The 57,671-nt window shown below is 43.7% G+C and carries 55 protein-coding genes (2 of these 55 only partly in view); 15 read left to right on the forward strand and 40 right to left on the reverse strand.

Going from position 1 to position 57,671, the window contains the following annotated elements; genetic code table 11:
- The 3 genes from asnB to AE2B122_RS12975 form a co-directional block, all read right to left on the reverse strand.
- A protein-coding gene (asnB, locus tag AE2B122_RS12965) for an asparagine synthase (glutamine-hydrolyzing) (RefSeq protein WP_175074355.1) crosses the window boundary here: on the reverse strand, window positions 1-1,499 show its 5' portion. 349 nt of this gene lie to the left of the window's left edge; the window shows 1,499 of its 1,848 coding nt (coding positions 1-1,499); it begins with the start codon at window positions 1,497-1,499; the stop codon falls past the left edge of the window.
- Window positions 1,500-1,615: 116 nt separating this feature from the next.
- Window positions 1,616-1,996 carry a DUF1516 family protein gene (locus AE2B122_RS12970; RefSeq protein ID WP_245840377.1) on the reverse strand — a complete coding sequence of 127 codons (381 nt, stop codon included), beginning with the start codon at window positions 1,994-1,996 and terminating at the stop codon, window positions 1,616-1,618.
- 59 nt (window positions 1,997-2,055) lie between these two features.
- Window positions 2,056-3,261 (reverse strand): DUF418 domain-containing protein, encoded by a 1,206-nt coding sequence (locus AE2B122_RS12975; protein WP_175074356.1) that lies wholly within the window; start codon window positions 3,259-3,261, stop codon window positions 2,056-2,058.
- Window positions 3,262-3,377: 116 nt separating this feature from the next.
- Between AE2B122_RS12975 and AE2B122_RS12980 the strand changes: the two genes are divergently transcribed.
- Window positions 3,378-3,992 (forward strand): PH domain-containing protein, encoded by a 615-nt coding sequence (locus AE2B122_RS12980; protein ID WP_038559315.1) that lies wholly within the window; start codon window positions 3,378-3,380, stop codon window positions 3,990-3,992.
- Between the two features lie 33 nt (window positions 3,993-4,025).
- Here the strand turns inward: AE2B122_RS12980 and AE2B122_RS12985 are convergent, their stop codons facing one another.
- Window positions 4,026-4,301 (reverse strand): GNAT family N-acetyltransferase, encoded by a 276-nt coding sequence (locus tag AE2B122_RS12985; protein ID WP_038559312.1) that lies wholly within the window; start codon window positions 4,299-4,301, stop codon window positions 4,026-4,028.
- Window positions 4,302-4,475: 174 nt separating this feature from the next.
- Between AE2B122_RS12985 and AE2B122_RS12990 the strand changes: the two genes are divergently transcribed.
- The gene (locus tag AE2B122_RS12990) at window positions 4,476-5,795 is read left to right on the forward strand and encodes a DUF2254 domain-containing protein (protein ID WP_175074357.1); all 1,320 of its coding nucleotides are present in this window, start codon (window positions 4,476-4,478) and stop codon (window positions 5,793-5,795) included.
- A 33-nt stretch (window positions 5,796-5,828) separates the two neighbouring features.
- Here the strand turns inward: AE2B122_RS12990 and addA are convergent, their stop codons facing one another.
- From addA to AE2B122_RS13010, 4 genes are all read right to left on the reverse strand, one after another.
- The gene (addA, locus tag AE2B122_RS12995; RefSeq protein ID WP_175074358.1) at window positions 5,829-9,554 is read right to left on the reverse strand and encodes a helicase-exonuclease AddAB subunit AddA; all 3,726 of its coding nucleotides are present in this window, start codon (window positions 9,552-9,554) and stop codon (window positions 5,829-5,831) included.
- Complete coding sequence (addB, locus tag AE2B122_RS13000; protein WP_175074359.1) at window positions 9,538-13,041, reverse strand: helicase-exonuclease AddAB subunit AddB; 3,504 nt, start codon at window positions 13,039-13,041, stop codon at window positions 9,538-9,540. The genes addA and addB overlap by 17 nt, the downstream gene beginning before the upstream one ends.
- A gap of 128 nt (window positions 13,042-13,169) precedes the next feature.
- Window positions 13,170-13,712: a signal peptidase I gene (gene lepB / locus AE2B122_RS13005; RefSeq protein WP_095219494.1), complete on the reverse strand. Its 543-nt coding sequence runs from the start codon at window positions 13,710-13,712 to the stop codon at window positions 13,170-13,172.
- 54 nt (window positions 13,713-13,766) lie between these two features.
- Complete coding sequence (locus AE2B122_RS13010) at window positions 13,767-14,414, reverse strand: TVP38/TMEM64 family protein (RefSeq protein ID WP_095219495.1); 648 nt, start codon at window positions 14,412-14,414, stop codon at window positions 13,767-13,769.
- A 201-nt stretch (window positions 14,415-14,615) separates the two neighbouring features.
- On the opposite strand from AE2B122_RS13010, the gene AE2B122_RS13015 reads away from it, so the two are divergent.
- Window positions 14,616-15,005 carry a hypothetical protein gene (locus AE2B122_RS13015; protein WP_095219496.1) on the forward strand — a complete coding sequence of 130 codons (390 nt, stop codon included), beginning with the start codon at window positions 14,616-14,618 and terminating at the stop codon, window positions 15,003-15,005.
- Here AE2B122_RS13015 and AE2B122_RS13020 read toward each other — a convergent pair.
- The 4 genes from AE2B122_RS13020 to AE2B122_RS13035 all read right to left on the reverse strand — a co-directional run bounded on the left by AE2B122_RS13020 (window position 14,953) and on the right by AE2B122_RS13035 (window position 18,646).
- Window positions 14,953-15,477 carry a competence protein ComK gene (locus tag AE2B122_RS13020; RefSeq protein ID WP_095219497.1) on the reverse strand — a complete coding sequence of 175 codons (525 nt, stop codon included), beginning with the start codon at window positions 15,475-15,477 and terminating at the stop codon, window positions 14,953-14,955. The genes AE2B122_RS13015 and AE2B122_RS13020 overlap by 53 nt on opposite strands.
- A gap of 126 nt (window positions 15,478-15,603) precedes the next feature.
- Entirely contained in the window at window positions 15,604-16,773 is a 1,170-nt protein-coding gene (locus tag AE2B122_RS13025; protein ID WP_175074360.1) for a M48 family metalloprotease, read from the reverse strand.
- Window positions 16,774-16,827: 54 nt separating this feature from the next.
- Window positions 16,828-17,823 carry a lipoate--protein ligase gene (locus tag AE2B122_RS13030; protein WP_095219499.1) on the reverse strand — a complete coding sequence of 332 codons (996 nt, stop codon included), beginning with the start codon at window positions 17,821-17,823 and terminating at the stop codon, window positions 16,828-16,830.
- A gap of 91 nt (window positions 17,824-17,914) precedes the next feature.
- Window positions 17,915-18,646: an MBL fold metallo-hydrolase gene (locus tag AE2B122_RS13035; RefSeq protein ID WP_175074361.1), complete on the reverse strand. Its 732-nt coding sequence runs from the start codon at window positions 18,644-18,646 to the stop codon at window positions 17,915-17,917.
- Between the two features lie 158 nt (window positions 18,647-18,804).
- On the opposite strand from AE2B122_RS13035, the gene AE2B122_RS13040 reads away from it, so the two are divergent.
- Window positions 18,805-19,362: a DUF6434 domain-containing protein gene (locus tag AE2B122_RS13040; protein WP_095219501.1), complete on the forward strand. Its 558-nt coding sequence runs from the start codon at window positions 18,805-18,807 to the stop codon at window positions 19,360-19,362.
- 111 nt (window positions 19,363-19,473) lie between these two features.
- On the opposite strand, the gene hemY is transcribed toward AE2B122_RS13040, so the two are convergent.
- The 4 genes from hemY to AE2B122_RS13060 form a co-directional block, all read right to left on the reverse strand.
- The gene (gene hemY / locus AE2B122_RS13045) at window positions 19,474-20,895 is read right to left on the reverse strand and encodes a protoporphyrinogen oxidase (RefSeq protein WP_175074362.1); all 1,422 of its coding nucleotides are present in this window, start codon (window positions 20,893-20,895) and stop codon (window positions 19,474-19,476) included.
- Window positions 20,888-21,835: a ferrochelatase gene (gene hemH, locus AE2B122_RS13050; RefSeq protein ID WP_095229847.1), complete on the reverse strand. Its 948-nt coding sequence runs from the start codon at window positions 21,833-21,835 to the stop codon at window positions 20,888-20,890. The genes hemY and hemH overlap by 8 nt, the downstream gene beginning before the upstream one ends.
- A gap of 15 nt (window positions 21,836-21,850) precedes the next feature.
- Window positions 21,851-22,900: a uroporphyrinogen decarboxylase gene (gene hemE, locus AE2B122_RS13055; protein ID WP_175074363.1), complete on the reverse strand. Its 1,050-nt coding sequence runs from the start codon at window positions 22,898-22,900 to the stop codon at window positions 21,851-21,853.
- A gap of 123 nt (window positions 22,901-23,023) precedes the next feature.
- Window positions 23,024-25,207 carry a transglycosylase domain-containing protein gene (locus tag AE2B122_RS13060; protein ID WP_175074364.1) on the reverse strand — a complete coding sequence of 728 codons (2,184 nt, stop codon included), beginning with the start codon at window positions 25,205-25,207 and terminating at the stop codon, window positions 23,024-23,026.
- Between the two features lie 167 nt (window positions 25,208-25,374).
- Between AE2B122_RS13060 and AE2B122_RS13065 the strand changes: the two genes are divergently transcribed.
- On the forward strand, window positions 25,375-25,869 hold the full coding sequence (locus tag AE2B122_RS13065; RefSeq protein WP_175074365.1) for an antibiotic biosynthesis monooxygenase: 495 nt from the start codon (window positions 25,375-25,377) through the stop codon (window positions 25,867-25,869).
- A gap of 45 nt (window positions 25,870-25,914) precedes the next feature.
- On the opposite strand, the gene AE2B122_RS13070 is transcribed toward AE2B122_RS13065, so the two are convergent.
- Window positions 25,915-26,571, reverse strand: coding sequence for a phosphatase PAP2 family protein (locus AE2B122_RS13070; RefSeq protein ID WP_175074366.1), 657 nt, complete (start codon window positions 26,569-26,571; stop codon window positions 25,915-25,917).
- Between the two features lie 97 nt (window positions 26,572-26,668).
- On the opposite strand from AE2B122_RS13070, the gene AE2B122_RS13075 reads away from it, so the two are divergent.
- Both AE2B122_RS13075 and AE2B122_RS13080 read left to right on the forward strand, forming a co-directional pair.
- Window positions 26,669-27,127: a ferritin-like domain-containing protein gene (locus tag AE2B122_RS13075; RefSeq protein WP_175074367.1), complete on the forward strand. Its 459-nt coding sequence runs from the start codon at window positions 26,669-26,671 to the stop codon at window positions 27,125-27,127.
- 125 nt (window positions 27,128-27,252) lie between these two features.
- The gene (locus AE2B122_RS13080; protein WP_175074368.1) at window positions 27,253-28,416 is read left to right on the forward strand and encodes a M20 family metallopeptidase; all 1,164 of its coding nucleotides are present in this window, start codon (window positions 27,253-27,255) and stop codon (window positions 28,414-28,416) included.
- Window positions 28,417-28,451: 35 nt separating this feature from the next.
- Here the strand turns inward: AE2B122_RS13080 and AE2B122_RS13085 are convergent, their stop codons facing one another.
- Genes AE2B122_RS13085 through AE2B122_RS13095 form a run of 3 tightly spaced genes read right to left on the reverse strand, consistent with a single transcriptional unit; the run spans window position 28,452 to window position 31,130 of the window.
- Window positions 28,452-29,165: an EcsC family protein gene (locus AE2B122_RS13085; protein WP_095219509.1), complete on the reverse strand. Its 714-nt coding sequence runs from the start codon at window positions 29,163-29,165 to the stop codon at window positions 28,452-28,454.
- An 11-nt stretch (window positions 29,166-29,176) separates the two neighbouring features.
- The gene (locus AE2B122_RS13090) at window positions 29,177-30,391 is read right to left on the reverse strand and encodes an ABC transporter permease (protein WP_175074369.1); all 1,215 of its coding nucleotides are present in this window, start codon (window positions 30,389-30,391) and stop codon (window positions 29,177-29,179) included.
- The gene (locus AE2B122_RS13095; RefSeq protein WP_095219511.1) at window positions 30,384-31,130 is read right to left on the reverse strand and encodes an ABC transporter ATP-binding protein; all 747 of its coding nucleotides are present in this window, start codon (window positions 31,128-31,130) and stop codon (window positions 30,384-30,386) included. Before AE2B122_RS13095 ends, AE2B122_RS13090 begins: the two co-directional genes overlap by 8 nt.
- Window positions 31,131-31,571: 441 nt before the next feature.
- On the opposite strand from AE2B122_RS13095, the gene AE2B122_RS13100 reads away from it, so the two are divergent.
- Both AE2B122_RS13100 and AE2B122_RS13105 read left to right on the forward strand, forming a co-directional pair.
- Entirely contained in the window at window positions 31,572-31,997 is a 426-nt protein-coding gene (locus tag AE2B122_RS13100; protein ID WP_175074370.1) for an HIT family protein, read from the forward strand.
- Between the two features lie 72 nt (window positions 31,998-32,069).
- Entirely contained in the window at window positions 32,070-32,441 is a 372-nt protein-coding gene (locus tag AE2B122_RS13105) for a YtxH domain-containing protein (protein WP_095219513.1), read from the forward strand.
- 32 nt (window positions 32,442-32,473) lie between these two features.
- Here AE2B122_RS13105 and AE2B122_RS13110 read toward each other — a convergent pair whose 3' ends face one another.
- From AE2B122_RS13110 to AE2B122_RS13120, 3 genes are all read right to left on the reverse strand, one after another.
- Entirely contained in the window at window positions 32,474-33,082 is a 609-nt protein-coding gene (locus AE2B122_RS13110; protein ID WP_175074371.1) for a class F sortase, read from the reverse strand.
- Window positions 33,083-33,329: 247 nt separating this feature from the next.
- Window positions 33,330-34,241, reverse strand: coding sequence for a ribokinase (locus AE2B122_RS13115; protein ID WP_175074372.1), 912 nt, complete (start codon window positions 34,239-34,241; stop codon window positions 33,330-33,332).
- Between the two features lie 23 nt (window positions 34,242-34,264).
- Window positions 34,265-35,149, reverse strand: a complete 885-nt coding sequence (locus AE2B122_RS13120; RefSeq protein WP_254593514.1) for an SIS domain-containing protein — start codon at window positions 35,147-35,149, stop codon at window positions 34,265-34,267.
- A gap of 219 nt (window positions 35,150-35,368) precedes the next feature.
- On the opposite strand from AE2B122_RS13120, the gene AE2B122_RS13125 reads away from it, so the two are divergent.
- Entirely contained in the window at window positions 35,369-36,352 is a 984-nt protein-coding gene (locus AE2B122_RS13125; RefSeq protein ID WP_175074374.1) for a sugar phosphate isomerase/epimerase, read from the forward strand.
- A gap of 18 nt (window positions 36,353-36,370) precedes the next feature.
- Window positions 36,371-37,621 (forward strand): MFS transporter, encoded by a 1,251-nt coding sequence (locus AE2B122_RS13130; RefSeq protein ID WP_175074375.1) that lies wholly within the window; start codon window positions 36,371-36,373, stop codon window positions 37,619-37,621.
- Between the two features lie 42 nt (window positions 37,622-37,663).
- Here the strand turns inward: AE2B122_RS13130 and AE2B122_RS13135 are convergent, their stop codons facing one another.
- Genes AE2B122_RS13135 through AE2B122_RS13145 form a run of 3 tightly spaced genes read right to left on the reverse strand, consistent with a single transcriptional unit; the run spans window position 37,664 to window position 40,647 of the window.
- Window positions 37,664-38,551 carry a glycine betaine ABC transporter substrate-binding protein gene (locus AE2B122_RS13135; protein WP_095219514.1) on the reverse strand — a complete coding sequence of 296 codons (888 nt, stop codon included), beginning with the start codon at window positions 38,549-38,551 and terminating at the stop codon, window positions 37,664-37,666.
- A 55-nt stretch (window positions 38,552-38,606) separates the two neighbouring features.
- Window positions 38,607-39,458, reverse strand: a complete 852-nt coding sequence (locus AE2B122_RS13140; protein WP_095219515.1) for a proline/glycine betaine ABC transporter permease — start codon at window positions 39,456-39,458, stop codon at window positions 38,607-38,609.
- Window positions 39,451-40,647, reverse strand: coding sequence for a glycine betaine/L-proline ABC transporter ATP-binding protein (locus AE2B122_RS13145; RefSeq protein WP_095219516.1), 1,197 nt, complete (start codon window positions 40,645-40,647; stop codon window positions 39,451-39,453). The genes AE2B122_RS13140 and AE2B122_RS13145 overlap by 8 nt, the downstream gene beginning before the upstream one ends.
- 308 nt (window positions 40,648-40,955) lie before the next feature.
- On the opposite strand from AE2B122_RS13145, the gene AE2B122_RS13150 reads away from it, so the two are divergent.
- Window positions 40,956-41,429, forward strand: coding sequence for a GbsR/MarR family transcriptional regulator (locus tag AE2B122_RS13150; protein WP_175074376.1), 474 nt, complete (start codon window positions 40,956-40,958; stop codon window positions 41,427-41,429).
- Here AE2B122_RS13150 and AE2B122_RS13155 read toward each other — a convergent pair.
- The gene (locus tag AE2B122_RS13155) at window positions 41,426-41,773 is read right to left on the reverse strand and encodes a DUF1878 family protein (protein ID WP_038565632.1); all 348 of its coding nucleotides are present in this window, start codon (window positions 41,771-41,773) and stop codon (window positions 41,426-41,428) included. The genes AE2B122_RS13150 and AE2B122_RS13155 overlap by 4 nt on opposite strands.
- Window positions 41,774-41,947: 174 nt before the next feature.
- Between AE2B122_RS13155 and AE2B122_RS13160 the strand changes: the two genes are divergently transcribed.
- Together AE2B122_RS13160 and AE2B122_RS13165 are read left to right on the forward strand one after the other, a co-directional pair.
- Window positions 41,948-42,484, forward strand: coding sequence for a DUF3267 domain-containing protein (locus AE2B122_RS13160; RefSeq protein WP_095219518.1), 537 nt, complete (start codon window positions 41,948-41,950; stop codon window positions 42,482-42,484).
- A gap of 152 nt (window positions 42,485-42,636) precedes the next feature.
- Window positions 42,637-43,515 (forward strand): peptidylprolyl isomerase, encoded by an 879-nt coding sequence (locus AE2B122_RS13165; protein WP_095219519.1) that lies wholly within the window; start codon window positions 42,637-42,639, stop codon window positions 43,513-43,515.
- Between the two features lie 46 nt (window positions 43,516-43,561).
- Here AE2B122_RS13165 and AE2B122_RS13170 read toward each other — a convergent pair whose 3' ends face one another.
- From AE2B122_RS13170 to AE2B122_RS13205, 8 genes are all read right to left on the reverse strand, one after another.
- Window positions 43,562-43,741 (reverse strand): sporulation YhaL family protein, encoded by a 180-nt coding sequence (locus tag AE2B122_RS13170; protein ID WP_095229799.1) that lies wholly within the window; start codon window positions 43,739-43,741, stop codon window positions 43,562-43,564.
- A gap of 64 nt (window positions 43,742-43,805) precedes the next feature.
- On the reverse strand, window positions 43,806-45,071 hold the full coding sequence (locus AE2B122_RS13175; protein ID WP_175074377.1) for an MFS transporter: 1,266 nt from the start codon (window positions 45,069-45,071) through the stop codon (window positions 43,806-43,808).
- A 38-nt stretch (window positions 45,072-45,109) separates the two neighbouring features.
- Entirely contained in the window at window positions 45,110-46,057 is a 948-nt protein-coding gene (yhaM, locus tag AE2B122_RS13180) for a 3'-5' exoribonuclease YhaM (protein WP_095272982.1), read from the reverse strand.
- A 66-nt stretch (window positions 46,058-46,123) separates the two neighbouring features.
- Window positions 46,124-46,672 carry a GbsR/MarR family transcriptional regulator gene (locus AE2B122_RS13185; protein ID WP_095219523.1) on the reverse strand — a complete coding sequence of 183 codons (549 nt, stop codon included), beginning with the start codon at window positions 46,670-46,672 and terminating at the stop codon, window positions 46,124-46,126.
- A gap of 84 nt (window positions 46,673-46,756) precedes the next feature.
- On the reverse strand, window positions 46,757-49,582 hold the full coding sequence (locus AE2B122_RS13190) for an AAA family ATPase (protein ID WP_175074378.1): 2,826 nt from the start codon (window positions 49,580-49,582) through the stop codon (window positions 46,757-46,759).
- Window positions 49,579-50,808 carry a DNA repair exonuclease gene (locus tag AE2B122_RS13195; RefSeq protein ID WP_175074379.1) on the reverse strand — a complete coding sequence of 410 codons (1,230 nt, stop codon included), beginning with the start codon at window positions 50,806-50,808 and terminating at the stop codon, window positions 49,579-49,581. Before AE2B122_RS13195 ends, AE2B122_RS13190 begins: the two co-directional genes overlap by 4 nt.
- Before the next feature lie 114 nt (window positions 50,809-50,922).
- The gene (locus AE2B122_RS13200) at window positions 50,923-51,273 is read right to left on the reverse strand and encodes a YlbF family regulator (RefSeq protein ID WP_175074380.1); all 351 of its coding nucleotides are present in this window, start codon (window positions 51,271-51,273) and stop codon (window positions 50,923-50,925) included.
- 72 nt (window positions 51,274-51,345) lie between these two features.
- Entirely contained in the window at window positions 51,346-52,473 is a 1,128-nt protein-coding gene (locus AE2B122_RS13205; protein ID WP_175074381.1) for a DUF445 domain-containing protein, read from the reverse strand.
- Window positions 52,474-52,561: 88 nt separating this feature from the next.
- Here AE2B122_RS13205 and AE2B122_RS13210 point away from each other — a divergent pair, with 88 nt between their 5' ends.
- Entirely contained in the window at window positions 52,562-53,443 is an 882-nt protein-coding gene (locus AE2B122_RS13210) for a CdaR family transcriptional regulator (protein ID WP_095219528.1), read from the forward strand.
- A gap of 45 nt (window positions 53,444-53,488) precedes the next feature.
- Here AE2B122_RS13210 and AE2B122_RS13215 read toward each other — a convergent pair whose 3' ends face one another.
- From AE2B122_RS13215 to AE2B122_RS13235, 5 genes are all read right to left on the reverse strand, one after another.
- Window positions 53,489-53,683, reverse strand: a complete 195-nt coding sequence (locus tag AE2B122_RS13215; RefSeq protein ID WP_095219529.1) for an alpha/beta-type small acid-soluble spore protein — start codon at window positions 53,681-53,683, stop codon at window positions 53,489-53,491.
- Between the two features lie 87 nt (window positions 53,684-53,770).
- Entirely contained in the window at window positions 53,771-55,156 is a 1,386-nt protein-coding gene (gene fumC / locus AE2B122_RS13220) for a class II fumarate hydratase (protein ID WP_095272992.1), read from the reverse strand.
- Between the two features lie 315 nt (window positions 55,157-55,471).
- Entirely contained in the window at window positions 55,472-56,311 is an 840-nt protein-coding gene (locus AE2B122_RS13225; protein ID WP_095272994.1) for a D-alanyl-D-alanine carboxypeptidase family protein, read from the reverse strand.
- Between the two features lie 121 nt (window positions 56,312-56,432).
- Entirely contained in the window at window positions 56,433-56,672 is a 240-nt protein-coding gene (locus AE2B122_RS13230; protein ID WP_095219532.1) for an IDEAL domain-containing protein, read from the reverse strand.
- A gap of 82 nt (window positions 56,673-56,754) precedes the next feature.
- Window positions 56,755-57,671, reverse strand: the 3' portion of a protein-coding gene (locus tag AE2B122_RS13235; protein ID WP_095272995.1) for an MFS transporter. Its footprint extends 343 nt past the window's final position; 917 of the gene's 1,260 nt are visible here — the last part of the coding sequence; its start codon lies beyond the right edge, outside the window; it ends in the stop codon at window positions 56,755-56,757.

Below are 57,671 nucleotides of genomic sequence, written 5' to 3' on the forward strand. Positions count from 1 at the left end.
GGGATGTTCCAAACATATTCCACCAATCGATGATCACTAAACGGAACTCGGGCTTCAAAACTTGCTCCCATGCTCATCCGGTCCTTTCGATCGAGCAATGTCGGCATGAACCAATGCATATTCAAATAAAACATCTGCCTCCGTTTTGCTGCTTCCGCTTCCTCACCAGGCAGCAGTGGTGTTTCATCAATTGTATCTTGATATCTATCAAGCATATAGCCATGCAAATCAAGGTCACGCTGCCATTCCTTCTTTAGCAGACTGTTACGGACTTGGGCCGAGCGAATCCAAGGGAAGCCTTCTCTGTTCAAGTCATCCTCTCTGTAAAACCAAGGGTAGCCGCCGAAGATTTCATCTGCGCATTCGCCTGATAATGCCACCGTCACATTCTCCTTGATTCGTTCACAGAACCAAAATAAAGAGGCGTCGACATCCGCCATACCAGGCAGATCACGGAGAATGGTCGCTTCTTTTAATGAGCCAGCTAATAATAGATTATCCATCACATGTGTCTTATGATTCGTACCAAATGCTTTTTGCATTTTCATAACAAATGTCTGGTCGCTAGCCGGCTGGAAATCGCTTTTCTTGAAAAACGTATCGTTTCCATCAAAATCGATCGAGAATGTCGAAAGCTGCCCTTTGCCTGTTTCCTTATAGTGATTCGCTGCAATAGCGGTTATTGCGCTAGAATCAACTCCGCCTGAAAGAAAGGTGCCGAGCGGTACATCCGATACAAGCTGCCGTATGACAGAATCTGTAAGTAATTCCCTTACTTTTGCAGCAGTTTCTTCTATAGAATCTGTATGCTCTCTACTTTCCACATTCCAATACCGAGTCAGCTTCAAACCGTTCCGATCGAATTTCCCTATGTGAGCTGCTCGCAATTCCTTTATGCCTTTGAAAACACCATGCCCAGGTGTCCGAGACGGACCGAGCGCCAAGATTTCTGAAACCCCTTCATTGTCAAGCACTGCTTCCACTTCTGGATGAGCAAGAATCGCTTTCAGTTCTGAACCGATCAACAGCCCGCCATCCTGTTCCATATAGAAGAGTGGTTTTACACCTAATCTATCTCTTGCAAAAAAGAGGGTTTCCGTTTTGTCGTGCCAAATAGCGAATGCAAATATCCCATTGAATTTCTCGACACACGCTTCCTGCCACTCGACATAGCTCTTAAGCAGCACTTCCGTGTCAGAATGCCCTTGAAAGGACCATCCACGCTGCTTCAATTCCTTCCGAATATCTTCTGTGTTGTAAAGCTCACCATTATAAATCAATGTATAAGTCCCGCGCTCATCAGTATACTGCATCGGCTGTTTGCCTCCTGCAGCATCTACTACAATCAGTCGCCGGTGACCGAACAGGACATGTGGTGCTCCCCAATCGTTGTACTCATCCGGACCCCGTTTCGATAATGTCTGAGCCATTTTTTGGATCACAGGTTTCTCCTGCTCCAGATTACGTTTGAAATTAACCCACCCGGTTATACCGCACATATGCCCGCTCTACTCCTTTTCTCGCCTAAGTCATATATTAAGCCGTTACTTCTACAACATATGAAAAGTGGCGCTAAACGTGAGCAAAAGAAAAAAACCTGCCTTAGTAGGCAGGTTTATGGCAGGAATCCCATCGGAAGGATACCAAAGCCAAGCAATAATGTAATGACTAGCGCGATGAAGAAGATAATCCACCAAGCTTTTGCGGACTTTTCCTTCTTCAGTTTCACGAGAATCATCTCCATGCAGACAATGACGATCAGCCCTGCAATTCCCTTAATGACCGCCTGGACAGTAAAGGAAGATCCAGATGCGTCAAAATATCTCCATAATAGAACAAATCCAGTATAAAGGATGAGCAGATAATCAAGCCGCAGAATCATATGCGGAATTGTTGCCTGCTTTACTTTCTTCTCGCTATAAAGAACAAGCGCAAAGAAGAAGAGCAGAAGACCGAGTCCCCAGCCTATTATATGTGTAAGTATCATTCCGTCCATGGTGCGCCTCCTTTTATTATGTACCCGTACATCATACCATGTTTCCCATTATTGCCGCATCAAGACACACGCTGTTCGTTTTTCTTCCGAAGCGGCTGAATTTTCCCATATGTCAGTATCCGCCAAAGCCATTCAATAGGTCCAAAGGTGAAATAACGGAACCATACACGGCTTAGCACAACTTGAAATACAAAGACTCCAATAACAAAGCAAACAAAGCCTAGCAGAGAAAATTCTGCGTATAAGCCGAAGCCGATACCGTAGAACAAAACGAACATCAATACAGACTGGAATAAGTAATTGGACAAAGACATGCGCCCGACATAGCTTAACTGACGTGCAATCCAGCTGAATACAGGGAGATTTGATAGTAGCGTTATCAAAGAAAGGTAAAAAAGTGCACACGCTGGACCGCCGATATAATCCTGAGCATAACTCAGCCAAAGCGGAGCACCAATTAAGTATGGCCCTGCTTTAAGAACAAGAAAAAGGAATCCAGTAATAATAGTGAACCAAATGAGCTTGCGTCGGTTTGCTGAAGGGTCATGAAGCAGCTTCGTGCGCGCAAGATATGCACCTAGAAGCATTAATGGCAGCAGCATAAATATACCTACGATTATGCCCCCGACTCCGTTCGACATTGACCAGTCCGCGATGTTCTGCTGCAGGATGTCAGTGTATGTTCCATTGCCATAAGCAGTCAGCTTGCTTGTTATATCCATCGTGCTGGACAGCATTTCATCCATTCCTTCTCCAAGCATTGATAATGCCAGAGTTGAAACCGTAAGCAGCAGAACCACAGGAACAAGCAAAACCGGAATCATCGTCAGCAAAACCCATTTCGGTGTGTAAAGGAATGGAATAAGCAATAATCCAATAATCGCATATGTAAAAAGAATATCCCCATGCCAAATAAGAAATGCATGGATTGCTCCAAGTCCCAGCAGCACTAACATCCTTCTGCTTAGGAACCAGCCGGGCTTAATGCCGTCGCGTTTCCGGCTATCGAAAATAAGCTGCATGCCGAAACCGAATAATATGGAAAATAACGTGTAGAAACTAGCTTGAAAGAATATATCGATGCCGCCTAGCAGAAAGGTATCAAGTGGCGAATCCCATTCAGGTGAATCAATTCCTGGCATATAATAGGGAGAACCGAATGAAGGTGCATTTACCATGAAGATACCGAGTATAGCTGCCCCTCTTGCTGCGTCGATCCAATGCAGCCGTTTTGTCTGTGGCAAAGGTCTTATTTTTTCTTTCATCTCATTCCGCCTCTCGCTTAGTCCAGATGCATCATTTACAAAATTAATATGGATGCTCTCTGTCAAAATTGCTAAAATTAGTATATCACATGCTACATAGCGGAAAGGGTTAAATTATGTTTAAGAAACTAGCTTCTGATGCTCTAGGTCTCTCTGATATCGGCAAGATCATTCCTCCAAGTGATTACGATAAGACGGATGCTGATGATTATGTCATGAATGAAGATAACGAAAAAATCTACTTTTTGATTAAAACGAAACAGGATGAGTATTGCTTTACAAATCTCTCCATCATCCATGTTGACGGTGAAAGCGCCGTTTCTTCCAAACGTACTCTTCGCCGTTACCCATATATGCAGCATCGCATCAGCAACGTATATTTGGAAACAGCCGGTAAAGTGGATTTGGATATCGAAATTAAATTTTCCATCGATAATCAGGTAATCAGTATCGACGTTAAGAAAGACCAGATCGATCAGCTTAAAGATTTATATAAAGCTTTGCTGCGCATTGCAGAGATCAATTATGAAAACAGCTTATTTACAGATATGGCACATACAAGTCTGGATAAAGCAGCAGCCATTCTCCAGCAATCACGTTATACAGACGGCACGCTGGATGAAACGTACAAGAAATTGACTGAATTCGGCTTCGAATGGCTGACATCTACCAAACATAAATATCATGCACATGATTTCGGCGCAGTTTACGAAAAATATATCAACAACTAAAAAGAGTGACTCGCACTATGCGAGCCACTCTTTTTATAGCGGGCCTTCCCAAACCCCGTCGTATTTTTTGTCAGTACTCAATATCTCATGTGCAAATGTACATACCGGCACAATTTGTTTCTCTTGTTCTCTTGCATAATCTACGACTCGATCTATCAATTGTTTTCCAATACCTGCGCCCTGCTTATCCTCTATTACCATAGTATGTTCAATGACAATATCATCAGATTCTGTGAATGTCACCTCTGCATCAGGCTGGTCACTATTTCCGATATAAAATCGCCCTTTTTCTTGTTTGATGTCAGCCATCGTACCACTCCTTCCTTTCCTTACTCTACCCGCATGATCAGCTAGGTATTCATATGGAAGCCTGGTGTTTGCCGCTTCTAAATGTAGGGTAAAATGCAATGATCAAACTCAAGTAGAAAGGCGTCCTATATGCTTATTAAACTTTTACCAAGACCTTTACGAAAATATCTACATATGACAAAGCGTCAGCGCAAGCATGAGGCGCAGCTTAATCTTTGGATGATGCCGACAATCTATATCGCAGGAACGCTTCTTCTCGTAGCGATTCCACTGCTGTTGGATCTATATTTTGATTTACCAACTAAAACAACGGGATTCTTCAATGCTTCTGCTTCGAATACTGGTACTCTCGTGAGTGTATTAGTCAGCGGTACACTGCTTTTGGCAGCTTATACTTTGAACTCGATTTTAGTAGTCTTAACAAGTTTCAGTTCAGAGTATTCGCCGCGCATGCTTTTCAATTTTATCTCCGATAGGACGACACAGCATATTCTTGGGCTTTTTTATGGAAGCTTTGTGTTTATGCTCATTTCCTTCCTGTTTGTCACGAACAGTTCCCGCGATTATTTTACGGCTGTGCCGATCGCGTGTACGCTTGTCACACTGGCGGCAGTTATCGGTTTTGCTTTATTTGTAAACCATACAACAACATGGATGCAACTGCACAATATTGTGGATGCCATGAAAAGCGAGTCGGAAAGGATCATCCAATCGACTTTAATTGATGAGCTGGAGCCGTACCGCTGTGATGAACCTGGTTATACATTTGAGGATTACACAGGATACACTTGCAAAGCATCTAATTCCGGTTATATACAGCTGATTAACTTTGTGGATATGATCAAACAGGCAAAGAAAGATGATGTCGTCATAAGGATGGATGCCAAAGCAGGTGACTTCGTGTTGAAAGGCAATCGTTTGTTCAGCTATCGCGGACCCGGAGCGCAGGATGTGCAAATCGAGAAGTACAGCAAACTCATCCAAATCGGGCATAAACGATCCGAGATACAAGATGTAGATATGAGTATGAACAAACTAAGTGAAATTGCCATCAAGTCGATTGGAAATGATGATCCAACCTCCGCTATCAATACGTTTCATCAAATGGCAGATCTGATGATTAACATCGATGCATCTACCACACTCCACCCTTATTTGCAGGATGAAGAGGAACAGACAAGAGTCGTTTATAATACCGTCACTTTTTCTACGTATCTACATGAAGGTTTCGGACGGATTCGGCACTATACTCAAAAAGATTATCTCTTGATAGTGGAAATGATCCAAGTTTTCATCCGGATGACTGATACTATATCTGAAAAGAACTTCCCTATAATATGGGAGTTCGCCCAAGACACAATTCTCCATATCTCAGATTCTGCTTTCTTCCAGGCAGACCGGATTCGCTTACTGGAATATCTAAAACAATTAGCAGAAGTTACCGGCCATGCAAAAGATTATTACCCGCTGGAAAGACATCTCCAGCCAAAATGAAAAAGGAGACAGCAATGTTGCTGTCTCCTTTTCTTATACTCGTCGCAAGAGGCCTTTATCAAAGAAGTATAGATAGCTTTCCTTGACCGGTTTCTTCCAAATCCGTTCAATTGCCTTAGCGTAAAGTTCAATCTGAACCCGGTACTTCTCTGTGAGAATTTCTGCTCTCCTATTCGGATCTTCTCCGTAAAGTGTATCCGTTTTGTAATCCAGGAGCACAAGTCCATCTTCCTCCACTAGAATCTGATCGACCACTCCCTGAACGACTACCTTGTCAGAAGCTGCACCTGTCCAGTCGTTGTACAGTTCGTTCGCAGGCAGTGCCAGTGTAAAAGGAGTTTCCCGATAGAAGTGTTCAGCTTGGCGTATGCGATCTGCTATTGAAGACTCTAGGAAATCAAGTATCCGCTCCACGTCAATTGATGCTGCAGCATCCTGCTGTAAAAATTCCTTATCTACCAATTCTAGCAGGAACTCCTCCAGCTTCTTCTTATCCCATTCCTTTCGGATATCGAGCTGCTGCAAAACAGCATGGACTGCACTGCCTCGTTCTGCTGGTGTAAGTTCCTTTGATTCTTGCAGGAAACGTGGTCTGCTGGCAATCGGAACTCTTTGCTGAATACGGTTCATTATACCACTATCACTGTAGCTGTCCCGTATTTCCCGCTGACGCTTAATTTCAGTCACAGTCTGCTTTGCCCGGAACTTTGTCGCTTCTGTATGCAGGTAATGATAAGTCAGACGGTTTTCCACTTCTTCCTTCCAATCTGGATTTTCTTCACCTGGATACCAATCAGTAATACGTTGAAGCAGCTCTTGGTTTGCTTCTTCTTCCTGTTCATCAGAAGTTAGATAGTCTCTGCTTTCTTGGAGACGAATTCGCCACTGAGAACTGTCCGCCGTGATTTCTGTCGGCAGCTGCTGGGATAGCTCCTCAGCTCTCAGTTCCGTTGCTTGTTCATGCCGCAGCAATGCAGGTGCCACCCAATCCAAATAGGATGTTGCTTCCAGTCGATAATGCGAAGGCAGCACCCATGACGGGTGATCAGCAATTTGACGCCACTTTTGCAGTTTCTTCTCCAATGATGCGACATTACCGACCATGACGAGTTTTTCCTTTGCACGTGTCAAAGCAACATAAAGGACCCGCATTTCTTCCGCTAGTGATTCCCGCTGTTTCTCTGCCTTTAATGCATGGTAGATCAAAGTTGGATACATTAGCCGTTTCAATGGATCGATATATTTACTACCAAATCCTAGATCTTTATGCAGCAAATAGCGGTTGCGAAGATCCTGCTGATTGAACGTTTTATCCATCGCACCGGTGATGACAACAGGAAACTCTAGTCCCTTACTTTTATGAATGGTCATGATCCGAACAACGTCTTCCTGTTCACCTAAAGCCTTAGCGGCTCCAAGATCGTCTCCTCGTTCCTCCATACGTTCAATGAACTTCACGAAGCGGAACAGTCCGCGGAATGATGTATTCTCGTAGTTTCGGGAACGATCATAAAGAGCACGCAGGTTCGCCTGACGCTGCCGACCGCCTGGTATACCGCCAACAAAGTCGTAGTAGCCTGTTTCCCTCATGATCGACCAAATTAATGCTGATAACGCCCCCTGTCTTGCTTCCATTCTCCAGGAGCGCAGCCACTCCAGCAGGCGTTCAATTTTGATAGAGATCTCATCATTCGCCGTTCGAACATAGACCCTCGCAGCTTCGTAATAGCTGCTTCGCTGATCTGCTAGTCTTACTTTGGCAAGGTCATCTTCCTTCAGACCAATGATAGGTGATCGCAAAACAGCAGCAAATGGTATGTCCTGTAGCGGATTATCAATGATTTTCAGTACACTCATCATCACTTTTATTTCAATTGCCTCCAGATAACCTGTCGAAAGCTCTGCGTATACTGGAATGCCTTGCTGCTTCAGTTCCTCTACAATTGCCGGTGCCCACGTCATGGAGCGCAGCAGTATGACAATATCCCGATATTGAATATCGCGTTGCTGCTGTGTGGATTTATCGACAACCTTCATTGCATCGTGGCCATCGTGACCGATCCATTGCTGAATCATCCTGCTGTATGCTCGCCCTTCCAGCTGTGCTTTCTCCAGATCCTCCACCATTTCGGTGTCGGTATCAGCATCTTCTGCTTCCTCCGTACCGTCGCGATTGATAATAACTAGCTCAACGTCGGTATCATCTTGTCTCAGGTCATCATACATTTTGTTTGCATAGATGAGTTCTGCTTCTTTTTCGTACTGCATTTCCCCAACATCTTCTGAGAAAAGCTGTCGAAAAATATAGTTTGCTCCGTCGAGCACTTGCTGCCGGCTGCGGAAGTTGCTGGCTAAATCAATGCGCATAGCTGGATGTTCTGGATCAGAAAAAGCCTTATATTTATTCAAGAATAATGTCGGTTCAGCATGACGGAAGCGATAGATGCTCTGTTTTACGTCTCCAACCATAAACATATTGCCACTTCCTGAACGGTCAGAAATCAATGTAACAAGTGTTTCCTGCACGAGGTTTGTATCCTGGTATTCATCTAATAATAATTCCTTGAAACGGTTCTGATAGCTTTCGGCAATGTTTGAGGGAATGATCTGTTCCGGTGTACTGTTTTCATCGATCAGCACCTCAAGACAAAAATGCTCCAGATCTGAGAAATCGACTAATGCCCGTTCCCGTTTCTCCAATTGATAACGGCTGCGGAATTGCTTGACTAGCAACGCGAGCTGTTGGATCGACGGATAAAGCTCCAGCATATCCGTTAAATAGACTTCAAGCTTTCGAGCAAACCAATCGCCGGAAAGCTTGCCCCATCTCTTTTTATAAGAATCACGCAGTGCTTTTGCCTGCGATTTTTTCATGTCATCACATTCAACCTTTTTGCCGGAAAGTCTGCCGAACGATTGCTCTTTTATGAAACTTACAGCATCATTCCAGCTGCCTTCCACAAGGTGCTTCGCTTCGGCAATGAACTTCCTTTCAGCCTCGAAGGTTTCTGCGTAATGATGCGGCCCATCAGGTTCGCGTGTCAGAGCAAGACCTTGATCTGCTTCCTGCAGCATCGCCTGCAGCTGATCATTTGCTTCACGTTTCAATACTTGCAGCCATGGCAGTTCATTCTCATCCTGGATAGCAGACACATTATACAGCTCTGCCATCTGATCCAGCCAAGCCTCCGGATATGGATTCTGGGTAGCGAAATCATATAACTTCAGAATAAGATCTTCCACTTCCAGGTCATTGCGGTCATTGCTGAAACGATCAACTACGCCAAAGAAAGCTGCTTGCTCCTCGCCTTCCTTACCGTACCATTCTTCCAGCAGCTCCCCAATTACTTCTTGGCGAATCAGATCCGCTTCCAAGTCATCTGCAATACGGAAACCTGGATCCAAATCCAGCATATACGCATATTTGCGTACAACATCCAGGCAGAACGAGTGGAGCGTGGAAATAGACGCATTCTGCAGCAATGACAACTGCTTACGAAGATGCTGAGAAGAAGGGTTTGCCTCCAAAGCCTTTTCAAGAGCTGTTCCAATCCGGCTGCGCATCTCTTGTGCAGCTGCATTCGTGAAAGTCACGACTAGCAGCTGATCGATATCAACCGGATCGTTTTGATTTACAAGCTTTTGGATAATTCGTTCAACAAGAACAGCCGTCTTACCTGAACCTGCTGCAGCTGCGACTAAGATATCATGTCCTTTGGCATCAATAGCCAGCTGTTGTTCGTCAGTCCACATTACCATGTCGTTCCACCTCCTTCTTGATGCTATTCAGTACATCTTCATCCTTCATATCTTTTATTGCACGATATTTATTACCGGCAAGTGATGCGTCGAATTGACACACTGCCTTGAAATCACAAAACGTACAAGCACTTCTATCATGATGGCGATAAGGATTCAAATGCACTCCGCCATTTGTTATATCCAGTCCAGCTTGCTCCATTAAAAATCTAGTATGTTGCTGCAAAGCATGGAAAGTGTCTTGATCTGCCGTCTGGGAACCAGCTCGGAATGCACCATCTTTTTTCAGGCCTGCCGGAATGATCTTACTCATACCTGATTCCAATGACGTGTCCATCATACGGGCAACAGATTCGTTTTCCAGCAGCATGCCTTGCATCTTGAACTTCTTGAATATCTCGTCCTCAATATCCACCTGTGATCTGCTCGATTGCGAAATCAGCGGATTATGCACATGGAAGTATAATACACCTGCCGGGGTCGCCTGGAGACCGAGCCACTGCTCCGAATGAGACAGAACAACATCCAGATAAGCGAGCATCTGGAGCGCGAGACCATAGTAGACTTCTGTCAGGTTCAGCGCTTTGCTGCTGGATTTATAATCGATAATACGAAGAAACAGATCTTCCTGATCGATTGCTTTATCGACGCGGTCGATACGTCCTCTGAGCTGTACTTCATAGCCATTTGGCAGCGTGATCTCAATCGGCGGCAGTGTCTGATTTTCCCCGAAGTCAAGCTCAAGCCCAACTGGAGAGAACTTGCTTTGCCGCGCCTGTTCACTCAGCGTGTAGGCAGCACGTGCGATAATTTCCTGAAGCTTTTGCTGGATATACTTGAACCTGTTGGAGCTATGGAGAATCTGATTCTGCAGTACAGGTGCGAGGTTGCCCATCGCTCGTTTCGCATATCCTGTTGCATCTTCCCGGTTAAGCTGCGCATAATTCCGGCCATCCAGCTGTACCCAATCTGTAATCTGCTTCAATGCTTCATGGAAAAGCTGTCCGATATCCGGCGCATCCAGCTTGTAAGTCCGTCTGTTTTCCAACCCAAGACTGTACTTAGCAAAATGCTGATAAGAACAGCGGTAGTAGGTTTCCAAGCGTGACACACTTGCTTTCACCTTTTTCGGGAAAAGCTGCTCCTTTGTCTCTTCCGCCAAATCCTCTGTTTCATTCCGATAGAAGAGGCTTTGCAGTATCCTCCCTGTCAGCTCATCCTCGCTCTCATGGCTGATGAACCAGTTCAGTACACTATCCCAGACAGGATGAACTGGATAACCCCGCATTTTACGGGCCAGCTGAGTCGTAAGAGCAGAACGACTCTGATCGATAGTAGCAACAAAACGAGCCGTATCCAGACTGTCCTCCGGATCCTGAAGCATGCGCTCGTCACAGCACCAGTCGAATAAATCTTTCATGCGCTGCACGAGTGAAGAAGCCATCTTCGCCTTTCCTTCTTGATCACTGATTGGATAGCTTACCCAAAGCTGTTCACTTGCTGCCGTGAATGCAAGGTACATATAAAAGCTCTCATCCAGCAGCTGGCGCTTGCTTCCGGCCGCAAGCTGTAAGCCGTATACGGCCAGTACTTCCCGGTCCTCCTCGCTGATAAGTCCATCGGGCTTCGGTTTCATTGGCCATACGCCTTCGTTGACACCAAGCAGGAAAGCACATTTCAGTCCGCTTACCTTACTATGGTCGATCGTTCCGACAATCACTTGATCTAAGCTTGGCGGGATATGAGCGAATTCAAGCGATTCAAAACCCGTCTCCATTGTGTGACGGAAAACTTGCAAGGAAACGCGTTCGTCCCCAACAATCTCCACTGCTTCATCCAACAGCTGAAGTACACTATCCCACACTTGGTCCTGCTCTCTTGCTCTTTCCAGCTCACCACGATCGTCGAAAATAACTTGCATTCCCTCAAGGCGCTGCGGTACTTGCAGCTGTTCCAGCCAATTGTAAACAGCAATCGAGCGCTCACGGAATGTCTTACCTTCCCGCAGCTTTCGATCAAATTTCTTCATCGCATCCGCAACTTGACGGCGATAATGATTGATCCGTTTCTGGGTTTCCAATTCCTTATCAGTTTGCCGTGTTGTATCAAATCCGCGGAACCGCTGGAAAATCCAGTCTTCTTTCTGCAGCCAGCGATCCCTGGAACGAATACCATACTCAAGACAATAGTTCTCTAATTCATCAATTGCTTCTTCTGTCAGTGGATAAACTTCATCAGTCGATGGGATGAAACCTGTCTTCAATACGCGGAAAACAGCTTCATATCGCCAATTACCATCAACGACTTCCATCCCTGATCGAATCAGTTCCAGCAGCGGGTGATGAATCATCGGCTTTTTCTGGTCAATGAAAACAGGAATATGATAATCCGCAAATACTGTTTCGATCAGCTCATGATATACATCCGCCTGTCTGAGAAGCAAAGCAATATCCTGATAACGGTAACCTTTCTCCCGTACAAGCTTAACAATCTCCTGCGCGGCACCTTCGACCTCCGCTCTTGGGTGGACTGCCTGCGCCAAGGTGATTGGTACTTCCTGCTTCAACATTGGAGCTGGACGTGTCTCCAAGTGCTTCTCTAAATGAAGGAAAGCTCGGTTATGCCCAAAGCGCCCATCGGCAGGATTGAGCTGCTCGATTGAAGTGATCGGCACATTCCTTTCTTGCGCCGTCTGTTTAATCTGAAGGAATGTATCATGTGTGCGCGCAAACAAATCCAGCTCGTCAACATCCTGACGGTTTGCACCGTCCAATGTAAGTGTCACTGTTACTTGATCGGCTTCTGTCATCAGTGCACCGATTACCTCCAGCTCCTGCGGCGTGAACTGGTGAAACCCGTCCAGGTAAATCTCCGATCCTTTAACAGAACGCGACAATGGTATTTTAGACGCAAGCATTTGCAGCTGATCCTCGCTGTCAATATACTTATCCCGTAAAAGCGCGGTCAAGCGATCGTAAATATAGCTGATATCCTCCAGCTTATCCCGAAGTGTAACTTCAGGGGAATGCTGCTGTTGAAACTGCTCCATTTCCCGGATTTGAGCATGAAGAAGCTCTGGCGTAACACGATAGCGCTTCAGCTCTGTGATCATGCTTTCCAGCTGCCCCATAAAGCCGTTCTTCTCGATCGCTTTCTGAAAGACATTCCAGTCAGATTTACGTTCCTCGGTAATCTTCCGGAGCATCATCTGAACACCTGTTGAGGTAATGAACTGCTTGGTCGCACCGCCTGTCTCCTGCAGGATATACCAAGCCAGCCGCGACAGACTGTATACCTGTGCACGGATACTTCCTTCTACACCGGTTTGCCTGATCAGCGCTTGCTCCTGCTGAAAGGTCATCTGGTCCGGAACCAGATAAAATATATTCGAACCCATTGGATCACTTTTTAATTTAGCTGCAATCTCATCGAGACATGCACGGCTTTTTCCCGCTCCAGACCGGCCGATGATAAAACGTACACCCATTTTAAGCTCCACTCCTGTCTTCCAAACTAGTAATCTTATTCTATCATGTTACACGGGTTTAGGGAAAACAGATGCGCACGTTTGTTCGCTTGTATATACTGGAAAAGCCCCTTATCAAAGATAAGGAGCTAAACTCCAAGTCCAGATGCGGACATTGGCCAGAATTGGGCATCCACCTTCCCGACAACTTGTTCAATCGGGATGAAGCCAAAAGAGCGGCTATCAAGGCTGTCCCTTCGATTATCACCCATTACGAACAGCATTCCTTCGGGCACTGTCGTTCTCCCGGTAACGTCTTTCAACGTGAAATCATACGTCAGCTGACCATCGACATCATCCTTATACGTTTCCAGATAATGCTCCGGTCTGTATTCACCGTTTACAAACAGTCTGTCATTTCTAACTTCCACTGCATCCCCTGGCATTCCAATGACACGTTTCACATAATCCTCATCCTCTGTTGCGTGAAAAACGATGACATCAAAACGCTGGATACTATCTGCGTCGTTCATGAACTTGTTCACCATCAGGAAGTTACCGTCCTGCAAGGTCGGCTCCATTGACTCCCCTTCCACTCGATAATCCGCAAAGATTAATTCTCTGGAACAGAAGATCAAAAGCACGATGCCGGCAAACAAGAAGAAAAACTTCCAACGTTTTTTCTTTTTCATGCGCCTTCCCCCGGTGTAAGTGTTTTGCAACACTTTACCCCGGCTTGAATAGCTTTAATCCTTATGTGACTGCTCCTGCTTTCCGTTCTTCTTCTTCAATCTTCCTTCTACGTATTTACCTACCGTCCAGAATAGGATGATTGCAACAGCTACAACCACCGTCTTAATCGGGTTTTCTGCAAAGGAAGTCAAACTTTCACCGACGTATGCAATAGAGAAGATCATCAGCGCTTTCCCGAGAAATACCGCCAAAGCGAATTGCTGCACACTGATTCTCGATAATCCTGCGACCACATTGATGATAGCCGAGGGCGAAAATGGAAAGCATAAAAGAATGAATAATGGACCAAAACCATGACGATCCAACCATTCAGTTATTCGCTTTACTTGTTTGTTATGCCGCAGCCAATTGATTATACGTGTATGTCGGTACCGCCGTATCAGCCAGAACACAGTGATTGCTCCAAGCGACGTACCAATCCACGAATATAGGAAGCCCCATAGCAGGCCGTACGCCACAGTGTTCGTCAGTACGAAGACAACAAGCGGCAGAAACGGCAGGAAAGCTTCCAAGTAAGGAAGCAAAATGCCGGGTATAGGACCCAGATTCTCATATCGATCAAGCAGGGACTTCACATAATCGTCCCATGTTCCATTGCGGAACATTTCCATCAAATCGTTCCATCCAAAGCCTAAGACCATCTAACCATTCTCCTATTCCCAGCAAAAACATCTTTTTACTATTCTAAACGAAAAGCCCAAGCATGCAAAGTCTGACAGGATTATCCCTTCTTTTCCTGCATTTGGTTAGTATTTTTTTGAAAATTACCTGTAGTATCCTGTTTTCACTTTGCATACAATAGGGTATACTAGAACATACGTTCGTACTAGGAGGAAAGGCATATGCGTTGTCTTAGTGAGTCGGAATATAAGCTGGGGTCCCGCTTTCTATTTCTATCAATGGCCATTGTTGTCCTGCAGCAGGATATCCGGATTGTAGAAGAAGGAAAGCATAAGATAAAGGCGCATCTGTTACATACATTACAATCGATGGAGAAGCGTGCATTGGAGGAACGACAACAGCTGCGCATTCAGCTTCGTCAGCATAATTTGCAGGTTGTTACAGCAGAGAAAAACGACGCCTTCACCACTTTCCTGTTCATCACGAAGGAGTGTGAGGAAAAGCGGAATTATTTCAATCCAGCGATTCGGAAGAAAGTCGAGGCAATCCTGATGGAGCTTACACAAAAGGCTCCGCAATCTGATCCCCGCCATACTTCCACAAATGCCTGATTCGCTTATCCAGCAGGAATCTGTATTGTGCAGTACGCTGCACCTGATTCATCATCGATCCATACGAAACATCAAGGGTAAGTGTGTAGCCATTCTTGAATATAAGGGTTGTTCGCTGATGCGGGGCGGCTTCAATCCGCTTGATGTGGGAATGAGAAATCCAGGAGCAAGCATGGGAGAGTGGTGAAGAGGTGGGAAAGAAATACATACCGCTGACAGGGTCAATCGATATCGGGGCCTTATGAGTGATTCCGCAGATGTCTTTCACACCTGCCTGTCTTCCTTTTAAACTGCTTCCATAAAACTTGCAGGCCAAATCAATGAATCTGCTCGGAGGGGTGCGAAAAGTAAAACTATCTTCTGTCTCGATTACCTCACAGCCTGGCTGACCGTTTTCGAGGAGCTTCGGAAGTACAGCCATTGTAAGCGGCGTAAGTTCTGCCATGGTTGGATTTTGTTCTATCTGCTGCATCCTGAACTTCCTTTCTGATGCAGGAAAAGAGGGATTGATTCTACAATAGCAAAATTTCAGGCATGAAAACAGGAGAATACCATTTTCTTAATAGAATCCTTACAAAAACAGGTAGAACTCATGCTTCTACCTGTTTTCCTGATAAGATTCTATTGTTTCGATACGCTGCTGGTTAGATGGATGCGTGGAACGCAGCCATTCAAATAGCGGCCAAGGATTCGGATCACCTTTGGAGACCTGCTGCATATTCCGGAACATGTGAATGCCTGCTTCTGTATCAGGTGCGTGTTCCAGCGCATAAGCATCTGCCTGCCGCTCCATTTCTCGCGACACATAAAGTGAAACAGGCTCGCTCGCAAATTGCAGCGAACTAAGGATAAGCAGGAAGAGTGGTACTGCTCTCAGCTGATGAGCACTTATCTGTATTTTAGCCAATAACTTATCTGATAATTTTTTAGTTACCCAAAGGAGGACAAATCCTAGAACCAGAAAACCAGCTGTCCCCCAATACACATGATGCAGCACATAATGACCGATTTCATGGGCGACGATGAACAAAACCTCATCTTGGTCCAATCCGTCGACTGTTGTATCATACAGCACTACACGAGCACTGCCGAACAGTCCTGTTACATATGCATTATACGTTACTGTTTTAGCACTTTTATCTACTTCCAGAAGTGTTGCATCGGGAATTCCTGCCTCACTAGTCAGCTGCTCGATTTCCGTACGCAACTCCCCGTCAGGAAGGTGATAGAAATCCTCATAAAGCGGATCAATCCACATTGGCTGGACATAGACGATGAAAATGGCACTTGGTACAAGCAAGAACCAAAGAAGCATCCACCAGTTTTTTCGGAATCTTTTCATTAGATACTGCGATATCAAAACAACTGCTGTGACAGCCAAATAAAAGAGAAATAAGCTTAGTACGTATTCCCCTGCCCAATCAATGAACGGCTGTACACTGATCTGTGCTTGACGCGCATTCCAATACCCCGCCAATCGGAATGGCAGCTGAACGATACCGTATACGGTAGTCAATAAAAGCATATAGCCGGCAGTTGCGACTAGTTTAGGCAGTCGATTTTCCATGGCAGCAGCGATTTTTTGCAGTTTATCGTTCTTCCAAACCACATAAAGAAACAGCGGCAATAACGGCAGTCTGGAAAAGTAGACGGCATGACCAATACTTGCGTATGTGCTTACATCATCATTCCATTCTGTATAGAAAAACGGAAAGAAAATCCAGATTGCCAAAAGATAGATCATATAAGCAAGAAGTACCCGTTTCATCCGATTCCTCCTGTAAAAAAGAGACGGCCCGGAGGTCGTCTCATAGATAATCAATCAGTACATAAGATCAATAAAGTCATCTTTCTCGATCTTACCTAGGTAGTGGCTTACGTTCACATCCGCTAGTGCTTTTTGAATCGACTCGCGCTCATAACGGACACCTTTCAGTTTTTCTTCAAGCTCCCCGACTTCGCCGACTCCGAAGTAATCACCGAAGACACGGATCTGCTCAATAATACCGCTTTTCACATCCAGACGGACATCAACATTACCTGAAGGGAATTTATGCGTTTGCTGGATATTGAAGCTCGGCGATTTACCGTAGTTCCACTCCCATTTCTGGTATCGTTCTTCACTGATTTTATGGATTGCTTTCCAATCTTCTTCTGTCAGCTTGTAACGCGGTACATCCTTCGTATCTTCTACATCGAAGATATAACGCAGCAGGATTTCCTTAAATTCTTCCATCGGAATTTTGTTATCCATGAATTCTGAGATATTTGCTACACGGCTGCGAATAGATTTGATCCCTTTGGATTCGATTTTCTCTTTCTTCACCTTCAAAGCTGATACAACGTGTTCGATCTCCGAATCGTACATTAGTGTACCGTGACTGAACATCAAACCACGTGTTGAGAATTGTGCATTTCCAGAAATCTTGCGTTCACCGACAAGTAAATCATTTCGGCCTTTTAATTCTGCTGGTACACCGAGTTTGTTCAATGCATCCGTAACCGGCTTTGTGAATTTGGCGAAATCTTGGAAGCTGTCACCGTCATCTTGTGTGATAAAGCTGAAATTTAAATTCCCCATGTCATGGTAAACAGCTCCGCCTCCGGATAAGCGGCGTACAACCTTGATGCCGTTATCGTCAACGTACTTCGTATTTATTTCTTCAATCGTGTTCTGATTCCGGCCGATGATGATGGATGGTTCATTGATATAGAAAAGCAAATATGTATCGTCTTTGCCGAAATTTTTCAGGACATACTCCTCGATCGCAAGGTTGATCCTTGGATCTGTAATACCTTCATTATCGATAAATCGCAAAATAAAGACCCCCAGTGTCAAAAATTGTTTATCCTAGTAATATTCTACCGAATCCTCAGCATGATAGCAATTCAGACAAAACGGGAAGGTTTTACCCTTCCCATGTCAGCCCCTCATATGCTAGTTTTACTTGTCCACTGTAGACACTGCTTGCTTCCTCCAGCAGCTGCCTATGTTCTCCAAAATGCGGCAGATGACTGAGGAAGAGCTTTTTCACACCAGCCTGCTCCGCAATGCCGCCTACCTGCAGACTATTCATATGACCGGCAGATTCTCCATCCTGATGCTGATAAAAATTACAATCGGTTATAAGCAGGTCAGCATCCTTACTGAACTCCGCCCACTCCTCCAAATAACTAGAATCAGCTGTATAAACAATATCGGAGACACCGTCTGAGATACGCATACCATAGCATGGTACTGGATGCTTCGTTTTCATAAATGTTATGGCAAAAGGCCCTATGCTCAGAATTTCATCCGGCTTGTAGCCAATCCCATCGGTAAATTTATGAGTCAAGTTCTTAAAGCCTTCCTCATCTTCTTCGTGACCAAATATCGGCAGCACGTCTTCTGTACCTTTCAAGCTGTTCTGCACTTGCCAAACATGTTGCAGGGCGCCAATATCTGCTATGTGATCCGGATGATAGTGACTTACGACCACCGCATCCAGTTCCTTCGGATCAATAAAAGCTGGCATCCGCGATAACGCACCGCTTCCGCAATCCAAAAGCAAGGAATATCCGTCCTTCTCCACTAAATAACAAGAGCTGGCACTTTCTCTGCCAGGATATGCTCCCCAAAATCCTATTACTGTCAATTTCATACTTTGTGCACCTCTCCTTCTAATCTTACCATTACCGAATTTCCATTAGATAAACCTGATTCCTTTTTCAAGGGTTCTCCAGACAAGAGCTAGTCTCCTCTTTAAATATGTGACATAATATAACAAAAAGAGAAAAAAACGTATATGGGGGATATGTAATGAGACCAGAATTGACAAGAAAAACAAAAGCAGATGCTTTTTTGGATTATTATTGGCTGAAAGAAGAACTTGTCCAATTCTGCCGAGATAATGAACTGCCTGTCTCGGGTTCCAAGATGGAGATTACAGCAAGAATTGAAAGCTTCCTTCTGAATGGTCTCATAGAAAAACCGAAACAAAAACAATCACGCAGAAAGAAGAAATCCAAAGAACCGCTCAGCCGTTCTACCATCATTACGGAAGGCCATCGATGCAGCCAGGACGTAAGAACATTCTTTAAGCAGGAAATCGGAGAGCATTTTCATTTCTCGACTTATATACAAAACTACTTCCGTGCAAACATCGGCAAAACATACGAAGATGCCATCAATGCTTGGCATGAAGAAGAAACCCGCAAGCAGGATCCTGGTTACCAGAAAGATATTGCCCCTCAGTTCGAGTATAACCGATTCATCCGTGAGTTTTTCTCTAAACCTGTAAACAAAGGAAAGACGCGCAGTCAAGCTATCGAGGCTTGGAACAAGAAAAAAAGCAAGCCGTATTCCCATAGTTCCTGACAGCTACAAAAATGATAACTGCTTACATATACAGGAACTTTCCGACAGATACCAAATAAGCTGTCGAGATCAAAAATAATAAATAACAAGTTACAAAAAAAAGCTTCTCCCTTAGGAGAAGCTTTTTTCACGCAAGTAAGCAAGTACGTTTTGAACGGCTTGTTCACCACTATCGATACAATCCGGAATACCAATCCCATCGTATGAACCACCCGCAAGGAATACACCTGGAAGGTTGATGGCCATATTGGCGCGCACATTAGCGACACGCTGCAGATGGCCGACAACGTATTGCGGCATCGCTTTTTTCCAGCGGCTAACCACTGAAAATAGCGGCTTGCTTTTTATTTTCATGATTTTATTCAAATCTTTTAAAGCGATCCGGACGATTTCCTCATCGGATAAATCCACTATACCGCTATCGTCAGGTCTTCCGACGTAGCAGCGGAGCATGACTTTGCCTTCTGGTGTCGTGCCTTCCCACTTTTTATGTGTCCATGTACATGCTGTAATTCGATATTTACTGTTGCGGGAGATCACAAAGCCTGTACCATCGATATCCTTCTTGATAGCAGAAGCATCGAATGTCATCGCAACCGTAGCAACAGATGTCGCCTTCATCTCTTTCAGCTGTTCCATGAAATCATATTGGCTCAGCATACGCTGAACCGCAAAGAAAGGTGAAGCAAGCACTGCAGCGTCGGTTCGGAATACCTCTCCGTTACCGAGCAGCAAGTGATAATGGTCTTCTTTGCGTTCGATATGATCCACACTTGTTTCCAAGTGGACAGTGCCTGGATCAAGCTTTGCTTCCAGACCATCTACCAATGATTGCAATCCGTTCCTCAATGAAAGGAATGCACCTGGAGGCTTCACATCTTTCTTCTGTTTCGGTGGCTTCGGCATCGTCGCCTGCAGTCCTTTAATCACACTTCCATACTGCTGTTCTACTTCATAGAACTTTGGATACGTGGCCATCAGACTTAACTCATCGATTTCACCTGCATATACACCTGATAGAAGCGGCTCAAGCACATTCTCTACCAGTTCATCGCCGAAGCGACGGCGGAAGAATAATCCCATAGATTGATCCTGAGCTTCTTTTCCTTTCGGCAGCATCGGTTCAACACTGATACGCGCTTTCGCCTTAGTAGAAAGCAGACGAGACTGATAAAACGGCTTTAATTCTGTCGGCACACCCATAAAGGCTCGTTTCGGCATTTTATGTAGCTTCTTGCCAGCTAGGATATAGGATTGTCCTGTATTGTTCCGGACAAGATCCTTTTCCATGCCGATGTCATGAATCAGACGAGATGCTGATTCCTTACGCGCTAAAAAGGAATCAGGACCGCGTTCAATCAAGAATCCATCTTTTTTCAGGGTGTCAATCTTTCCACCAAGATGGCTGGAGGCCTCAAACAACTTTACTTCATAATCCAGACGATAGGCGCGAATCTGCTTCTGAAGGTAATAAGCAGTCGTCAGACCGGCAATACCGCCCCCGACGATTGCAATCTGTTTCTTCTCAGCCATGACGCTCAACTCGCGCTTGCTGCTCCAATACCACCTTCGCCAATGTATCAATGAACTGCTGGTCCGTGTTCGGCATTGCCGGACGATAGTATTTTGCGCCTAATTCGTCACAAACAACCTTACATTCATAGTCATTATCATAAAGTACTTCCAAGTGGTCCGCAATGAAGCCGACTGGTGCATAAACGAAAGAACGATAGCCTTTTTTCTCGTAAAGCTCACGAGTAAGATCTTGTACATCCGGTCCAAGCCATGGATCTGGTGTATTACCTTCACTCTGCCAGCCAAGCTCCACATTCTTGATGCCTGTCTGTTCTTGGATCAAATCTGCTGTACGTTTCAGTTGATCTGGGTATGGATCTCCATTTTGAAGGATTTTCTCCGGAAGACTATGCGCAGATACGATCAGCGCTGCTTTATCACGCTCTTCCTTGTCCATGCCAGCGAAGATTTCAGAAATATTATCTGACCAATATTTGATGAAACCTGGTTCGTCGTACCAGCTTTCTACAGACGTAATTTGAAGATTTCCAGCTTCTGCAGCGGCTTTATGCGCACGCTCGTTGTAGGATTTTACACTGAATGTGCTGTAATGCGGTGCCAATACAAGTGAGATAGCTTCTGTAATACCGTCTTTTGCCATTTCAGCAACACCGTCTTCAATGGAAGGCTCAATATGCTTTAGGCCAAGATAAGCTTTGAATTCGATAGCATCCTGAGAGCTATTTAAAGCTGCTTCAATTGCATCAGCTTGTTCCTTCGTAATGCGTGCAAGCGGAGAAATACCGCCGATTGCTTTATATCGGCTAGTTAAATCCTCCAGCATTTCCGGTGTAGGCTTACGTCCATGCCGGATATCAGTATAATAACGTTCAATGTCTTCTTCTTTATAAGGCGTGCCGTACGCCATAACTAGTAAACCAACCTTTTTCTTTGTCATGTCTTACACCTCGGGTTATAAAATTGAGTTTTGTTTAGCGGAATACGAATGGATGAAGGCAGTCAGCTTCTTCAGCACACTTGGGCTTATTTCCGGCGTTACACCGTGGCCAAGGTTAAACACATGCGGTCCAGCTTCCCGGCCTTGATCCAGAATCGATTTAGCCCTCTCTTCCAGCACACTCCAATCACTTGTAAGGAATGCTGGGTCAAGATTGCCTTGAAGCGTCTTTGTAATACCCTTATCTCTTGCTTCCTTAATGGAAAGTCTCCAGTCAAGTCCGATGACATCCACCGGCAGATCATTCCATTCCATGATCAGATGACTTGCTCCTACACCGAATAGGATAAGCGGAACATTTGTTTCACGCAGTTCGTTGAATATACGCTCCATTGTCGGTTTGATGTACATACGGTAATCCGCTGCATTCAAAGCCCCTACCCATGAATCGAAAATCTGAATAGCTGATGCTCCGGCTGCCACTTGCGCTTTCGCATAAGTGATAGATACTTCTGCAAGCTTATCCATCAATGCGAACCATGCAGCAGGATCACTATACATAAGTGACTTTGTCTTATGATAGTTTCTGGATGGTCCGCCTTCAATCATGTAGCTAGCCAATGTAAACGGCGCACCAGAAAAACCAATCAACGGTATTTCCAGCTGTTCCTCTGTCAGGAGCTTGATCGTGTCCAGAATGTATGGAACGTCACGCTTTGGATCTAGGGTGCCAAGCTTCTCTACATCCTGAATGCTGCGGATAGGGTTGGCGATCACCGGACCGATTCCTGACTTGATATCAACATCCACGCCAATGCCTGGCAGTGGTGTCATGATATCTTTATATAAAATTGCTGCATCGACATTATACTGTTCGACCGGAAGTCTTGTCACATAGGCCGCAAGCTCAGGCTGATGGGTAATTTCAAACAGAGAATATTTCTCTTTGAGTTCGCGGTATTCTTTTTGCGATCTCCCTGCTTGGCGCATATACCACACCGGCGTGTAATCCGTTGCTTCCCCACGAAATGCACGCAGTATTGTATCGTTTTTGATGTTAGGCATAATCGTTCTCCTTCGTCTCCTCATTATCCGTTCCCACTATACGAAATTTCATGAGTATTTGTATAGCATTTGACTCATAAAAACCCCATTTTTTGATGAATTGTGTCAGAGTCGTGAAAATCGTCAGAATCCGAATCCGGATAGGACGGTATGGTTGGATTCAGCGCCGCTTTCATCTGTCAGCGGATTGAATGGAACTACATAATAAGTGGCGTCTTTCAGCGGATTAACTTTATCCACTGTAAAGGATCCTTTCCCTTGCACTTCCCCGATTTTCTCTGCACCATCGTTTGTTTCTTTGTAAATATGATAGATGATTCGCTTGTCATCACTTGCTGTCCAAGTCAAATCAGCATTAACGATCCGAAGGCCACCGAATCCATATGAGATAGAAGCATCCGTAATTGTCGGCAATTCAACTGGTCCACCAATATCTTCTGCATTTTCCGGCTTCTCGAAGCTCGTCGACATGGTCCGATATTGGGAAACTTGCCGCAAAATTGATTTCGTGAGGGCAGTAGGCATTGAACTGCCGCTCTCCAGATAGTTTTCATCGTTCGTTTTGTCATAACCCATCCAGCTAACTGCGACATATTCTGGTGTGTATCCAGCGAACCAGGCATCCTTATCTGCATCATCTACAGTCGGATGCTGTGTCGTTCCTGTCTTTCCAGCCAATGCTCCATAGTAGGTACCAGCAGTTCCGGTACCGCCAGTAATGACTCCTTGCAGCATGCGTGTCATATCCCAGGCAGTCTGTTCCGAGAATACGTCTTCTGTTTGCGGTTCTGCTTTGAAGGCAGCTTCCCCGTTTCGGTCATAAATTGCGTTAATGGACTGAGATTCGATCCACTGTCCTTCATGGGCGAAGGTTCGGAAGCCTTCCGCGATTTGCAGCGGTGTCAACCCTTCCTTCAAGCCGCCAAGGGCAATCGACAGACCTTTGTCGTCCGGCAATTCGATATGCATTTTCTCTAAATACGATTTGCTTGTTTTGATGCCGGTTTGATCAAGCAGCCAAACAGCTGTCGTATTCTTCGATTCCTGCACGGCCTCATACATCGTGATATCGCCCTCATACTGATCGTTGTGGTTAGATACAGTGTACTTTCCATCGTTATATGTCTTTTTCTCATCCGGCAGCTCACTATACGCATTGTAATCCCCACTATCCAATGCTGGCCCATAGACCGCGAGCGGCTTCATGACCGATCCCGGCTGTCTCTGCACTGTCACACGGTTTATGTCCCCGTATTGGAATTCACGCGCCCCGACAGCTGCTACGATTTTACCGGAATTCTGGTCAAGCATGACAAAGGCACCTTCAATGCTATCTGTCGAGCCATCGAAATACGTATCTTCCTGCATCGTATTATAAGCTGTGCGCTGGATATCTTCATCCACATTCACCACAATCCGGTAACCGCCTGTACGCAGATTTTCCAAAGATAAATCATATTTCTCCTGTGCTTCTTCTGCTACCAAATCGATATAGCTTTCAATCCAAGGACGCTCTTGCTCCTCTTCCGGTTGAGTCACACCAAGTTCCTCCGCTTGAGCAGCTTCCTTCTCTTCGGCTGTGATATAGCCTTGCTCCTCCATTTCATCCAGCACGAGATTACGTCTTTCTTTCGCCAGATCTGGATTATTATTCGGCGAGTACGTATTCGGTGCTTTTGACAGTGCCGCAAGCATTGCACTTTCCGAAAGAGTCAGATCGCTCGCACTCTTATTGAAGTAATAATTAGCAGCGGACTCAATTCCATAAAGACCGTGCGCAAAATAAATTTCATTCAGATAATATTCGAGGATCTGCTTCTTCGTGTACTGTTTCTCCAAGTAAATAGCAGCCATCGCTTCCTTCGCTTTCCGGGTGAAGGTCTTATCATTTTTGAAAAAGAGATTTTTGGCGGTCTGCTGTGTAATCGTACTTCCGCCCTCCACTTTACTCATCGCCAGAATATCACGGTATAAAGCTCGTGCTGTCGCCCTAAGATCGATACCATGGTGCTTATAGAACCGAGCGTCTTCTATGGAAACAAAAGCGTTTTTCACATGTTCGGAAATCTCATCGAATTTGACAGGTTCCCGGTTTTCTTCATAGAATTCCGCAATTACTTCTCCATCTTGATTCTCGACTGTTGAAGCAGCCTTCAATGTCAAATCATCTTTATCAATTACGAGTCTTCCCCCGAAAAATAACAGGATATAGACAGCAGTTATGCCCGCCAATATGATACCAGTCCCGAGGAGATATAGAGTCTTCCTGCGCATCCTTTTATGCTGCTTAAGTTCTGATCGTTTCATAACGTTTCTTTCACCTCTTACGAATCCCCCATGTTCATTCTATAACCTTTATTATACGACAAAAAATGCCATTTACCCATCTTTCTATCGATTGGAGTCCTAGCTTGCATTACACTATGCGTAATTGCTACACTGACTGTAACATACTGCCAGGAGGTTGAATACAAATGACCGCACACTTCACCAGTGGTACGACTGAATTCCTTCGCCAGCTGAAGGCAAAAGAACAAGCAAAAATCTGGGTGTTCGAAGGGGCCGAGGGCGCTCTGGCTTATACAGAGGAACCAGATGCAGCAAACTTTACAACACCTCGTACATATGAACGAGTAACCGGTACAGGCGACCTTCCTGATGAAGGTTATATCGCAATTAATAACATTCCCGTTACAGACGAAGGTCGCCCGATATTTGAAGATGTATTCAAACGTCGAGCAGGCAAAATCGATCAAACACCCGGTTTTAAAGCGCTCCGCGTGCTTCGTCCTAAATCTGGAAACACATATCTTGTGCTGACAGCATGGGAATCCAAGCAGCATTTTGAAGATTGGAAAACATCAGAAGCTTTCCAGCATGCGCATAAGAAAGATGCCGATCAGCCTAAAAAACCGCCATTCAGCGGCGGACCTGCATATGTCACCACTTATCATATCGACAACGAATAAAGAAAAGGGCCTGTCCGATTAACGGACAGGCCCTTTTCTGCCTAATCAGTAGGCGCGCACCTTTTCTCTTTTCCCTAGCTTATACTGCAGCCATTTATATAACAAAATCCAAATGACAAGAAAGATCAGCCCATAAGCAAAGCCAGCCAGCACATCAGTCAAATAGTGGACCCTGAGAACATAGCGGCTAAACCCAACCAGCAGGACAATAAGTACCGCCAAGGATGCAGCAATATACCGCTTACTGCCTTTGAGATAATGCCAAAGGAAATAAAGGATGATGCCATATGTAATAAAGGACACCATCGAATGACCCGATGGGAAGCTAAATCCCTCGCCATCCACTAATGCCAGAATGGTCGGACGTTCCCTTTCTACCAATTGTTTAATGAGAAAATTGAACTGATAACCTAGGGCTGTAGCAGTAAATACAATACCTGCTCCAATTAAATCTCGTTTCCCTGCTGCCAGGTATAAACCAAATAAAAATGCAAGCACACTTAGAATGATGCTCGATCCCAGCTCGGTAATCCAACGGAATACATCATACCAAAATGTCTCCTGCAAGGATTCCGCAAAAGGGGCTGTCCATTGATCCAGCAGCGGATCTGTGTGCAGTCTGACGTCAATTGTAAATATAGTTGCTACGATAATTGCAATCGTAAATAGCACTATATATCTTTTTCTATGCGGGAGTTCCATCTTTTCACCTCTGATTGATTGTACTATGGCACTTGTTTAGAAAACAAACACCTGGGGAATATACCTTACAGATAGCCAATCAGAAAGGATGATAAACATGGCAGACAATGTTAGAAAAATTAAAGATGACTCTCAACTACAGGAATTGATTGATGGCTTGAACGTAGACTTGGCAAATGAATATGCCGCTTCCATCATGTATACAACATACAGCTCCGCTGTTTCAGGCCTATATCGTGCGTATCTAAAACCATTTTTCGAGGATGAAATTACGGATGAAATCGGTCATGCAAAATATTTAGCAGATAAGATTGTAACACTCGGCGGCCTACCAACCACTGTTCCAGCTGAAGTACCGTATCATACTGATGTAAAGAAAATGCTAACAGAAGCACGAGATGCGGAACAGGATACGATTGACCGTTATGAAAAACGCAGAAAGCAGGCTGAAGATCTTAACTTGACAGAGCTTGCAACTAAGCTGGAAGATTTAATTTCGGATGAGACGAATCACCGTGACGAACTCAACCGTCTTTTGAGTGACTCTCGCCTATAATTATTAAACCCATAACCAAATGGTTATGGGTTTTTCTATGCATTTTTCTGAATAAACCAATAATTATTAACAAGAAATATGCTATACTGGTCTTATTTCATAATTAATAAGGAGGCTGGTGCAGTATGCTAGAGAAATTATTCACCAAAGTAGATGAACTTTATGAAGACATGGTTGCGACAAGAAGATACCTTCATCAGCATCCAGAACTGTCCTTTAAAGAAGAAAAGACAGCTGCGTACATTGCAAATACATATGAGGAACTTGGTATTCCCTACGAAAAGAATGTCGGAGGTAACGGTGTAGTTGCCACTCTCCAAGGCGGAAAACCTGGTAAGAAGATTGCTTTGCGAGCGGATTTCGATGCGTTGCCAATCCAAGAAGAAAATGATGTCCCTTATAAATCCACAGTACCAAATGTTATGCATGCATGCGGTCATGATGGACATACAGCAACACTGCTTGGCATTGCCAAAGCAGCCAAAGCATTACAGGACGAACTACCAGGAACGCTTGTTTTCGTCCACCAGCATGCAGAAGAATATGCACCAGGCGGAGCAAAGCCGATTATTGAAACTGGTATCCTTGATGATGTGGATGCTGTATTCGGAACTCACCTCTGGTCGAACACGCCGCTTGGCACAATTGAAACTGCAGATAAAGAATTCATGGCAGGAGCAGATCGCTTCGAAATTGAAATCATCGGCAAAGGCGGACACGGAGCACAGCCACACCAGACGAAGGATGCCGTTCTAATCGGATCTCAAGTCGTAACAGCACTTCAGCAAATTATCAGCCGCCGCTTGGATCCATTGTCTACTGCTGTCATCACCGTAGGTACTTTCGAGGCTGGCGCAGCATTCAACGTAGTTGCCGGAACAGCGAAGCTGACAGGAACAGTTCGTACATTCGATACTGCTGTACAGGAACAGATTAAAATAGAAATCGAAAATGTATTAAAAGGTATTACAATTGCTAATGATGCAGACTACACGTATGACTATATTGAAGGATATCCACCAGTAATCAACCACCCTGCTGAAGCACAATTGGTACTTGATGCTTCGAAGCAAGTTGCAGAAGTTCAGGAAGCGAACAAGGTGCTGCCTACGATGACTGGCGAGGATTTCTCTTATTATCTGCATGACAAACCGGGAGCTTTTTTCTTCACCGGCGCTAAGAAAGAAGATCATTATTATCCGCACCACCATCCGAAATTCGATTTTGATGAAAGAGCAATGAGCATCGCCGCTAAGACATTACTCAGCGCGTGTATTGCTTACCAATAAAAAAGATCAGCGTGATTTTTCACGCTGATCTTTTTTTATGTTAACATGCGGATCCGATATGCATGCATGGCAGCTGTACCTAACTGTTCGAGAAACTTGCCGTTGATAATGGCTCCGACGAAGGCTCCGACACCCGGCAGCATCTGTATCATTTTGATTAAATCAATATGATCACGATATTCCTGCTGGAGCACCCTCCAATTCACATCTTCGATTGCGCCGGTAACATTATTCCAATGACGGATTTCTTCCCACAGCTTGACCCTCGTTTCACTGCTTGAGAAAGTAGCACTGAAAATTTGCAGCAGGAAAACACGTTCGCTGAATGCCGTAACATCAAAACCATAAATTCTGCCAATATCAAATAAGCATTTCATCTTGATGCTAAGAAGAAGCGGAAAATCGGCCATACCTAAAATAATACCTCCAGCACCAGTGCCGGCACCTTCCAATCTTGCTGTTGTTTTATAACGATTGATGACCTTCCGAACTTCTTTCTCACGTTGCTCAAAACTCCATTTATGATCGATCTTAATTGGGTAGATGTAGTTAGAAGACGTCAGGCTGAGTTCTATCATTTGACGAATAGCTGTTGTAATTGTGGTGTGCACAGCTGCCGGAATTTTATCGGTGATTGTATCCTGTGTACCTTTAGAAAGCCGCTGAAACTTGCCGCCGCGCCGCTGAAGGGAATGATAATAAAACATCGCTTCCTTCAGTTTTCTTACCTTATAATAGTCTTCCTCCATCTGAATCCCTCCTATTTCAACCGCTTCGGTACATACATACGGACAAATCCGAGACCGAAGGCAAGTCCGGCAACAAGTGCCAAAACAAAACCAACTACATCGACACGGAGAAGGAACACGAGACTCAGCAGCACAGCTTGTATAATGGCCAGCTGCTGAAGAAGGGACAATAATGCACGTTTTCGAGTGTCGCCTGCTACCGGATAAAGATCCATCCAGGCGATTGTCCGGTGATGCTTCCACATTCCGATAAGCTGGAAGCCCGTCAAATAAAGGAACAACAAAGCAAACGCCAACTGCACCCAAAGATTTGGGATAAAGTAGATGATAACTCCAGCTAAAATAGTCAATCGCAGAAAGAGCCCGAAATAATCGCCACCTCTGACAAAAGTTATTCGGAACAGATAATCATATGTATGTTTCTGTTCGAACGGAACTCGCCTAGTGAAGAGATTGACGATAGACTGCCGTTTATGGACTTTCGTCTTCAAGTGAGGTACATCAGCAAATTGGTTTGCAATTCGGTAGAATGCCTGCATTCGTGCTTGATCTTTTTCAATCAGCAAATCCCAAGCCAATCCCCCCTGCTTCCGGGTGATGGTATAGTCCACAAAAAGAAGTACGACGAATAGAACCGTCAAAACTGCCGCTGCAATAAGATTGCCTCGTAAAAACAGCCAAAAGCTTCCGACGTTCAGCACCAGCCGGAGCGTTTGCTCGGTTCTTCTTATGTTGACATTCCGTATCTTCAGCATCCACCAATTCATATGAAGATTCCACAGCTTGAAAACCAGCAGAACAAGAAAGACAAGCAGATAAGATAAAAATCCTTCTCCTAAGTCTGCTGCAAAGAACAACGGTGCTAGTGCCGCAGCAGCTAATATTAATAAGTAAAGCTGCGTAAAGAAGCTATAGCCAATGGTTAATTTGAAATAGCGGTGCAACTTTGGCTCAAGCGGCAGCATGAATATCATATCTGCTTCTTTCAATAATGTCCGCACAGGGCTGTAGCTGGCCAATAGGCCGAACACAGCACCAATTAAAAGCGCAGCCGGAAAGTCCGGAGTTAATCTCTCTAGCCACTGCTGATAATAATAAGCAAGCCCCGAGATTAGGAACAGCATTGCTATCATAAGATGCTGGTTAAATATGTACCGCAAATAGCGATTCATTTCCTTCATATGCTCGGTAAGCCGCTGTTTGAAAAATGTTTCTGCATTAAACATGGCTGTCTTCTTCTTTCGTCAGCTGTACATATAAATCATCCAGCGTGGCATGTTGCATGTCGAATTCATTACGCAGCTCTTCCATCGTACCAGCTGCCCGCAGCTTTCCATCATGCAGTATGACAATGCGGTCGCAATAACGTTCCGCAGTCGCCAAAATATGCGTGGACATCAATACGCCTGCTCCATTATCCTTCGCCTGGTTCATCAGCTGCAAGTAGGATTGAATACCGAGAGGATCGAGTCCAACGAATGGCTCGTCCACGATGTATAAGTCAGGTTCAACAAGAAAAGAACACATAATCATTACTTTCTGACGCATCCCTTTTGAAAAATGGACAGGAAACATCTTCAGTTTCTTTTCAAGGCGGAATTCCTTCAGCAAAGGCGGAAGGCGTTTATCAAACTCCTCCTTTGACAAATCATATGCTTGTGCAGTAAGACGAAGATGGTCATATAAAGTCAATTCATCATACAGTACCGGCATTTCAGGAATATAGGAGAAATTGCTCCGATATGTTTCTGGTGAAGCAGCAAACGTGCTTCCATTAATCTGGATACTGCCTCCCTTCGGCTGCATAAGACCGATGATATGTTTGATTGTCGTACTTTTCCCTGCCCCGTTAAGTCCAATCAGCCCGACAATTTCACCCGCATCTACTTGAAACGATATATCATGCAGGACATTTTTATGTGTATACCCACCGGTCAGAGAATCAATATGTAATAAAGGTTGCATTACCCTTTCCCCTTTCTAAAAGCACGCTTCTGCTAAAAGTTTACCAAAGCCCGCCGTATTTGCCAAAATAAAACGGTTATAACATCCGTCAGTTTGCACATACTAATTTCGAAGCAAAGAAGTTGCCAAGAGGTTTCCGAGAGCAGTACCCATTCATTAAAAAATGAGGTGTTGGTTGGAGATACAGACCGCTACGTCCGAAAGTAAGCTGATTTACATTTGTAAGCAAGCTGAAAGTGTACTGGCGCAAACATCGTAAGCCGCTGTACAGTTCGAAATGGTTTTACTCTTGGCAACCTTGCTTCAAAGGCAGACACTCCCAAAACGCGAAGAATTCCAATATTCCGGCCGTTACGGGATGTCTGCCTATTTTATTCGACTTACTTTACAAGCATGTCCATTCCTTTATACAATATGTATACACGTTAAAGGAGTGATCGTATGCACGAAAAGGATTGTATCTTCTGTAAAATAGCTGCTGGTGAACTGCCATCTGCGAAAGTATATGAGGATGACCACGTACTTGCTTTTATGGATATCGGCCAGGTGACGAAGGGGCACACCCTCATCATCCCCAAAACACATACGAAGAATATATACGAAACACCGCCCGAAGTAGCCCAAGAAGTATTTGCTCGTGTACCACGGATTGCGAATGCAATTAAGGAAGCGTTCCAGCCGGCTGGATTGAACGTATTGAGTAATGCGGAAGCTGTTGCAGGCCAAACTGTATTCCATCTGCATGTGCATCTTATTCCGAGATACGGAAAAAATGATGGCTTCCACGCTACCTTTGAACAACATGACAATATTGCCAGCGAACACCTTGGTGAATTGGCGGAAAAAATCAGCAGTAAAATCCAGTAAGATTGTCTCAATAGGTTTCACTGCTACATAGGAAGAGAAAATAGTATAATGAAGTAGGAAGGAGTGGAGATGATGGCAAGTGGCAAATCAATCGCAGTTGGTATACTCGTAGGTAGCACAGTCAGCGCTGTAATCACATTGCTGACAGCACCATCCTCCGGCAGGGAGTTGCGCGCAGATGCTAAACAGCGCAGCGACGAATGGAAGGTCACATTCAATAACTTAAAGAATGAAGGAACACAGCTGAAAGAACAGATCACAAAAACTTCCAAGGAAGGCGCTGTTATGTTCAAAGAACTATCAGCTGATGTAAAAACTTCCATCGACAGCTGGAAACGTACGGTTGAACCGCATCAGAAAAATATCCAGAAAAGCTTGGCTCAGATTGAGAAAAGCTTAAAAGACTTGGAAGAAAAAGCGAATCAGAAAAAAGGCAACGAATAAAAAATGCTCTCCATAATGGAGAGCATTTTTTATTACATTTCATTCATTTCGGATTCTTGTTCGTCCATATCAATCGCTGTCACCGCATACGTCGCATCTAGATCATCAATTGCGATACTCTTTCGTTCAAAGGCAGCTACACTTGTAACCAGCTTCTTCTTTTCCCCTTCCACTTTGTAGATGCGATAACCAACAATAGCATCATCTCGTACTGCATGCCAGCTCAACGCGCTTGCGCTCTTCTTTACTTCGGTAGGCGCTGTCGGCAGCTTCGGGTCATCCTGCTTAAGCTCTGTTGTCACAACCAGACGATCCGGATGTGTCTGCCGTTCATGGTCGAATGTGCCTGTACAAGTAATCAGATTCAGTACAGCCTTGTCTGATGCACCAAATATTTGTCTGATTGGTGCATCTTCCGCCGGATACGCATGTATCTCCTTCACGACAAAGGTCAGTTTCTTTCCAGCCTTATCTGCGAGATACACTTCACCGTCCTCTTCCAGGTCGGTCAAGTAGAAATATACCGCAGGTCCTCTCTTACTATCAACATGGCCAGCGATGACAGAGCTACCCGCACTGCCGGGTCCATAACCCGGCTCATAGCTGCTCCTCATTTCATAAGTAGAATGACTTCCTTGCATAGCGTATCAGACTCTGGGCGTAGTAGATAGTCTGTAAGCTTACGTCATGTAGAACTTTCCGGATCACCTACCCAGCATTTATGTTCTTAAAAAAGCATTTTGTCATACTTTTTTAGATAAACTTTAACAGTCTCCAACAAAATTTTGGATCTAATCAAACATAAAAACACTTTCCAAGCCGAAACGGAATACCAACCCGTTCTGAATTTGAAAAGTGTTTCCTATATCTAATCGTAACTCTTGTTTGTCAGATCACTAAAATCCTGCTCACTTCCGCTTTTGTTGGAAATGAATCTTGTCCCCCTTCTTTCATAACCGTTATTGCACTAACTTCTGTTGCGAATTTCATACACTCTTCTAGCAAAAAACCTTGGGATAAACCATACACAAGTGCCCCAATAAATGAGTCACCCGCTCCCGTTGCGTCTACAGCATTCACTTTTTTCGCCGGAAAATAAATACTATCTTTACTATTTACAACAATGGACCCTTCTTTCCCCAATGTGACAATCACTGTATTTCCTGTTATTTGCTGCAGTTCCTTTCCTGTTTCAGTGGCTTCTGCAATAGTTGTTACAGGTTGGCCTGTCATATAAGCTGCCTCAGACTCGTTAACGACCAGCAGATCGACATATTGTAATATATTTTTAGAAATTGAACGTGCCGGTGCGTTATTCAAAACAATCTGAATTTGTGAATCCTTAAAACGCTCAATTACATGTTCCGTTACATGATGCGGAATTTCCTGCTGCAAGATAATGAAAGATGCCTCTTTTAGTTCTTCCGCAATCTCCTCTATATCTTGTATAGTTAGCAGCTCATTTGCACCTTTTAAAATTGAGCTATAATAATCTCCGTCCGGCATGACATGTACAACTCCAAGTCCAGTCGAACCGATTCTTTTCACATATGATGTATCCACTCCAATTGCAGCGAGTGAACCAACCAATGCATCACCGAATCTATCTTGCCCTACCTTTCCTATCATCATCGTGGGCATACCTAATTTAGCGCACTGGGCAGCTTGATTCGCGCCTTTTCCCCCTGGCCCTTGTATCAGAGCATCTGCAATAAAGGTTTCTCCTTGATGAGGCATACGCTGTTGTTTAACAATGATGTCATAATTCAGACTACCAATTACCGCTACTCGTTTGGTCATCCCATTCTACCTCCGGTCATTTCTTAGGTTCTATGTGAACTTACAGATTCTTGTGTTTTCAATAGGTTTTCGTAGGATAGATTTTGTCGATGTAAACTTAGCGCTGTAAACAGAACATCTAAAATATTCAATTGAGCTATCCTAGCGGCGGCGTTCTCTCCAGTAATAGGAGAATTACGTGCAGAAGAATGCAGTACAACATCAGAGAATTCCGTTACCGGACTCTTTACATGGTTCGTAACACAAATGGTCATTGCACCATTTTTTTGGGCTGCTTTGAAAATATCAATTACATCTGTTGAAGTACCAGAATGAGATATTCCAACGACAACATCCCCTTGCTTTGCCAAAGACGCTCCCATCAGCTGCATATGTGAATCCCTATAAAGAATGGAAAAAATGCCAATCTTAAGCAGCTTGTGCTGAAAATCTTCACATAAAACACCGGATCCGCCATTCCCTATCAAAATTAGCTTGTTTTCACTTTTCAGTGACTGCAGTGCAGCAACAGCTTTACTCAGCGCACTGCGATTTATTACAGCCAATGTATCCTGTAAAGCAATGATGGAATACAAGAATACTTTTTCAAGAATATTATCGTTATCATCTGTACGGCTGAAATCTTCTTGTAATTCATCATTGATACTTTCTTCACCATTCGTTACATATTCAGTAATTGCATGCTTCAATTCATAGAAACCTTCACAGCGAAGCTTTTTACATACTTTTGTAACACTAGACTCACTCACTTGTAAGTGATTAGCTAAATTACTAATTGTCATATTCGCTAGTTCTTGGTACTGATTACTTATAAAATTTGCAATACGCTTTTCTTTTGTACTCAATGATGGCGCAAAACTGCGTGCGTAGAGAATGATTTCCTTCCCCTTCAATTTATCTGCTTGCATAGTCAAACCTTCCCTTCCTTCCAACTCATTCTACTATTATATTGGAAGCGTTTCAATATTTTACTTTATATTTTACTATAATAAAATTATCAACAGTAATAAAGCTAAAAATAAATATTATCAGTCAAGTTTTTTCACTCTTGTTTACTTATTAGTAATTTATTGTTTATAATCCGATTAAGTTGAACCTTCCCTCAACAATAAAAAGGAGTGTACTACATGAAATTCTCAACTCGTTTAAATTCTTTTAAGACAATGCCCGAAAATTTCTTTGGAGATAAGTGTTTAAAATCATTAACAGTATTCGACTATATTTCGAGGATGGCTACAGTAGATGGACTAACTCATGTCGAGTTAAACTATCCGGAGCACTTTGAAAATACATCTGTTGAAGAAGTAAAGAGTTTTTTAACAGAGAAGAAGCTTCAAGTAAGCGGAATTGCGTTACGTTTCAAAAATCACTATACATTTGGTGAATACGCAAATAAAGATTCACAGATTCGAGATAAAGCTATTCGAGAAACAATGGAAGCTATTGAAGTCTGCAACGAGCTCGGTGGTGAAGTAACGACAATATGGCTTGCGAATGACGGCTTCGATTATGCCTTCCAGATGGATTATGAGAAGGCATACGATAAAATCGTGGATGCCTTAAAACAAATAACATCGAGATACCCAGATAATAATATCAGTTTTGAATATAAGCCATATCAGCCTCGAGCATTCTCTTTGATCGGAAATATATCCACTACTCTTGTGTTATTAGATGACGTAGGTGCTCCAAACATGGGAGTTACTCTAGATTTCTGTCATATGTTAATGACAAAGGAAAATCCAGCCTACTCCCTAGCATTGGCCGCTCGCAAGAATAGACTGATGGGCTTTCATTTAAATGACGGCCACAAAGACAATGACGATGGTTTAATGCTTGGATCCGTACATTTCATGCAAACACTAGAATTCATCTATTATGCTAAACGCTACAACTATGATGGTCTAATATACTTTGATACTTTTCCACTACGCGAAGATCCAGTAGCAGAATGTGAACAAAATATAAGAATGTACAAAGCCTTTGATTCGTTTCTTGACCGCTTCGGCCTAGAAAGAGTGGAAGAAATCATTCAATCCGAAGATGCATTGGAAGCTCAAAAACTTTTATATTCTTTCACACAGCAGCAGACACTTACAACTAACAAGTAATAAGGGGAGCTTTTTAAAATGTGGAATAAGATAGGATTACCAAGGAATCTATTATGGGGATATATCGGATTAGCAATTTTTATGCTAGGTGATGGTGTTGAACAGGCATGGATTTCACCATATCTAGTAGAAAGAGGGATGAGCATTGAAAGTGCATCCCTCTTGCTCACCGTTTATGGTATAGCTGTTGCCGTTTCCGCTTGGCTGTCCGGAGTCTTTGTTCAAACTATGGGGCCGCGTAAAGCCATGATATTTGGTCTCGTTGCCTTTATTATTGGAAGCCTAGGATTTATAGGACTTGGCGTATATGAACTGAATCTAGCAATCATGCTGCCATTTTATGCAATAAGGGGATTTGGTTATCCTCTATTCGCATATTCATTCTTGATTTGGATTAATTACAGCTCTCCACTACAAAGCAGAGGAGCCGCTGTTGGATGGTTCTGGTTCATGTTCTCACTTGGACTTAGTGTATTGGGGCCTTTCTACTCATCTTTAACTATTCCTGTTATCGGTCACGTCAACACTTTATGGTCATCGTTGATTTTTGTATTCATCGGTGCATACTTGGCTATATTTGCAAACAAGGATAAAGTTCCTTCCAGTGAAATACACCCGTTTACACTTTCGGAATTTATGAAAGGGATTACAATACTTAAACAAAAGGAGATTTCATTAGGACTTATTGTGAAGACAATTAATGGATTGGCACAGTATGGGCTTGCTGTTTTTATGCCAATTTATTTAATGGGTTTCGGTTATTCAACGACAGAGTGGCTACAAATGTGGTCTACCGTCTTCACTGTTGCAATTTTCGCTAACTTGTTCTTTGGTTATGTGGGAGACAGATTCGGTTGGAGAAATACCATTCAATGGGTAGGTGGAGTTGGTTACGCCATAGTACTTGTAATGATATATTTCGCCCCACAAGTAATAGGCCATAACTACCTTGTTATGACAATCGTATTAAGCTTGTGCGGGATTACTATGGCCGGATATGTCCCACTATCAGCATTATTCCCATTACTATCCCCTGACAATAAAGGGGCAGCGATGTCTATCCTGAACCTTGGGGCAGGATTAAGTACCTTTTTAGCACCAGCTATCGCAGGGTTATTCTTCAGTTCATTAGGTGCTGGAGGCGTGTTGTTCATTTACGCTGGGTTTTATATCGTCAGCGCAATCTTGACACCATTCCTGAAAACACCTGATGAATTGCAAAAAAACAAGCAAGGAAAACTAAGAATGGATAATATCAGTGCTAAGTAGAATGGAAAAACCCCTTCCAATTGGAAGGGGTTTTTCTTTTTATTATTTCGCTTCTAAATCCTCAATAGAATCTGCATCTACATAGCTAGGAACAACTAATCCAGTTTTCGCACCTTCCAGGTTAGGTCCTAGATCGACAACTTGATCTTTGTACTGCTCATACAAATCACCATGTGTAGTCGGCAGCCAAGCTGCTACCATGGCATCAGCTTCACTATTCGCTACAGACTGCCACATAACTGCGTTATCAAGAGGAGTGATTTTCGCATTGTATCCTAGATCATCAAGTACAACTTTCATGACATTCGTAGAAGCAACTTCAGAATCCCACTCTACATACGTAAGGCTGACTTCCTGACCATTACCTTCCTCTGCTCCTTCAGTCCACTCAGCTACTTGATCCGCATGACCGTCCACCCAATTGCGTGCTGCTTCAGCAGGGTCTGTACCGTCACTTACTTCCAGCATAACTTCTCCCATATCGTCTGTAGACCAATTAAATTGATCAAGCACTGTGTTAGCACCCGGTACTTCATCAGCAAATCCTTGGCGAGTCATAGTGTTGATGGTTTCTTCACTTCCGAATGAACCCTTCGGATCTTCCAGATACTTCAGATCATATTTACTGAACATCCAATGCGGTGTCCAGCCTGTGATGATGATTGGCTCTTCATCCTTGATTGCATCACCAAGGGCAGTTGCCATTGCACCGCTGGAAGATGGCTGCAATGTCCAGCCATTCAGCTGATCATAATCTTCAATTGCTTTTTCTGTCGCACTCATGACACCCGCACCAGCTTCGATACCAGTAATTGTGTAATCCACTTGTTCGCTGAAGCTGTCTGAGCTAGAGCTGTCATTACCGCACCCTGCTGCTACTAATGTCAATGCTAGTCCGGCTGCTGCACCTAATGTTTTCCACTTTTTCATGTAATTGAACTCCCCTTTTACTAATTTATTGGAAGCCTATTTCAGGCTACATCGCTCATTTTCTATCTTTATAAATATTCTGCGTAAAACGGTCAATGATGATTGCAAGTACAACGATACTCAGACCGGCTACGAAACCAGGACCAACTTGCGCTCGCTGCAAGGAAGACAATACTTCACGGCCAAGACCTGGTGCACCGATCATGGATGCGATTACGACCATGGAAAGTGCCAGCATGACTGTTTGGTTGATACCAGCCATAATTGTATACTTAGCCATCGGTAATTCCACTTTAAATAGCTTTTGCGGTCCAGTTGAACCAAAGGCATCAGCCGCTTCTACCAGTTCCTCGGAAACTTGGCGGATACCGAGATTCGTGAAACGTACAGTTGGCGGTGTTGCAAAGATCAAAGAAGCAAAGATACCTGGTACAACCCCGATGCTGAAGAATGCTACTGCCGGAATTAAGTAAACGAAGGCAGGCATCGTCTGCATGAAGTCTAGAATCGGTGTAATGATTGTTTGAGCAATTTTGCTTTTGGACATTAGAATACCAATCGGAATACCGATGATGATACACAAAATACTGGATGTCAGTACAAGTGTGAACGTATCAATCAACTGATCCCATAATCCTTGGTTCCAAATGAACAGCAAGCCGACAATACTGAATACTGCTAATCCAAATTTCTTTCCTGTCATGAAAAAGGCTAATATTGCAACTAGCAAAATAAAAATGACAGGAGGAATAGCATCAAGGCCTGATGTAATCATATCCATTAAATCGCCAAGTCCGTCCTTAATTGGATCGAACAAGAAAGCGAATGTATCTGTAAGCCATTCGACAAAATTAGCTGTCCAATCTGCTACAGGCAAAGCCTCTACGTTTTCCATGAAATTAAGCATTCTCGTTCACCTCACCCTCACCAGCCAGCGCACCGATAACTGCACCTCTGACAATAATTCCTAACAGTTTTCCGTTTTCCGTAACTGCTAATGGAACCGGAGAATCATGGATGACTGCGAACAAATCATGCAGCTGTGTATCCTTCTCTACTGTCGGCACATCACGCTGGATGATTTCCGATAGGTTTTTCACTTCATTCTTTCTGGCTTCGTTCGCTGCATCAGCAGTAATAATGCCTTGCAGGACGCGTTTGCTATCTACGACAAAGATACTTGATAGACCAGCTTCCCTCATCCGTTCCAATGCAACACGCGGACCATGTTTATCTATGTTGACAGTTTCCGGACGTTTCATTATCTGATGTGCAGTAAGTACTTTTGCACGATCGACATCTTCTACGAATTTCTCGACATAGCTGTTAGCTGGATTCATGAGAATTTCCTCAGGTGTACCGATCTGAACGATGTTTCCGTCTTTCATCAATGCAATGCGGTCACCGATACGGAGCGCTTCATCCAAATCATGTGTGATGAACAAAATTGTCTTTTTCATCGATTCCTGTAGATCCAATAATTCATCCTGCATATCTTTGCGGATAAGAGGATCGAGAGCTGAAAATGCTTCATCCATGAGCATGACTTCCGGATCGTTTGCTAGCGCTCGTGCCAGCCCGACCCGCTGCTGCATACCACCGGACAATTGACCTGGATACTGATCCAGATAGCTTCCAAGGCCGACAAGCTCCAGGGATTCCTTCGCTTTCTTGGCTCTTTCTTCTTTACTCATTCCTTGCACTTCGAGTCCATATTCAGCATTCTGCATTATCGTTCTGTTCGGGAATAATCCGAATCGCTGGAATACCATACTCAGCTTTTGTCGACGTACACGGCGAAGTTCCTTCTTATCCATCTTCGCTAAGTTTTCTCCGTCAATGTAAACATCGCCTGTTGTTGGTTCGATCAGTCGGTTAATCAGACGAACCAGTGTGGATTTACCACTACCCGAGAGACCCATGATAACGAAGATCTCACCTGCTTCTACTTCAAATGATGCACGATTGACACCAACTGTGCTTCCTGTTTCTTTTAGTATCTCCTCTTTTGTCTTACCAGCTTCTGCTAATTGCAGCGCAGCCTTCGTGTTTTTTCCAAACACCTTAGAGAGATTTTCTACTTTAATAATCGGCACAGTATTCACCTCTTTTTCACTAGTCTTCTGTAACCTGTCTGTAATAATCAGGAACATTTTCCTATCACGTTGTTTCGACCCTATTAATACTAAACATAAAATACAAACAAATCAAACGACATGAATCGTTATATCTGAACGTTTAGTACGTACAGAATATACTGTACGTACTAAACGTTTCTTTTACTTCTATTTCCTCCGAAATACTTCCGAATGCTATGTGAAGGAGGATTTTCGTTCCATAAATGAATCATGTAAGCTTTATATAACGTTTATTTAATAGAAGCAAAAGGGGCGGACTAGAACAAGTGAATGACAGGACCTCAATATACGAAACACTGGTGTCAGAATTGACGAGGACAGGAGAGTTGTTCCGTCTTTCTGCAACGGAGGCTCGGCTGCTGGCCATATTATATGTAGAAAACCGTCCAATTACCCTGGAGCAGATGGGAGATTTAATCGGCAAAAGTAAAACCTCAGTCCATATAGCTATCCGGAATTTATCCCACCAGGAGCTTGTGGATCGCGTGTGGGTAAAAGGTGCGAGAAAGGATTTTTATACAAGTGTCAGTAATGTATACAAGAAATTGATGACATCACAAATCGAGCAATGGAGAGCACAAACTAACCGGCAGGTCGAAATCATGCAATATATGGAAAAATCTATTTCAGACAATGATCCTGAATTCTTATCCATGCAGAAACAAGTCTCCAGCAGCCTGCAGTTCCATAAACAGACAGCAGCAATAATTAAAAAAATAACCGCTATCAGCTCATGCTAATAGCGGTTTTTCATATCCAGTAAAATCAGTTCATCCACCAGACCTTTATATGTATCGTCCTGTTTTTCTTCACGAAGTGCCAGCAGTACATCCCAATAATACAGCTTCTCGGGCATCATACCAACGAATTCCAGCAGCAGCGACGTGTAATCAAGCAATCCTTCTTCCTTCTGCTCCTTGTATAAGCGGTTAAGCCGCTGAAGCATTTTCAGGACAGCAGCATACTCCTCCTCATTTATATTCCGTTCAATGAGGAGCTTACGGAAAGGATATTTATCCAACACTCCAGTCTCTGCAATCAAATGCAGATGAAAAGACAGCGTACTCTTTTTTTCTTCCTCCATAAAAACGCTTCCTTTGCCTTTCAAACTGACCGTTTCATACAAACGGATCTTGTTCTTATATTTTAAAGTAAAATTTCCAGGAAAGCTATTGATTTTCCCGTTCAAACGTACTATTATCTCTTAAGTGAAGAAAGCTCACCCTATTTTTAAGTCAACAGAAGGGAGCCCCCGGACATGAATTGCTGGAGAAGTGTCGATGCGAAGAAAGATCTCGGTACCAATCGGATATGCCTTATTTCCTCGATGATCGGAATCCTGACTTTCATCATTCTTTATCCGATGCTGACGCTGATCCATCCAAAAATGAAAATTGAAGAAACAGGACTAATACTTGTATTAATTTCTCTATATATACTTCCATTCATCCATGGAATCACTCATTTGATTCCTTTTTGGATAACAGGGAAGCGCTGTGAATATAAACTGCACTGGCTCGGACAATTTATTCCATACCTGCATTTCAAGGTTAGAAATGAAACAAGCCGTTTTATACCGTTCATTTCATTAGTTATGCCAACTGTTTTGATTACTTTACCCTTGCTTGTAGCTGCGATTTTCATGGATACAATGCCCATTTATTATATCCTTCTCGTCAGCGTAAATGCAGGCATGACCTTCTCAGATGGCTTCTATCTTTCCAATTTATTGCAGGCACCGCGAAAATGTGTCATTGCAGGGACAGATAAAAGTTACGATATTTTGGTTAAATGACGCTCCGTCCTGGAGCGTTTTTACATATGGAAAAACTGTGGAATTGCCTCCACAGGTTGCCTTTTACCCTTGAATATGTGATATATTGTCTTATGGGGAAACGGCGGGCAAGCCGCCAATCAAATATAAGTGGATTAGGAGTGTTTGTTTTCATGAAGAAACTAGCTATCGCTGCAGTATTCGCGACAAGCGTTGTCGCACTATCAGCATGTGGTTCCGGTGAGACAGTGGTAGAATCAAAAGCTGGAGATATTTCTAAAGAAGATTACTATCAGGAATTAAGTGACAAATACGGTTCTCAAGTATTGCAGACAATGGTTCTGGAAAAGGCCCTTGACGATAAATATGATGTGGACAAGGAACAAATTGACGAACAGGTGGACAAATTGAAAGATCAGTATGGAGATACTTTCGAATCTGTTCTGCAGCAAGCCGGCTATGCAGATGAAGATGCTTTTCGTGAATCAGTGAATACAAGCCTTCTTCAGCAACAGGCGATTGCAGACGGCGTGGATGTTTCCGATGAAGAAATCCAAACTCGTTACGATCACATGAAAACAGATCTAAATGCAAGCCATATCCTAGTTGCCGATGAAGATACAGCGAAAGAAGTTAAAAAGAAGCTGGATGACGGAGAAGATTGGGACAAGCTTGTAGAAGAATATTCCACAGATACTGGTACAGTGGAAGCTAAAGGCTCTCTAGATTGGTTCACTGCTGGTACAATGGACGCAGCATTTGAAGATGCAGCTTACAAGCTGAAAAAAGGTGAAATCAGTGATCCAGTAGAATCCAGCTTTGGCTGGCACATCATCCGTTTGGATGACACTCGTGATACTGAACAGGAAGTCGGTTCCCTTGAGGACGAACGTGATCAAATCAAGACAGAACTAGCTATCCAGAAAGTAGATTCAACTGAGCAGCAAGAGAAAATCAACAAAATACTAAAAGATGCAGACTTTGATATCAAAATCGATGAATACAAAGATTTAATCGATAATATGACATCTACATCAACAACTTCCGGTTGATAAAAGAAAAAAGACCGAAACGAATTCGTTTCGGTCTTTTTTCTTATTACTTTTTATCTGCACGTCTCGCTTTTTCTTCCTCGATACGCTCCATATATACATTTCCTTCTCGCTCGATGAACTGCTTCTCTGTTTGATAATCATGCCGCTGCGTCCGGAATGCCATGAAGCCGCTGCCGATCATGCAGAGGAAAACAAGCATGACCCACAATGGTATCTCCGGCATTGTAATACCCCCTTGTCCTTGTTGTGTAATATCTATGCTAGTGGACAAGAATTCATGACGGATATTATGATGCTGCTCGCTGTTCTTTATGATAGCGTTTAAACATCATGTTATAGACGAAGGCACTCACAAGAGCTAACAAAGCCAAGATAGTAAATGTGAGCTGATAGCTCATATAGCTTACGAGCACTAGGCTGAGCGGTGCAAGCACCTTCCCCAGCGTGAAACGCAGACTAGCTGCTGAAAAATATTGCCCGCGGCTTTCTTCTGAAGCCAATGTCGCGACAAAGCTTTCCTGTAAGCCGACTACCATAAGCTCTCCGATTGTGAAAAGAATAATTGCAACTACAAATATCCAGAAGCTTTCTGTCAACCCGTAGAGCCATATACCCGCAGCATAGGCAATGCTGGAAGCAACGAACACACGGGCAATCCGGAATTTGGTGACAAACTTTGTTGTGAATACCGTAAATATAGCTACTAATAATCCATTTAAAGCCAGGATAAGTGAAAACGCTTGTTTTCCATCCACTTCAATACGGAAATCACCGAGTGCAAAAACGGTTTGGTTGGTAATAACTTCGCTCGTATAAACAGCTATCAGTATATCCAGCTGCATGAACGTTTGCGCTACCAGCACGCCTGCCACGATGAATAGCAGGAAAGTCCGATCTTTGGCAATGATGCGATATGTCTGAAGTTCTTTCCAGACAGCTTTGTACCATGCTGCATGATCTGCTTTTTCCTGTTTCTTCTCCGGCACTGTTTCCCGAATGAAGACTTGCATGATAACAAATAGTATGGCAGTAAGCAGGAAGCCAGCCAGCAGCATTTGAAAACGGAACGAATAAAATAAAACGGTTCCGATCAACGGTCCTACCACTACAGCTATATTAAGGCTTGTATAGAAGACAGCGAAAACAGAAGCCCTATCTTTCTCCTTAACCACATCAGCTACCATCGCATGTGATGCAGGCCAATACAATGCACTCCAAATACCTAGGAAGCTAAACGCAAGGAAAGTCAGGGCTGATGACGTCAGCCACGGTGAATTCGCGTATGCAAACACGAGAAAGGTGATGGATTGACCGGCAACCGCGATACTCATCATCCTTCTCCGACCAAAACGGTCAGCACAATACCCTCCTACTAAGCTTGCCAGTACGGAAAGCACTTGGGATAACATAAGCAGCCATCCCGCTCTGTCCTTTCCAAAGGCGTCTTGGAAAAAGATCGTCATAAACGGGAAGTAGGCCCAGAACAGGAAATTCATCATCGCTTCCCCAAGCAATCGGATCTTCAGATTACGGTCCCAATCCTTCCATCTCATATAATTCCCTCTATTCTATTTTTCTCTGTCTATTTCTTTCATTCCTGCTCAAAAGTAGGCTTATAGAAGCTGCGGTTCTCCAAGGAAAAGACTCGCTCTGAAAAATCTCCAGGCGCTACTTTATCCATCACACGCTGCAGGGTATTCATCTTCGCATCAATCATGTCAATCATATGCAGGAGCTCTGCTTCACGTACGAGTGGCGGCTTCGGACTGCCCCATTCCCCTTTACCATGGTGGCTTAAAATCATATGCTGCAAAATCATTACTTCTTCAGCTTCGATTTGCAATTCTCTGGCGGCCTGTGCAATTTCATCTGACATGATGGAAATGTGACCGAGCAGTTTCCCTTCCACCGTGTAGGTAGGACTCGTAGCACCGGACAGCTCTCGTAATTTACCGATATCATGGAGAATGATTCCTGCATAAAGCAAGTCCTTATTGATCTCCGGATAAAGATTTTTTAATTCGCGAGCAATCCGCAGCATTGATACGACGTGGAACGCAAGCCCGGAAACAAACTCGTGGTGATTACGTACTGCCGCCGGGAAAACAAGCAGCTGCTCCTGATAATTGGATAGAAAATACCGCGTAATCCGTTGAAAATTCGGATTTTCCATCTCAAAAATGAATGATGTCAATTCTTCCAATAGCTGTTCCTTTGAAAGCGGCGCCCGCTTAACAAAGTCATGCGCATGTACCCCATCATTTGGTTCTGCCACCCGAATAGCTTGTATTTTAAGCTGCAGCCGGCCGCGGAATGCGTTCACCTCACCTTGTACTTTAATTACTTGATCGGCATGATATCGCTGTTCATCTGCAGGTGATGCATCCCATAGCTTCGCTTCGATATCTCCAGTATCATCACCTAATATCAATGTCATAAAAGCTTTTCCATTACTTGCAATAGCTTTGTCTGCTTGTTTGATCAACAGAAAGCTATCAAATTTATCTCCTACCTGGAAATACCCAATTCCTTTTTTCAACGCTATTCTCCTCCCTCATAAATACAGCCCTTACTATGCTAGCAAGGGCATCATGCTCCAAGCCCTTTATCTTTTTGGCGGCTTTGGAACGTATTTGAATATTTCTCCTGATTCGACCACATGGATGAACTGCAGGAGCCACGTATAATAATCGCGAGCGTACTGAAGCCGGTCAATGTCTTTGTCAATTCTTTCAATCAACTCCGAATCGTTGACATCTTCCTTCAGCTGCTTAAGCTCCTCAATCGTCTCATCAGCTTCCTCTAAATTCGATTGGGTGCTTTTCTCCCACTTATTCCCGAAGATTGATGTAAACGATTTGTACCAATCTTCCTCCGATTTATATAGATCCTTTCGCATACCTTTCTTGTATGCAGTTTCTACCATTTTCATATCGGCTAATGCTCTGACACCTGTGGACATACTCGTTTTACTCATTTCCAAAGCATCTCTCATATCATCCAATGTCATTGGTTGATCCGCAAAATAAAGCGCACCATATAGTCGGCCAACAGATGAGGTAATACCATATAAATTCATATTCTTGGCAATAACCTGTATGAATTTTTCTATAGATTCCTCGTATTTAGCCCAATTTTCTTCGTTACTCGGCACTGCCCGACCCTCCAGCTTACAATAATCCAATTTTTATCTTATCCAGTTTACCATTATTGTTACCTTTTTGCGAATGCTAAAACGCTACCATGAACTAGTTTTCTGCGTTTTTTCAAGCTGAAGCAATTTAGACTGGCGAGTCCATTCAGGTGTCGGTTCTTCCCAGGTGAACAAAATGATCTGTTGCACGTCTGCAGCTGTCCGCAGTATTGGAAGAAAGCGTTCCCTTCTTTCAAAGTCTGTATGGCTGAATGCATCGTCAATCAATAACGGAAAACTCTGCTGTACCCCAAGATGTCGGGAGAGTGCCAGCCGCAGACAAAGGTAAAGCTGTTCAATCGTACCCCTGGAGAGCTGCTCTACAGCAATATTTCTGCTGTACAGATCTTTTACAACCAAGCTTCCTGCCTCTGTCAGCGCCAGCCCGCTATACTGATCTGCCACCTTTGAAAATAAACTGCTCGCTTCACTTAGGACTCTTGGGAATCTTTCTTCCTGAAACGTTCTTTTTGTTTGCAAGAGCATATCATAAGCAAGTTTCCATACAGCCCACTTTCGTCCAGCTGCAGTTAGCATTTGCTTCTGCCGCTGCAGCTCATGATAAGCCGCCGAAGCTGTTGTATCCGACTCAAGATCAGCCAGCTTGACTTGCAGTGTGGCGGCACGCTGCCGACAATTATCCAGCTCTTCTTCCACAAACTTTTGTTCCGTTTCTAGACTGGCAATCACTAGCTCCACTTTATCCTGTTTGTACTCCATTTCTTCTGCTGAAAACTCCCCGCTTGGCAAAATGGCTCGTAACTGCAATCGATAGTGCTCTAATTCTTCCATAAGCTGCGTTCTTATCCGATATTGCTCAGCTAAATACAGGAACTGTTTGTCATCTTTGGCTCCAGCACTTTCAAACAGACTTGCCTTTTGCTCCTGCAAAGGCTTGAGCTGCTTATCCAACCCTTGTATGTGCTGCTGAATCTCCTGTTGTCGATCAAGCATCTGCTCCTTCGCATGCCTTAGCTTTTGCTGAGTCTCGATGACATATTCTGCTTGTTCAATTGTTTTCTCTGGTGGTAAATCCATCGGCAAATTCAATATGTCACGCAGTCGATCAATAGTAATCCTATAGCGCAGCTGCTGTTCTTCATGCTCTTGATTTACCTTGTTCAGCATACCCGCCAGCTGCTCTTTTGCTTTCCACTCTAAGACGGCTTTCTCCCAATGCATGAGCGGTACATCTGTTAAGAAAGAAAACTTCTCAAGCTGCATAGCTGTCTTCTGCTCAAGTTTCTCTCTCCTTATTTCCTGCTTAGAATGATCCTGCTGTAATTCCATAAGCTGTACTTCCAAAGGGTGACGCTGCTCCTCCAATTGACGCCAGCGGACTCGCAGTTCCTGCTGTTCTGCCAGTTTTTCGGAAGCATAGGAAGAACTCTCAAGCTGACTGTCAGGCTGATGTCTAAAGCGCCAATTCAAAAGAGCACCAACCAGCAGAAAGATTCCACTTCCAGCTAAAAGCCAATTTGCAGTTAGAATACCGATACCACTTAATAACACCGCAAAAACTAGCAAGAGAACAATAGGAGAAATTACTCTTTTAGATAAATCTTTTTCTGCACGTTTTATGTCCTTCTTGTTGTGAAGTTCCCGATATTCCTTTTCTGAAATTAAACTCTGGTGAATCCTATCCTGCAATTGATCAATTTTATCTATTTCCTGTCTCTTCGCAGCAATAGACTGTTGAATACGCTCACTCTCTGCATTCAAGATCATCATTTGTTCCTGAAGCGAACGCCATTCTCCGGCAGCTTCCGCGATATATGAGTCCCAAGTGAATTCCTCCGGATAAGGATAGCTTAGATGTACACTAGCTAGTTGGTTTTGGAGTTTATAACGTTCCTCCACCAATAGCTGTGTACGTTTCACATCAGCTGTCCAATCTGTCCTAGCTGCCAGTTCATATAATTCTTTGTACAATTCATCCTTCAACAGCTGATCTTCTGTTGAAATCAAATCCTTATTGATCAAAACAGATTCCTTCGTGTGAACATGAAATTGAGCTTCCAAAGGCTGCAGCTGGTGCTGGATTTGCTGCAGCTGAGAAAATCCTTCAGTAGGGAATGCCTCCACACTTGACAGCTGCTTTAGCCGTTCCTTTGTGTAAGCCGCTTTCTTTTGCCACGGAATAGCTTGCAATAATTGTTTCTGGACACTGATCTGTGCGCGCAGTTCTGCTTTCCTCTTCTGCAGCTCATCTGTTTTTTCTAGTATTTCCCGCAATTTTTCTTTGTCCGGAAGATAAGCCGCTTCCCTATCCGTCAGCTCCTGAACAAGGCGTTCCTGTTCAGAGAAGGTATGCAGCATTGTATTGATTTTCGGCTTTCTTCCCTGAGGTCGGAAAAGCTGCTGCAATTCCTGCTGAAGCTTTTTCTCCAGCTTATGGACGTCGGCTGATCCTGTCTGCCCCGCATCCAATAGAACTTTCCCCAAATGCTCCTTGTCTGTCAGTTGCAAGGAAACAAGTGCTTCCGTATCCAATGTGAAAACTTGGCGAAATACAGAACCATCCATACCGTCAAACTGATCCTCCAGCCACTGCTGATTTTTTTGCTCAGAGCCTATATAGCAAATAGCCTGTCCATTATGCTGGTCCAGGATCCGTTCGACAACTACTTCTCCATCAGGAAAACAGAGGTTGAGTCGTCCACCTGGAGTACCGCCAGTCCTTGGTTTATATGATTCAAGTTCCCGTGAACGCATTCCGAATAAAATGTAAATAAGAAAGGCTTTTAAAGTAGATTTACCAGCCTCATTCTCTCCCTGGATGATAACAAATGAGCTGTGTTGGAAATCGAAAGTATAATCATGCCATTTACCGAAATCATAAATATGTCCGCCGCTAATTTGCACTGTCATTCTACCTCCAATAAAGTTTGGAGCAGCAGTTGTTTCGCTTCCTCCAGCATCTCCTGTAATTCTTCCTGAGAATAAGACTGCTTGATTTTACGGAATTGACGATTTCCCATAAGCTCCTCCAAACTATGTGTCATTTCATTCTCTGAATAGGTAGTTGTGTACAGCGCAGCAGTGAAATCATTACGCTCCAGAAGCAGCTCTTCCTTCATATCTATGGTTGCCTGAACAGAAAAACCAGCAAGTATGAGCTGGCTGCCAAGATTCTGTTGCTGCTCATTGATGATCTCAAGTAACTCCTCCAAACGTTCCTCTTGGCTCCATCGCATCAACAGATGTGCAGGACCATGGAAAATTACGTGGAGCACAGCCTCTCCAAACGCATCCTCCCAATTAATACAGCTGTCCAGCACGGCCTGTTCCACTTCATATAACGCTGTTCCTTCTTTGACTTCCACGTCCACCGTTTCAAATCGTATATCCTGCAGGGGAAGAAACGTCATTGCACAGGATTGCCCCTCCAATTCCACCAAATAACAGCCTTTTTCTCCAGACTCTTTACGATGTCTGCCCTGGATATTTCCTGAGTAGACAATTGGCGGCTGCTCGGACAATACTTCACGCTTATGGATGTGCCCCAGCGCCCAATAATCAAAACTAGCTTGTTTCAGCTCATCTACGCTGAAGGGAGCATAAACATCAGCAGCACTTCCTGTACCCAGACTGCCATGAAGCATGCCTATCTGGTAAATCCCATCTCCTTTAGATTGGTATTCCAGCGCCTTTCTTGATTTAATATGTCTCGTCGTATAACTGAAGCCATGGATTGCTGCTGCTGGCTCGCCATTCTTTTCATAGAAGAAGGTATCCACTTTTTCAGATTGAAAAATATGTACATTGTTCGTGTATTTCATCATTGGTTTTTTTCCAGTAAAATCGTGATTTCCGTACTGCATGTACACATTAATACTGTGTTTCTGCAGTTCTTTAAAGGCTTCACGCAAGGCAACGAGTGCTTTAAGAGATTGTCTGTTGGAATCGAAGATATCTCCTGCCAGTAAGACAAAATCCACTTTATTTGTAATTGCACACTGTACAAGCTGTTTCAAGGATTGAAATGTGCTGTCCTGCAAACGGCTTTTCATCGCAGGATACGCAGCAGTCAACCCTTCCATTTGGCTATCCAGATGAAGATCAGCAGCATGTATGAATGTTAGTTTAGGCAGCATAACATTTCCTTCCTATAGTCGTTTGCTTCTATAGTAGCATGCACGCTTTACGAATGCACGTTCGGTTTCAAAATAAAAGAAAACCCCTTTGCCAAATGGCAAAGAGGTTATTGTTTACTCCTCCGGCTGACCGTAAAGCTCTTCCAAAGGTTTTGTGATGATTCGGCTGATATCGTTGATTGCAATGTTCAGACGCTGTTCGTGTTCCATCAATTTCGCAATCTGTTCGTCCTGCTGAACGACTTGGACTACGCTTTGTGCCTTTTGAACTTCTTCTTCTGTAATTTCTTGTCCTTGCATTTGCTTTTGCTGCAATTCAAGCTGGATGTTACGGAAGTTTTCGAACATCTCTTTGGAAGATGGATCGTTCATTACCGTATCATAAGCGGCTTTCAAGCCTTTGAATTCTTCACTTTCACGGATTGCTTTTTCTAGTTCATACGCATGATCGTACATATTAGCCATGGGTACGTACCTCCTCATTTTTACTCAAGTTCCACTATAACAAACCGATAGAGCGCTGTATAGTTCGAGCTATCAGATAAAGAGTGCGATAATTCCTTGAACGATTCCAATGATACCTCCCAAAAGGAAGCCGAGATATGTAATCAGCTTGAATTCCTTGTTGGAGATAGCCAAGACTAGTTCTTCGACTCGTTCCAGAGGGAAGCCGGATACTTCTTTTTCAACCATTTTGGCCAGCTCCAGCTGTTCCATGATGACCGGAATCTGCTCAGAGAGACGTTGAAGGACTTGTCCCACCAGTCGAGTCAATTTCTTCTCAATTACATCGTCTTGTAGATCTTTCATATACACTTGTATCGGTGTGTCTAGCATCTCATCAAATGGTATCGACTTCCTGACTACTTGCTGGATCACCTCGTCTAGCGTATCTTGGCCGATTGATTCGGTCACTTGGCCTACTTTCTTGTTCATCAATTTATTCAGCTCATCTGCAAGCAGCTGATGCAGCCAGCGACGTGTGCCTTCTGCACCGACTGATTCTATAATAACAGGCTGAATCTTATCGACAGCACTGCTAGGATCCATAAAGGAGGACAGCATACTCCCAAGAAAACCTCTGCCTTGCAGAAAGCTTTGGACAAGATCCTGTATTTTCCGCCTTCCATCATAGCTATCCACATAAGTTACGAGCATCTGCTGAATATGTGAAGCGGCTTTATCTGCTGCAGCTTCTGTCCTTTGTTTTAATTCGTCTGGAAGCAGGCTGCCTAGTTCCTTCTCTGACTGTTTTTCCAGCTGTGTTTTTAATAATGACGCAGTCTTTGTATGAAGATCATCTGCCGCCACAGTTATATTCAAATCAGACAACAGCTGCCGAGGTGTTCGCTCCGAACGAAGAAATCGAAACAATTCGCGCTTCGCCCACGTATTGACCTTCATTTGAAAGTTATCATCAATCAATCTTGCTTGCATGCCCTTTGGGGTGAGTAAATGATCAACAACCGTTTTTCCGAGCGAACGTGCCAAGTCACTCCTGCGTTTAGGAATTAATCCAGGGGTAAATGGGAGCCGCCATTTACCTATATATATAGCACGATGGGGCTTAAACAGCATCTTTATCGCCAAGTGATTCGTGATACCGCCAATCAAGGCACCAATAAGCGCCATGGATAAAATCAACCAAATATCTCCACTATTCATGTTGTATCGACCTTTCTGTTTACTTGGGTTTTAGTATAATACAATTAACACCAATTACAAAGAAACAGATTGGATAGGAGAAGTGCGTATGCTGGAGGAACTGGAAAAACTATTTTCGGGTATCAAAACGGCAGCCAGCCTTAATGGACTCGATATGAAAACACATCATTGGTTTCGATTGGAGGATGGCGAGATTATCGGTTTGCCCGCCAATCAGCTGAACGAACGCGAGCTTGCCTTACTTCATCATATTGGTTCACCAATTACTATACCAACTGGAAGCAGTACAGATACAGCCTGGGATCAGCTGCTTCACGGTGAAAACATGACGACTGAATTAACTGAGAATCCATTATATGATTTCGGCTGCCGCTTCATCTTCTTTACCATAGAAGGGCATGTTAAACCAGAGGTGTTCAGGGAAGCAATGGATAGTCTGACCGATCATCCGCTTGCATGTCTGTGGTTCACGAAACAGACAGGCTTGCTGGTTGAAAGCCGTCATGCCGAATCTATCTTATATGAAGAAATTGTCGACATGCTTATGTATGATTTATCTGTCCCGCTCCGACTATTTGTAAGTCCTTGGCTGCATTCTGTAAAGGACGCATCAGAACAATATGAATGGCTACTTAAAGCGTACAGACAGGTTCCTTCCCATTCAGCCAAACATGTGCTGTATTTCCACGATGCTGTACCGCAGTTGCTCAGTATACTGCTGCCGGAGACCGACCGAAAGTACATCACGCATCACATCCTTCAAGGGTTGAATAAGGATGAAGAACTGCTGCGTACAGTTCGTATGTATTTCTCTTGCAATCAAAATCTCACTCTTACAGCGAAAAAGCTGTACATACACCGCAATAGCTTGAATTATCGTTTGGAAAAACTAACAGAGAAAACTGGTCTCGACATTCGGAAATTCCAGGATGCTTTTGCGCTTTATTTGGCGCTTCATAACCTTCCATAAAGAAAGAGGCACCGAAACGGTGCCTCTCTTGCCATCGATATGAAATTAGAATTGACCTCCGCCAAGCTGAGACTGTGCAGAAGCTACAAGACGTTTTGTGATCTCTCCACCAACAGAACCGTTAGCACGGGAAGTTTCGTTACCGCCTAGAGAAACACCGAATTCTTGTGCGATTTCGTATTTCATTTGATCAATTGCTTGTTGTACGCCTGGTACTACCAAATCGTTTGTGTTTGCCATGTTTGTTCACCTCCTATGCCTATAGTTTGGGCAAGAAGGCGCTTTTTATCACGCTTAGTTATTGGAACTGCTGGTCAAACATGGTAATCACTTCGGATAGGTCATTTCCTCAGGTTTAATATACGAATCGAATTGTTCTTCAGTCAGCAACCCGCTAGCAATTGCTGCTTCTTTTAGTGTTGTATTTTCAGCAAATGCTGTTTTAGCAATCTTAGCAGCATTTTCATAACCGATATGCGGATTTAAAGCTGTAACAAGCATTAAGGAATCCTGAAGATTCTTTGCAATCTTTTCTCGGTTCGGTTCAATCCCAACAGCACAGCGATCATTGAAGGACAGCATACTATCGGCTAAAAGCTGCGCAGATTGAATGAAGTTATAAGCAATAACCGGTTTAAAAACATTCAACTCGAAATTCCCTTGGCTTGCTGCAAATCCAATTGCAGCATCATTTCCCATTACTTGAACTGCTACCATAGTAACTGCTTCGCTCTGGGTAGGATTGACTTTACCAGGCATAATGGAGCTGCCAGGTTCGTTAGCTGGAATCTCAATTTCACCAATTCCACAGCGTGGTCCGCTTGCCAGCCAGCGCACATCATTGGCGATCTTCATCATATCTGCAGCAAGACCCTTCAGCGCACCATGTGCATATACGATCTCATCATGACTTGTCAGAGCATGAAACTTATTCACTGCTGAACTGAATTCTTTACCAGTAGCCTCGGATAGTTCCTGACAAACCTTCTCAGAGAAATCAGGATGAGCATTCAAGCCTGTTCCGACTGCTGTTCCGCCAATTGCCAGCTCCTGAACAAAGGGGATGCTTGTCCTAATCATCTGTTCCGATTTTTCCAGCATACGATGCCAGCCACTAATTTCCTGGCCGAGCGTAAGTGGTGTTGCGTCCTGTAAATGAGTACGACCTATTTTCACGATATCATGATACGCATCGGACTTCTCCTTCAGTGTTGTTTTAAGCTGATCCAAAGCAGGCAATACCACATCTTCCAGCTGTGTAACAGCAGCTATATGTAGAGCTGTCGGGTAAGTGTCATTGGAGCTTTGAGACTTGTTTACATCATCATTAGGATGCAAACGCACTTCTTTCCCTTGTTCCTCAAGCCACTTGTTTCCGACAAAGGCGATAACTTCATTAACATTCATATTCGATTGTGTCCCACTGCCTGTCTGCCAGACAACTAGCGGAAAATGATCATCCAGCTCACCGCTTGTAATTCGATCTGCGGCATAGCCGATAGCTTCACTTTTATCTTTTTCCAGCAAACCTAAATCATGATTGGCTTTTGCAGCACTTTTCTTAAGCAAAGCGAAAGCGTATACAATTTCTTTCGGCATTCTTTCTGAACCAATCGGAAAATTCTCTCTGCTGCGCTGAGTTTGCGCTCCCCAAAACTTGTCTGCAGGTACCTGAATTTCACCAATTGTATCTTTCTCTACACGAAATTCCATTTTACTTCCCCTCTCCAAAGTCTTCATTTGATAAGGCATCTTTATTGTAACAAATAATCTCCTCTTTTGCGGCTATCATCTTTGCAAGGTTGGCCATCTTTTCATTTTTGAAAAAATTTAATAATTTCGCTACCTTTCCTGTTTACAATATGTTAGAATCGAGTTGAGTTAATAATCAATCAATTTGGTTCGTGCAGCATCTATAAGCACATCTGAACAAGTAAGTCTTTGGCATACTAGTTATGCCGCTAAATCTGTATGTGACCTCCCATCACATAAATTGGAGCCACTGCCCATTAGGACAGTGGCTCTTTTTCAGCTCTTAAGATCAGACTCCATTTGGAAGTGTTCTTCCAACGTTGTATCTTCTTCATATATTTGCTTCGCCAAATCTTTTCCAACATAACGGATATGCCACGGCTCATAGCTGTATCCGGTAATGTCGGATTTTCCTTCCGGGTATCGAATAATATAACCATATTCATGTGCATGTTCCGCCAGCCATTTTCCTTCATCTGTTTCGATGAACGTTTCCTCCAGCGCTAATGCCATCTCTGCAGATGTCAAATCAATAGCAAGCCCTGTTTGATGCTCACTCCGGCCAGGTCTGGACGATACTTTATCCGTTTCTTCCTGCCCTTGGGTCGCTACGTTATTCTCATAAATCTCTTTTTGTCTTGCTTCCGATCGGTACCCGCTTGCAGCTACCAGTTCCATCCCGTCCTTCTGGGAAGCTGCGAACAAATCTTCCAATGCTTCAGCTGCTTCTTTACGCATTTTCCGCTTCTCTAGATGCTCACTGAAGTAAAACGCTACATCTGGCTCTACTAGGTCCTTCGGTTCCCAGCCATCCGGAAACTTTCTGGTTTTGTTTACGACAACTTCGATACTATCCGGATTATCAACCGTCACGGGTTTCTCGATTGAGCCTACCACATCTTCCGCTTCTTCCTGATGCTGATTAGGCTTTGTCTCAGCTGTCTGCTCCTCAGCAGCAGTATCTTCTTCTTGCAACTGTTCTGCCTGCTGGTTCTCCGTCTGCTTATCAGCAGTCTTATTTTCATTTGTGTCTTGATTCTGGCTTGTTTGCTGGTTTTGACATCCAGCTGCAACTAACACAGCGCTAAGCGCAGCAAACAGCATCAAACGCTTCATTTCTAAAATCTCCTCTTCGTTCATGTAGTTTTGAGGATATTATAGCATAGGTGCCAATTTTTTTCGCACGTAAAAAGACCTGCCTTGTCCCATGACAAAACAGATCCTGTAAATTTTTTTGTTATTCGAAAGTATAGGGGCGGTAAGCTGCACTTAACTCCTTGAATCGTTCCGCGTCTTTTTGGTCAATACACTCATTGATTTGGGCTTCCAGTCTATTCTTGTTCCAGGTAAAATAAAATTCATCCAGCATAAGTCTTGTGGCCAGCTTCACTTCAAACGAAATCTCCCGTTTAGCAGTAACATAAGCACGCTTCCTCTTCGTTCTTTGCAGACGATAGACAACTTTATGCTTTTTCATGGAACGATTCCCCCTGGTTCCTTTTTTCCATTATGCTGGATTCACATTAACTTTGCAACAATTTTCTGATTTGTTCGTTAAATTAATGTAAATGCGGAATAGGGTGATGCTTTTGATCATCCGGATCTGGCGGTTTAACAAACTTCAATGTGAGTAAAGCTGCAATAAAGGCAGCACCTGCAAATGTAACGATCAGCCAGATAAAATCTACTTTTAATAAAATGGCAACTGCAGGCGGTCCAGCGGCAACGCCGACATAACGCATTGCACTTAATAATGATGTGATTGTTCCGCGGACATCCTTTTCCATATTGCTTGTAACCAACGAATCCAAGCAAGGCAGTCCCGCTCCGATTCCTACACCGGCAACAAGGAATACTGCCATCATGAAGAAAATTCCTTTTGAGAAATAGAGTGCGATAGTTACGACACCCGCAACAACTACTCCTGTAAAAATAATCCATTTCATCAGTTTACCGTTGTTTTTAATCCATTTACCCGTCAAATAAGATGCTAGGCACAAAGCTGCAAGCGGTATGGCTAAAACCGCTCCCTTCAGTATGCCGTGCATACCATACTTTTCTTCCAACACTGTACTCAAGTAGAATAGGATGCCGAAAAGAAGAAACATAAGAATGGCACCGATCAGGAAGGTGGCTGTCAGCCAGCCGCCATGTTCATGGAAAGTTGCCTTCGTGTTCTTCATAAATGTCTTGAAATCATTACCCTTTTTATCGTCTTTAGGCTTTTTGATAAGGAATAGGACCAATAAGAAGGAAATCGCACAAAAAACAGGGATTGCGTAAAACGGCAAATACCAAAGAAACCCCGCAAGCAGCGCTCCGAGCACAGGACTTAACACTTTCCCGAAAGTATTGGCCGTTTCGACGAGACCAAGTGTGGCACTTACATCTTCCTCTTTTTCGAACATATCGCCAACTAGCGGGAGCACAACTGGTGCTGCACCTGCAACACCTATCCCTTGAAGAATCCTTCCAA

Origin of the sequence: Terribacillus sp. AE2B 122 (assembly GCF_902497585.1) — a bacterium.
In the GTDB taxonomy this organism is placed as follows: Bacteria; Bacillota; Bacilli; order Bacillales; family Amphibacillaceae; genus Terribacillus; species Terribacillus saccharophilus_A.

Excerpts from the sequence above, each read along its gene's own strand:
- hemY (WP_175074362.1), bottom strand. The coding sequence starts at position 20,895 with ATGGCTGAGAAGAAACAGATTGCAATCGTCGGGGGCGGTATTGCCGGT.
- AE2B122_RS13080 (WP_175074368.1), top strand. The coding sequence starts at position 27,253 with ATGCTAGAGAAATTATTCACCAAAGTAGATGAACTTTATGAAGACATG.
- AE2B122_RS13205 (WP_175074381.1), bottom strand. The coding sequence starts at position 52,473 with ATGAATAGTGGAGATATTTGGTTGATTTTATCCATGGCGCTTATTGGT.
- addB (WP_175074359.1), bottom strand. The coding sequence starts at position 13,041 with ATGGGTGTACGTTTTATCATCGGCCGGTCTGGAGCGGGAAAAAGCCGT.
- AE2B122_RS13015 (WP_095219496.1), top strand. The coding sequence starts at position 14,616 with ATGCGTTGTCTTAGTGAGTCGGAATATAAGCTGGGGTCCCGCTTTCTA.
- AE2B122_RS12985 (WP_038559312.1), bottom strand. The coding sequence starts at position 4,301 with ATGGCTGACATCAAACAAGAAAAAGGGCGATTTTATATCGGAAATAGT.
- AE2B122_RS13195 (WP_175074379.1), bottom strand. The coding sequence starts at position 50,808 with ATGCTGCCTAAACTAACATTCATACATGCTGCTGATCTTCATCTGGAT.
- fumC (WP_095272992.1), bottom strand. The coding sequence starts at position 55,156 with ATGGAATTTCGTGTAGAGAAAGATACAATTGGTGAAATTCAGGTACCT.
- AE2B122_RS13025 (WP_175074360.1), bottom strand. The coding sequence starts at position 16,773 with ATGAAACGGGTACTTCTTGCTTATATGATCTATCTTTTGGCAATCTGG.
- AE2B122_RS13065 (WP_175074365.1), top strand. The coding sequence starts at position 25,375 with ATGACCGCACACTTCACCAGTGGTACGACTGAATTCCTTCGCCAGCTG.
- AE2B122_RS13230 (WP_095219532.1), bottom strand. The coding sequence starts at position 56,672 with ATGAAAAAGCATAAAGTTGTCTATCGTCTGCAAAGAACGAAGAGGAAG.
- AE2B122_RS13100 (WP_175074370.1), top strand. The coding sequence starts at position 31,572 with ATGCACGAAAAGGATTGTATCTTCTGTAAAATAGCTGCTGGTGAACTG.
- AE2B122_RS13120 (WP_254593514.1), bottom strand. The coding sequence starts at position 35,149 with ATGCAAGCAGATAAATTGAAGGGGAAGGAAATCATTCTCTACGCACGC.
- AE2B122_RS13160 (WP_095219518.1), top strand. The coding sequence starts at position 41,948 with ATGAATTGCTGGAGAAGTGTCGATGCGAAGAAAGATCTCGGTACCAAT.
- lepB (WP_095219494.1), bottom strand. The coding sequence starts at position 13,712 with ATGAAAAAGAAAAAACGTTGGAAGTTTTTCTTCTTGTTTGCCGGCATC.
- hemE (WP_175074363.1), bottom strand. The coding sequence starts at position 22,900 with ATGCCTAACATCAAAAACGATACAATACTGCGTGCATTTCGTGGGGAA.
- AE2B122_RS13105 (WP_095219513.1), top strand. The coding sequence starts at position 32,070 with ATGGCAAGTGGCAAATCAATCGCAGTTGGTATACTCGTAGGTAGCACA.
- AE2B122_RS13215 (WP_095219529.1), bottom strand. The coding sequence starts at position 53,683 with ATGGCAAACACAAACGATTTGGTAGTACCAGGCGTACAACAAGCAATT.
- hemH (WP_095229847.1), bottom strand. The coding sequence starts at position 21,835 with ATGACAAAGAAAAAGGTTGGTTTACTAGTTATGGCGTACGGCACGCCT.
- AE2B122_RS13010 (WP_095219495.1), bottom strand. The coding sequence starts at position 14,414 with ATGGTCTTAGGCTTTGGATGGAACGATTTGATGGAAATGTTCCGCAAT.
- AE2B122_RS13090 (WP_175074369.1), bottom strand. The coding sequence starts at position 30,391 with ATGTTTAATGCAGAAACATTTTTCAAACAGCGGCTTACCGAGCATATG.
- AE2B122_RS13075 (WP_175074367.1), top strand. The coding sequence starts at position 26,669 with ATGGCAGACAATGTTAGAAAAATTAAAGATGACTCTCAACTACAGGAA.
- AE2B122_RS13135 (WP_095219514.1), bottom strand. The coding sequence starts at position 38,551 with ATGAAAAAGTGGAAAACATTAGGTGCAGCAGCCGGACTAGCATTGACA.
- AE2B122_RS13125 (WP_175074374.1), top strand. The coding sequence starts at position 35,369 with ATGAAATTCTCAACTCGTTTAAATTCTTTTAAGACAATGCCCGAAAAT.
- AE2B122_RS12970 (WP_245840377.1), bottom strand. The coding sequence starts at position 1,996 with ATGGACGGAATGATACTTACACATATAATAGGCTGGGGACTCGGTCTT.
- AE2B122_RS13115 (WP_175074372.1), bottom strand. The coding sequence starts at position 34,241 with ATGACCAAACGAGTAGCGGTAATTGGTAGTCTGAATTATGACATCATT.
- AE2B122_RS13140 (WP_095219515.1), bottom strand. The coding sequence starts at position 39,458 with ATGCTTAATTTCATGGAAAACGTAGAGGCTTTGCCTGTAGCAGATTGG.
- AE2B122_RS12975 (WP_175074356.1), bottom strand. The coding sequence starts at position 3,261 with ATGAAAGAAAAAATAAGACCTTTGCCACAGACAAAACGGCTGCATTGG.
- AE2B122_RS13130 (WP_175074375.1), top strand. The coding sequence starts at position 36,371 with ATGTGGAATAAGATAGGATTACCAAGGAATCTATTATGGGGATATATC.
- AE2B122_RS13095 (WP_095219511.1), bottom strand. The coding sequence starts at position 31,130 with ATGCAACCTTTATTACATATTGATTCTCTGACCGGTGGGTATACACAT.
- AE2B122_RS12980 (WP_038559315.1), top strand. The coding sequence starts at position 3,378 with ATGTTTAAGAAACTAGCTTCTGATGCTCTAGGTCTCTCTGATATCGGC.
- AE2B122_RS13190 (WP_175074378.1), bottom strand. The coding sequence starts at position 49,582 with ATGACAGTGCAAATTAGCGGCGGACATATTTATGATTTCGGTAAATGG.
- AE2B122_RS13035 (WP_175074361.1), bottom strand. The coding sequence starts at position 18,646 with ATGAAATTGACAGTAATAGGATTTTGGGGAGCATATCCTGGCAGAGAA.
- AE2B122_RS13085 (WP_095219509.1), bottom strand. The coding sequence starts at position 29,165 with ATGGAGGAAGACTATTATAAGGTAAGAAAACTGAAGGAAGCGATGTTT.
- AE2B122_RS13110 (WP_175074371.1), bottom strand. The coding sequence starts at position 33,082 with ATGCAAGGAAGTCATTCTACTTATGAAATGAGGAGCAGCTATGAGCCG.
- AE2B122_RS13060 (WP_175074364.1), bottom strand. The coding sequence starts at position 25,207 with ATGAAACGATCAGAACTTAAGCAGCATAAAAGGATGCGCAGGAAGACT.
- AE2B122_RS12990 (WP_175074357.1), top strand. The coding sequence starts at position 4,476 with ATGACAAAGCGTCAGCGCAAGCATGAGGCGCAGCTTAATCTTTGGATG.
- AE2B122_RS13165 (WP_095219519.1), top strand. The coding sequence starts at position 42,637 with ATGAAGAAACTAGCTATCGCTGCAGTATTCGCGACAAGCGTTGTCGCA.
- AE2B122_RS13070 (WP_175074366.1), bottom strand. The coding sequence starts at position 26,571 with ATGGAACTCCCGCATAGAAAAAGATATATAGTGCTATTTACGATTGCA.
- AE2B122_RS13155 (WP_038565632.1), bottom strand. The coding sequence starts at position 41,773 with ATGGAGGAAGAAAAAAAGAGTACGCTGTCTTTTCATCTGCATTTGATT.
- AE2B122_RS13200 (WP_175074380.1), bottom strand. The coding sequence starts at position 51,273 with ATGGCTAATATGTACGATCATGCGTATGAACTAGAAAAAGCAATCCGT.
- AE2B122_RS13040 (WP_095219501.1), top strand. The coding sequence starts at position 18,805 with ATGAGACCAGAATTGACAAGAAAAACAAAAGCAGATGCTTTTTTGGAT.
- addA (WP_175074358.1), bottom strand. The coding sequence starts at position 9,554 with ATGGTAATGTGGACTGACGAACAACAGCTGGCTATTGATGCCAAAGGA.
- AE2B122_RS13225 (WP_095272994.1), bottom strand. The coding sequence starts at position 56,311 with ATGAAGCGTTTGATGCTGTTTGCTGCGCTTAGCGCTGTGTTAGTTGCA.
- AE2B122_RS13170 (WP_095229799.1), bottom strand. The coding sequence starts at position 43,741 with ATGCCGGAGATACCATTGTGGGTCATGCTTGTTTTCCTCTGCATGATC.
- AE2B122_RS13210 (WP_095219528.1), top strand. The coding sequence starts at position 52,562 with ATGCTGGAGGAACTGGAAAAACTATTTTCGGGTATCAAAACGGCAGCC.
- AE2B122_RS13175 (WP_175074377.1), bottom strand. The coding sequence starts at position 45,071 with ATGAGATGGAAGGATTGGGACCGTAATCTGAAGATCCGATTGCTTGGG.
- AE2B122_RS13020 (WP_095219497.1), bottom strand. The coding sequence starts at position 15,477 with ATGCAGCAGATAGAACAAAATCCAACCATGGCAGAACTTACGCCGCTT.